The sequence below is a fragment of the Deinococcus sp. HSC-46F16 genome (genome assembly GCF_024171495.1).
In the GTDB taxonomy this organism is placed as follows: domain Bacteria; phylum Deinococcota; class Deinococci; order Deinococcales; family Deinococcaceae; genus Deinococcus.
In genome coordinates, this window is sequence record NZ_JALJZW010000006.1 from 109,315 (window position 1) to 162,676 (window position 53,362).

Annotated in this window: 58 protein-coding genes (1 of these 58 cut by a window edge); 34 read left to right on the plus strand and 24 right to left on the minus strand. The window is 71.1% G+C overall.

From position 1 onward, the window contains the following. Positions 1 to 52 precede the first annotated feature (52 nt). Together L1280_RS12950 and L1280_RS12955 are read right to left on the minus strand one after the other, a co-directional pair. Positions 53 to 838, minus strand: coding sequence for an enoyl-ACP reductase (locus L1280_RS12950; RefSeq protein WP_253582704.1), 786 nt, complete (start codon positions 836 to 838; stop codon positions 53 to 55). A 78-nt stretch (positions 839 to 916) separates the two neighbouring features. Continuing rightward, positions 917 to 1,153, minus strand: a complete 237-nt coding sequence (locus L1280_RS12955) for a hypothetical protein (protein WP_253582705.1) — start codon at positions 1,151 to 1,153, stop codon at positions 917 to 919. A 250-nt stretch (positions 1,154 to 1,403) separates the two neighbouring features. Between L1280_RS12955 and pgeF the strand changes: the two genes are divergently transcribed. Genes pgeF through L1280_RS12975 form a run of 4 tightly spaced genes read left to right on the plus strand, consistent with a single transcriptional unit; the run spans position 1,404 to position 6,664 of the window. Beyond that, entirely contained in the window at positions 1,404 to 2,171 is a 768-nt protein-coding gene (gene pgeF / locus L1280_RS12960) for a peptidoglycan editing factor PgeF (protein WP_253582706.1), read from the plus strand. Next, on the plus strand, positions 2,168 to 2,668 hold the full coding sequence (locus L1280_RS12965) for a YqeG family HAD IIIA-type phosphatase (RefSeq protein WP_253582707.1): 501 nt from the start codon (positions 2,168 to 2,170) through the stop codon (positions 2,666 to 2,668). The genes pgeF and L1280_RS12965 overlap by 4 nt, the downstream gene beginning before the upstream one ends. A 38-nt stretch (positions 2,669 to 2,706) precedes the next feature. Then, positions 2,707 to 5,376, plus strand: coding sequence for an ATPase, T2SS/T4P/T4SS family (locus L1280_RS12970; RefSeq protein WP_253582708.1), 2,670 nt, complete (start codon positions 2,707 to 2,709; stop codon positions 5,374 to 5,376). A gap of 55 nt (positions 5,377 to 5,431) precedes the next feature. Then, on the plus strand, positions 5,432 to 6,664 hold the full coding sequence (locus L1280_RS12975; RefSeq protein WP_253582709.1) for a type IV pilus twitching motility protein PilT: 1,233 nt from the start codon (positions 5,432 to 5,434) through the stop codon (positions 6,662 to 6,664). Positions 6,665 to 6,733: 69 nt separating this feature from the next. Here the strand turns inward: L1280_RS12975 and L1280_RS12980 are convergent, their stop codons facing one another. Next, positions 6,734 to 8,116 carry a DUF4403 family protein gene (locus tag L1280_RS12980; RefSeq protein ID WP_253582710.1) on the minus strand — a complete coding sequence of 461 codons (1,383 nt, stop codon included), beginning with the start codon at positions 8,114 to 8,116 and terminating at the stop codon, positions 6,734 to 6,736. 66 nt (positions 8,117 to 8,182) lie between these two features. Here L1280_RS12980 and L1280_RS12985 point away from each other — a divergent pair, with 66 nt between their 5' ends. Both L1280_RS12985 and L1280_RS12990 read left to right on the plus strand, forming a co-directional pair. Beyond that, positions 8,183 to 8,608: a secondary thiamine-phosphate synthase enzyme YjbQ gene (locus tag L1280_RS12985; RefSeq protein ID WP_253582711.1), complete on the plus strand. Its 426-nt coding sequence runs from the start codon at positions 8,183 to 8,185 to the stop codon at positions 8,606 to 8,608. A 59-nt stretch (positions 8,609 to 8,667) separates the two neighbouring features. After that, a complete protein-coding gene (locus L1280_RS12990; protein ID WP_253582712.1) occupies positions 8,668 to 9,831 on the plus strand; it encodes a nitric oxide synthase oxygenase in 1,164 nt (387 codons plus the stop codon). A 29-nt stretch (positions 9,832 to 9,860) separates the two neighbouring features. Here the strand turns inward: L1280_RS12990 and L1280_RS12995 are convergent, their stop codons facing one another. Together L1280_RS12995 and L1280_RS13000 are read right to left on the minus strand one after the other, a co-directional pair. Next, positions 9,861 to 12,212, minus strand: a complete 2,352-nt coding sequence (locus L1280_RS12995) for a penicillin acylase family protein (RefSeq protein WP_253582713.1) — start codon at positions 12,210 to 12,212, stop codon at positions 9,861 to 9,863. A gap of 22 nt (positions 12,213 to 12,234) precedes the next feature. Next, positions 12,235 to 13,128: a DMT family transporter gene (locus tag L1280_RS13000; RefSeq protein ID WP_253582714.1), complete on the minus strand. Its 894-nt coding sequence runs from the start codon at positions 13,126 to 13,128 to the stop codon at positions 12,235 to 12,237. A gap of 100 nt (positions 13,129 to 13,228) precedes the next feature. On the opposite strand from L1280_RS13000, the gene priA reads away from it, so the two are divergent. The 5 genes from priA (at position 13,229) to L1280_RS13025 (ending at position 19,242) form a co-directional block, all read left to right on the plus strand. Then, positions 13,229 to 15,742 carry a primosomal protein N' gene (gene priA / locus L1280_RS13005; RefSeq protein ID WP_253582780.1) on the plus strand — a complete coding sequence of 838 codons (2,514 nt, stop codon included), beginning with the start codon at positions 13,229 to 13,231 and terminating at the stop codon, positions 15,740 to 15,742. Between the two features lie 175 nt (positions 15,743 to 15,917). Further along, positions 15,918 to 16,979: a flagellar assembly protein T N-terminal domain-containing protein gene (locus L1280_RS13010; protein WP_253582715.1), complete on the plus strand. Its 1,062-nt coding sequence runs from the start codon at positions 15,918 to 15,920 to the stop codon at positions 16,977 to 16,979. Positions 16,980 to 17,001: 22 nt separating this feature from the next. After that, the gene (locus tag L1280_RS13015; protein WP_253582716.1) at positions 17,002 to 17,700 is read left to right on the plus strand and encodes a hypothetical protein; all 699 of its coding nucleotides are present in this window, start codon (positions 17,002 to 17,004) and stop codon (positions 17,698 to 17,700) included. 43 nt (positions 17,701 to 17,743) lie between these two features. Next, positions 17,744 to 18,394, plus strand: a complete 651-nt coding sequence (locus L1280_RS13020) for a CsgG/HfaB family protein (protein WP_253582717.1) — start codon at positions 17,744 to 17,746, stop codon at positions 18,392 to 18,394. 113 nt (positions 18,395 to 18,507) lie between these two features. Continuing rightward, positions 18,508 to 19,242 carry a metallophosphoesterase gene (locus L1280_RS13025; protein ID WP_253582718.1) on the plus strand — a complete coding sequence of 245 codons (735 nt, stop codon included), beginning with the start codon at positions 18,508 to 18,510 and terminating at the stop codon, positions 19,240 to 19,242. A 78-nt stretch (positions 19,243 to 19,320) separates the two neighbouring features. Here L1280_RS13025 and L1280_RS13030 read toward each other — a convergent pair whose 3' ends face one another. After that, on the minus strand, positions 19,321 to 20,115 hold the full coding sequence (locus L1280_RS13030; protein ID WP_371922919.1) for a VC0807 family protein: 795 nt from the start codon (positions 20,113 to 20,115) through the stop codon (positions 19,321 to 19,323). A gap of 94 nt (positions 20,116 to 20,209) precedes the next feature. After that, positions 20,210 to 21,625, minus strand: a complete 1,416-nt coding sequence (locus L1280_RS13035; RefSeq protein ID WP_253582720.1) for a DR2241 family protein — start codon at positions 21,623 to 21,625, stop codon at positions 20,210 to 20,212. A gap of 197 nt (positions 21,626 to 21,822) precedes the next feature. Between L1280_RS13035 and L1280_RS13040 the strand changes: the two genes are divergently transcribed. From L1280_RS13040 to L1280_RS13050, 3 genes are all read left to right on the plus strand, one after another. Further along, positions 21,823 to 22,248: a hypothetical protein gene (locus tag L1280_RS13040; RefSeq protein WP_253582721.1), complete on the plus strand. Its 426-nt coding sequence runs from the start codon at positions 21,823 to 21,825 to the stop codon at positions 22,246 to 22,248. Between the two features lie 119 nt (positions 22,249 to 22,367). Then, on the plus strand, positions 22,368 to 23,456 hold the full coding sequence (locus tag L1280_RS13045) for a M20/M25/M40 family metallo-hydrolase (protein ID WP_253582722.1): 1,089 nt from the start codon (positions 22,368 to 22,370) through the stop codon (positions 23,454 to 23,456). A 92-nt stretch (positions 23,457 to 23,548) separates the two neighbouring features. Further along, positions 23,549 to 24,883, plus strand: coding sequence for a S41 family peptidase (locus L1280_RS13050; RefSeq protein WP_253582723.1), 1,335 nt, complete (start codon positions 23,549 to 23,551; stop codon positions 24,881 to 24,883). A 32-nt stretch (positions 24,884 to 24,915) separates the two neighbouring features. Here the strand turns inward: L1280_RS13050 and L1280_RS13055 are convergent, their stop codons facing one another. Further along, positions 24,916 to 25,308, minus strand: coding sequence for a hypothetical protein (locus tag L1280_RS13055; RefSeq protein ID WP_253582724.1), 393 nt, complete (start codon positions 25,306 to 25,308; stop codon positions 24,916 to 24,918). A gap of 176 nt (positions 25,309 to 25,484) precedes the next feature. Between L1280_RS13055 and L1280_RS13060 the strand changes: the two genes are divergently transcribed. Beyond that, a complete protein-coding gene (locus L1280_RS13060; RefSeq protein ID WP_253582725.1) occupies positions 25,485 to 26,030 on the plus strand; it encodes a DUF4142 domain-containing protein in 546 nt (181 codons plus the stop codon). 58 nt (positions 26,031 to 26,088) lie between these two features. On the opposite strand, the gene L1280_RS13065 is transcribed toward L1280_RS13060, so the two are convergent. Beyond that, the gene (locus L1280_RS13065) at positions 26,089 to 27,297 is read right to left on the minus strand and encodes an MFS transporter (protein WP_253582726.1); all 1,209 of its coding nucleotides are present in this window, start codon (positions 27,295 to 27,297) and stop codon (positions 26,089 to 26,091) included. A gap of 59 nt (positions 27,298 to 27,356) precedes the next feature. Here L1280_RS13065 and L1280_RS13070 point away from each other — a divergent pair, with 59 nt between their 5' ends. Then, on the plus strand, positions 27,357 to 28,253 hold the full coding sequence (locus L1280_RS13070) for an MBL fold metallo-hydrolase (RefSeq protein ID WP_253582727.1): 897 nt from the start codon (positions 27,357 to 27,359) through the stop codon (positions 28,251 to 28,253). 17 nt (positions 28,254 to 28,270) lie between these two features. On the opposite strand, the gene L1280_RS13075 is transcribed toward L1280_RS13070, so the two are convergent. After that, positions 28,271 to 28,735 (minus strand): DUF6328 family protein, encoded by a 465-nt coding sequence (locus L1280_RS13075; protein WP_253582728.1) that lies wholly within the window; start codon positions 28,733 to 28,735, stop codon positions 28,271 to 28,273. Positions 28,736 to 28,832: 97 nt separating this feature from the next. Between L1280_RS13075 and L1280_RS13080 the strand changes: the two genes are divergently transcribed. Next, a complete protein-coding gene (locus L1280_RS13080; RefSeq protein ID WP_253582729.1) occupies positions 28,833 to 29,510 on the plus strand; it encodes a DNA starvation/stationary phase protection protein in 678 nt (225 codons plus the stop codon). A gap of 68 nt (positions 29,511 to 29,578) precedes the next feature. Beyond that, a complete protein-coding gene (locus L1280_RS13085; protein ID WP_253582730.1) occupies positions 29,579 to 30,076 on the plus strand; it encodes a DUF4385 domain-containing protein in 498 nt (165 codons plus the stop codon). A gap of 56 nt (positions 30,077 to 30,132) precedes the next feature. Here L1280_RS13085 and L1280_RS13090 read toward each other — a convergent pair whose 3' ends face one another. Together L1280_RS13090 and L1280_RS13095 are read right to left on the minus strand one after the other, a co-directional pair. Beyond that, entirely contained in the window at positions 30,133 to 30,744 is a 612-nt protein-coding gene (locus L1280_RS13090) for a molybdenum cofactor guanylyltransferase (RefSeq protein ID WP_253582731.1), read from the minus strand. Then, positions 30,741 to 32,162 carry an aldehyde dehydrogenase family protein gene (locus L1280_RS13095; protein ID WP_253582732.1) on the minus strand — a complete coding sequence of 474 codons (1,422 nt, stop codon included), beginning with the start codon at positions 32,160 to 32,162 and terminating at the stop codon, positions 30,741 to 30,743. Before L1280_RS13095 ends, L1280_RS13090 begins: the two co-directional genes overlap by 4 nt. A 211-nt stretch (positions 32,163 to 32,373) precedes the next feature. Between L1280_RS13095 and L1280_RS13100 the strand changes: the two genes are divergently transcribed. The 3 genes from L1280_RS13100 to coaD all read left to right on the plus strand — a co-directional run bounded on the left by L1280_RS13100 (position 32,374) and on the right by coaD (position 33,977). Next, complete coding sequence (locus L1280_RS13100; protein WP_253582733.1) at positions 32,374 to 32,832, plus strand: superoxide dismutase; 459 nt, start codon at positions 32,374 to 32,376, stop codon at positions 32,830 to 32,832. Positions 32,833 to 32,898: 66 nt separating this feature from the next. After that, on the plus strand, positions 32,899 to 33,459 hold the full coding sequence (locus L1280_RS13105) for an RsmD family RNA methyltransferase (RefSeq protein ID WP_253582734.1): 561 nt from the start codon (positions 32,899 to 32,901) through the stop codon (positions 33,457 to 33,459). Next, positions 33,456 to 33,977 carry a pantetheine-phosphate adenylyltransferase gene (gene coaD, locus L1280_RS13110; protein WP_253582735.1) on the plus strand — a complete coding sequence of 174 codons (522 nt, stop codon included), beginning with the start codon at positions 33,456 to 33,458 and terminating at the stop codon, positions 33,975 to 33,977. The genes L1280_RS13105 and coaD overlap by 4 nt, the downstream gene beginning before the upstream one ends. Positions 33,978 to 34,032: 55 nt before the next feature. On the opposite strand, the gene metK is transcribed toward coaD, so the two are convergent. The 3 genes from metK to L1280_RS13125 all read right to left on the minus strand — a co-directional run bounded on the left by metK (position 34,033) and on the right by L1280_RS13125 (position 36,168). Continuing rightward, entirely contained in the window at positions 34,033 to 35,256 is a 1,224-nt protein-coding gene (gene metK / locus L1280_RS13115) for a methionine adenosyltransferase (RefSeq protein ID WP_253582736.1), read from the minus strand. 147 nt (positions 35,257 to 35,403) lie between these two features. After that, a complete protein-coding gene (locus L1280_RS13120; protein WP_253582737.1) occupies positions 35,404 to 35,883 on the minus strand; it encodes a DUF3809 domain-containing protein in 480 nt (159 codons plus the stop codon). A 30-nt stretch (positions 35,884 to 35,913) separates the two neighbouring features. Next, positions 35,914 to 36,168 carry a DUF3248 domain-containing protein gene (locus L1280_RS13125; RefSeq protein WP_253582738.1) on the minus strand — a complete coding sequence of 85 codons (255 nt, stop codon included), beginning with the start codon at positions 36,166 to 36,168 and terminating at the stop codon, positions 35,914 to 35,916. A 34-nt stretch (positions 36,169 to 36,202) separates the two neighbouring features. Here L1280_RS13125 and L1280_RS13130 point away from each other — a divergent pair, with 34 nt between their 5' ends. Further along, positions 36,203 to 36,484, plus strand: coding sequence for a hypothetical protein (locus L1280_RS13130; RefSeq protein WP_253582739.1), 282 nt, complete (start codon positions 36,203 to 36,205; stop codon positions 36,482 to 36,484). Here the strand turns inward: L1280_RS13130 and L1280_RS13135 are convergent. Further along, positions 36,451 to 36,678 (minus strand): hypothetical protein, encoded by a 228-nt coding sequence (locus L1280_RS13135; RefSeq protein ID WP_104991570.1) that lies wholly within the window; start codon positions 36,676 to 36,678, stop codon positions 36,451 to 36,453. The two genes, L1280_RS13130 and L1280_RS13135, sit on opposite strands and share 34 nt — an antisense overlap. A gap of 10 nt (positions 36,679 to 36,688) precedes the next feature. Next, positions 36,689 to 37,585 carry an arginase gene (gene rocF / locus L1280_RS13140; RefSeq protein ID WP_253582740.1) on the minus strand — a complete coding sequence of 299 codons (897 nt, stop codon included), beginning with the start codon at positions 37,583 to 37,585 and terminating at the stop codon, positions 36,689 to 36,691. A 102-nt stretch (positions 37,586 to 37,687) separates the two neighbouring features. Here rocF and L1280_RS13145 point away from each other — a divergent pair, with 102 nt between their 5' ends. Together L1280_RS13145 and L1280_RS13150 are read left to right on the plus strand one after the other, a co-directional pair. Continuing rightward, positions 37,688 to 38,326, plus strand: a complete 639-nt coding sequence (locus L1280_RS13145) for a metallophosphoesterase (RefSeq protein WP_371922920.1) — start codon at positions 37,688 to 37,690, stop codon at positions 38,324 to 38,326. A gap of 271 nt (positions 38,327 to 38,597) precedes the next feature. Then, positions 38,598 to 39,035 (plus strand): hypothetical protein, encoded by a 438-nt coding sequence (locus tag L1280_RS13150; protein ID WP_253582741.1) that lies wholly within the window; start codon positions 38,598 to 38,600, stop codon positions 39,033 to 39,035. 37 nt (positions 39,036 to 39,072) lie between these two features. Here the strand turns inward: L1280_RS13150 and L1280_RS13155 are convergent, their stop codons facing one another. From L1280_RS13155 to L1280_RS13170, 4 genes are read right to left on the minus strand one after another with little or no spacing between them, the layout of a single operon-like run. Beyond that, positions 39,073 to 39,615 (minus strand): single-stranded DNA-binding protein, encoded by a 543-nt coding sequence (locus L1280_RS13155; RefSeq protein WP_253582742.1) that lies wholly within the window; start codon positions 39,613 to 39,615, stop codon positions 39,073 to 39,075. A 53-nt stretch (positions 39,616 to 39,668) separates the two neighbouring features. Beyond that, the gene (locus L1280_RS13160; RefSeq protein ID WP_253582743.1) at positions 39,669 to 40,160 is read right to left on the minus strand and encodes a MarR family winged helix-turn-helix transcriptional regulator; all 492 of its coding nucleotides are present in this window, start codon (positions 40,158 to 40,160) and stop codon (positions 39,669 to 39,671) included. Further along, positions 40,157 to 40,618: a DMT family transporter gene (locus L1280_RS13165; protein ID WP_253582744.1), complete on the minus strand. Its 462-nt coding sequence runs from the start codon at positions 40,616 to 40,618 to the stop codon at positions 40,157 to 40,159. The genes L1280_RS13160 and L1280_RS13165 overlap by 4 nt, the downstream gene beginning before the upstream one ends. Further along, positions 40,615 to 41,097 (minus strand): DMT family transporter, encoded by a 483-nt coding sequence (locus L1280_RS13170; RefSeq protein WP_253582745.1) that lies wholly within the window; start codon positions 41,095 to 41,097, stop codon positions 40,615 to 40,617. Before L1280_RS13170 ends, L1280_RS13165 begins: the two co-directional genes overlap by 4 nt. A gap of 89 nt (positions 41,098 to 41,186) precedes the next feature. Between L1280_RS13170 and L1280_RS13175 the strand changes: the two genes are divergently transcribed. Next, positions 41,187 to 42,332, plus strand: coding sequence for a DUF4357 domain-containing protein (locus L1280_RS13175; RefSeq protein WP_253582746.1), 1,146 nt, complete (start codon positions 41,187 to 41,189; stop codon positions 42,330 to 42,332). Here L1280_RS13175 and paaI read toward each other — a convergent pair. Further along, positions 42,329 to 42,694, minus strand: a complete 366-nt coding sequence (paaI, locus tag L1280_RS13180; protein ID WP_253582747.1) for a hydroxyphenylacetyl-CoA thioesterase PaaI — start codon at positions 42,692 to 42,694, stop codon at positions 42,329 to 42,331. The genes L1280_RS13175 and paaI overlap by 4 nt on opposite strands. Positions 42,695 to 42,753: 59 nt before the next feature. Then, positions 42,754 to 43,587, minus strand: a complete 834-nt coding sequence (locus tag L1280_RS13185) for a MerR family transcriptional regulator (protein WP_253582748.1) — start codon at positions 43,585 to 43,587, stop codon at positions 42,754 to 42,756. A 78-nt stretch (positions 43,588 to 43,665) separates the two neighbouring features. On the opposite strand from L1280_RS13185, the gene L1280_RS13190 reads away from it, so the two are divergent. The 4 genes from L1280_RS13190 (at position 43,666) to L1280_RS13205 (ending at position 48,004) form a co-directional block, all read left to right on the plus strand. Further along, positions 43,666 to 44,697: a M42 family metallopeptidase gene (locus tag L1280_RS13190; RefSeq protein ID WP_253582749.1), complete on the plus strand. Its 1,032-nt coding sequence runs from the start codon at positions 43,666 to 43,668 to the stop codon at positions 44,695 to 44,697. A gap of 420 nt (positions 44,698 to 45,117) precedes the next feature. Continuing rightward, a complete protein-coding gene (ribD, locus tag L1280_RS13195) occupies positions 45,118 to 46,176 on the plus strand; it encodes a bifunctional diaminohydroxyphosphoribosylaminopyrimidine deaminase/5-amino-6-(5-phosphoribosylamino)uracil reductase RibD (RefSeq protein WP_253582782.1) in 1,059 nt (352 codons plus the stop codon). Further along, positions 46,176 to 46,820 (plus strand): riboflavin synthase, encoded by a 645-nt coding sequence (locus L1280_RS13200; RefSeq protein WP_253582750.1) that lies wholly within the window; start codon positions 46,176 to 46,178, stop codon positions 46,818 to 46,820. The genes ribD and L1280_RS13200 overlap by 1 nt, the downstream gene beginning before the upstream one ends. Further along, positions 46,817 to 48,004 carry a bifunctional 3,4-dihydroxy-2-butanone-4-phosphate synthase/GTP cyclohydrolase II gene (locus L1280_RS13205; protein WP_253582751.1) on the plus strand — a complete coding sequence of 396 codons (1,188 nt, stop codon included), beginning with the start codon at positions 46,817 to 46,819 and terminating at the stop codon, positions 48,002 to 48,004. The genes L1280_RS13200 and L1280_RS13205 overlap by 4 nt, the downstream gene beginning before the upstream one ends. A 55-nt stretch (positions 48,005 to 48,059) precedes the next feature. Here L1280_RS13205 and L1280_RS13210 read toward each other — a convergent pair whose 3' ends face one another. Next, positions 48,060 to 49,577: a carboxypeptidase M32 gene (locus tag L1280_RS13210; RefSeq protein WP_253582752.1), complete on the minus strand. Its 1,518-nt coding sequence runs from the start codon at positions 49,575 to 49,577 to the stop codon at positions 48,060 to 48,062. 62 nt (positions 49,578 to 49,639) lie between these two features. On the opposite strand from L1280_RS13210, the gene L1280_RS13215 reads away from it, so the two are divergent. The 5 genes from L1280_RS13215 to L1280_RS13235 all read left to right on the plus strand — a co-directional run. After that, positions 49,640 to 50,164, plus strand: a complete 525-nt coding sequence (locus tag L1280_RS13215) for an RNA 2'-phosphotransferase (RefSeq protein WP_253582753.1) — start codon at positions 49,640 to 49,642, stop codon at positions 50,162 to 50,164. A 9-nt stretch (positions 50,165 to 50,173) separates the two neighbouring features. Further along, positions 50,174 to 50,905 carry an NAD-dependent deacylase gene (locus L1280_RS13220; protein WP_253582754.1) on the plus strand — a complete coding sequence of 244 codons (732 nt, stop codon included), beginning with the start codon at positions 50,174 to 50,176 and terminating at the stop codon, positions 50,903 to 50,905. A 117-nt stretch (positions 50,906 to 51,022) separates the two neighbouring features. Beyond that, on the plus strand, positions 51,023 to 52,477 hold the full coding sequence (locus L1280_RS13225) for a DUF512 domain-containing protein (protein WP_253582783.1): 1,455 nt from the start codon (positions 51,023 to 51,025) through the stop codon (positions 52,475 to 52,477). Positions 52,478 to 52,535: 58 nt separating this feature from the next. Further along, positions 52,536 to 52,919, plus strand: coding sequence for a large conductance mechanosensitive channel protein MscL (gene mscL / locus L1280_RS13230; RefSeq protein ID WP_253582755.1), 384 nt, complete (start codon positions 52,536 to 52,538; stop codon positions 52,917 to 52,919). 28 nt (positions 52,920 to 52,947) lie between these two features. Continuing rightward, positions 52,948 to 53,362, plus strand: the 5' portion of a protein-coding gene (locus L1280_RS13235) for a DinB family protein (RefSeq protein ID WP_253582756.1). It continues 50 nt past the right edge of the window; 415 of the gene's 465 nt are visible here — the first part of the coding sequence; the start codon lies at positions 52,948 to 52,950; its stop codon lies beyond the right edge, outside the window.

Sequence of the window (53,362 nt, forward strand, 5' to 3'; positions counted from 1 at the left end):
GGGGGCCACTGTGGGAAGTAAAGCAGGGTTGAGCCTGGGCGCGGCGGGGGGACTACTCCAGCGGCATGGTCATGATGTTCGCCCCGGCGTCCACATAGACCGTCTGCCCGGTCACGCCGCTGCCCAGGTCCGAGAGCAGGAAGAGGGCCAGCTTGCCCACCTCCTCGGGGGTGGCGTGGCGGCCCAGGGCGGCGCGGCGTCCGGCCTCGTCGTACAGGCCGCTGAAGCCGGGGATGGAGCGGGCCGCGACCGTCCGCATCGCCCCGGCGCTGATGGTGTTGACGCGCACGTCCGCCTTGCCCAGATCGGCGGCGAGGTAGCGGGTGGCCGCCTCCAGCGCCGCCTTCGCCACCCCCATCACGTTGTACTTGGGCACGACCTGCTGCGAGGCGTGGTAGGTCAGGCTGACGATGCTTCCGCCGGGGCGCAGCAGTTCCTCGGCGTGCCGGGCCGCGCTCACCAGCGTGTAGGCGCTGACATTCAGGGCGGTGTTCCAGTCCTCCGGCGTGGTGGCGATAAAGCGGCCTTCCATCGCAGGGCGCGGCGCGTAGGCGATGGAATGCACGAGGTAGTCCAGATGCCCGAATTCCTCGCGGACGCGGGCGAACAGCGCCGTCAGGTCGTCCTCACTGGTCGCGTCGGCCTGCTGGGTCCACACGCCTTCGCGGCCCGCGAGCAGCTTGTCGAGTTCGCCCTTCAGGCGCTCCCCCTGGTAGGAAAAGCCCACGCGGCACCCGGCCTGGAGGAGGGGTTCGGCGATGGCCCAGCCCAGGCTGCGGGCGTTCGCCACGCCCATCACCAGGGCCGTTTTGCCGGAGAGGTCAATCGTCAGACTCATGGGGGGGACTGTAGCAACGCGGCGGGGGTGAGGGTTGGAGTGGGTGCAAAGAGAGGGAAAGTGGGCAGGCTGGGGCGTCTAGCGGGGCCGCCGGAAGTCCCGACGGGCGAGCCGGGCCAGTCCGAAGCAGAAGACCCAGCCCAGCAGCGCGGTCAGCAGGGCGAGGGGCCAGAGAGGCTGGACGTCAGGGTCGACTTTGCCCATGAGTGCCCCAACGGTCACCCAGGTGTACAGCCCCCCAACGATGCCCGCGCCGCTTGCGAGAAGCCCGTAGACCAGCACTCTCAGGCGTAGCACGAGGGGGGAAGCCTTCATCGGCCTCAGCATGGCACGCTGGCCGGGGACAGAAACGCTGAGATCGGCTGACATAGGGAAGAGAGGGCAAGCGCAAAAGCGAGGTTATCCTCTCTCCCCCCGTGGGAGAGGGCCTTGCGGAGCAAGGGGTGAGGGGGCCACCGAGTCACCCCAACCACACCAAGCCTCTCGGCTGGCCGCTGAGAGCTGGCGGCTTCTCCGCCCCCTCCACACCCCCGCCGGGGGTACACCCGTCAGACTTCGGTGAGACATGCGCCCCGATACTGACCCCCTGATGCTCTTGCGTTCCCCCGCCCTCCCGCTGCCCCACGCGTTCACCACGCGGACGGGCGGTGTGTCGCTGGGGGCCTATGCAGGCCTGAACCTCGACGACCGCGAGGATGATCCGCAGGCGGTGGCCGAAAACCGCCGCCGGGTGGCCGAGGCCCTGGGCTTCGCGCCCTCGCGGGTGGCCCGCCTGAACCAGATTCACGGCACCGACGTGCGCGAGGCGCGCCCCGGCGTGCAGGACGGTGACGCGCTGGTCAGCACCGAGCGGGGGCTGCTCCTCGCCATCGGGACCGCCGACTGCTACCCCATCCTCCTCGCGGACGAGGCCGCCGGGGTGGTCGGCGCCGCGCACGCGGGCTGGCGCGGCACGCTGGGCCAGATCGCCGCCCGGACGGTGGAGGCGATGGTGGAGCGGGGGGCTGACCCCGCCCGGATTCGCGCCGCCGTCGGCCCCGGCATCTGCGGCGAGCGGTACGCAGTGGGGAGAGACGTGGCCCGGCAGTTTCAGGACGCCGGGCTGGGTGACTTCGTGCTGGCGCAGCCGGGCGGTCCCCACCTCGACCTCGCCGGGGCGAACCGGGCGGTGCTGCTCGCGGCGGGTCTAAACCCCGAGCACCTCTGGGTCAGCGGGCGTTGCTCGACCGAAGGAGACTTCTATTCTTACCGCCGCGACGCGGGCCGCACCGGGCGGATGTGGGCCGTGATCGGGTTACCGGATTTCTCCGGCTCGGCGGGGGTGGACGCGTGAGCCTGCTGCGCCCCCGCGACGTGCTCGGGCACGTTCATGACATCACTCCCGAGTTTCTGGCGGCGCGGGGCCTGCGCGGCCTGCTGCTCGACCTCGACAACACCTTGATTCCCTACGGCAGCTACGAGGAACGGGCCGACGTAATGGCCTGGGCCGCCGACCTGCGCCGGGCGGGGATTCGGCTCTACCTGCTCAGCAACGCGACGGGGAGGCGTGCCCGCTTCTGGCTGGACAAGCTCGGCTTCGAGGGCGTCGGGATGGCGGGCAAACCCAATCCCCGCGCGTTCCGTCAGGCGCTCGGCAAACTTGGCCTCCCGCCCTATCAGGTCGGCATGGTGGGCGATCAGGTCTTCACCGACGTGCTGGGCGGCAATCTCGCGGGAATGCACACCATCCTCGTTCACCCGCTGGCCGACAACGCCCTGCCGCACACCCGCGTGACCCGCAAGCTCGAACGCGCGGTTCTCAAACGCTACGGACACGACTGGCGGGCCTAGCCCCGCGTTCTCTTTCCCTTCCCCCTACAGGAGACACAGTGGCACTTTCCATCGGCGACCGGAGACTCGGAGCGATCCTGCTCGAACAGGGCTACGTCAGCGACACCGAACTGCAAAAGGCGCTCGTCCGGCACGCCGAGGTCGGCGGGCGGCTGGCCGACATCCTGATCGACTCTGGGCAGGTCGGCGAGAAGCGCATCGCGCGGGCCATCGAGGAAGCGCTGGGCATCCCGCTCGTCAACCTGCTGGTGGTCACGCCGGAGTCGGCGGCAGTGGGAGCAGTGCGGCCGCAGACCGCGCAGGCGATGGCGGCCTTCCCCTTCGCGCGGGAGGGCGACACGCTGCGGGTGGCTTTCGTGGACCCGCTCTCCAGCCTCGCCATCGAGGCGCTGGAGGACGACTCAGGCCTGAACATTGAGCCGTACCAGGCCCTGCGCGATCAGGTGCTGTGGGCGATCGCCACCTATTACCCCGAACTTGGGCTGGACGTGGCCCTCCCCGGCGAGGAGGGCGGCGAGGCGAACGGCGGTCAACTGGGCCGCCTGCTCACCACGCGCGGGCTGGTCACCGACGCGCAGCTTCAGGTGGCCCTCGACGCCCAGCAGCAGACCGGGGAATCGCTGGGGGCGACGCTGGTAGCGCAGGGCGCCCTGACCGAGGACCGCCTCTACGAGGTGCTGGCCGAGCAGGCGGGAGCGCCCTACCTGCCCGACCCGCGCGGCCTTCAGCCCCCGGAAGACGTGCTGGGAGCGCTGCTGCGGGCCGACGCCCTGCGGCTCTCGGCGGTGCCGGTGGAGGAGACGGCCGCCGCCGTGACGGTCCTGACGAGCGACCCCCGCCGCCGCGAGGAACTCGAAGCCCTGATCGGCCGCCCGGTCAGCCTGATCCTGGCCCGCCCGCGCGACGTGGAGGCATTGATCGAGCGCTGCTACCCCCAGCGCACCCGCCTGGGCGAGCAGATGGTGCAGCAGGGGACGCTCTCGCGGTCGCAACTCCGCGAGGCCTTGCAGGTGCAGGCCCGCGGCGGCAAGGTCAAGCCGCTGGGCGAGGTGATCGTGGAACTGGGCTTCGCCACCCCCGGCGACATTGACGGGGCGCTGCAAAAGCAGAACGCGGGGGGCGGGCGGCTGGAAGACACGCTGGTGCAGTCGGGCAAGCTCAGCCCGGAGATGCTGGCCCGCTCCTTGGCCGCGCAGCTCGGCTACGAGTACCTCGACCCCGGCCAGAACCCGCCCGACGCGGCGGTGGCCCTCCTGATCCCCGAGGCGACCGCCCGGCGCTACGGGGTGGTGCCGGTGAGGCTCCAGGGCGAGGCCCTGATCGTGGCGATGAAGGACCCGCGCAACGTGTTTGCGCTCGACGACCTCAAGCTGATCACGGGCCGCGAGATCATCCCGGCGGTGATGGCGGAAAAAGACATCACCCGCCTGATCGAGCGTTACCACGGCAACAAAGACATGGCGGCGCTCAACCAGAAGCTCGCCGCCGAGAGCAAGGCGAGGGAGGCCAAGCGCGAGGAGGTGGACCTCAGCGCCGGGCTCGACGACAACGCCGTCGTGCGGGTGGTCGACCAGATCATCCGCGAGGCCGCCCTGCAAGACGCCTCCGACATCCACATCGAGCCCACCCAGACGGCCCTGCGGATCCGCTACCGCATCGACGGCGTGCTGCGCGAACAGCCCGAACTCCCCAGGGGCAGCGCCCAGAGCGTGCTCGCCCGCATCAAGATCATGGGGAACCTCGACATCTCGGAGCGCCGCCTGCCGCAAGACGGCCGCGTGCGCTTCAAGAAGGGCTCGATCGACATCGACCTCCGGCTCTCGACCCTGCCCACCGTGTACGGGGAAAAGGCCGTGATGCGCCTCCTGCAAAAGGCCGAGAACATCCCCGAGGTCGAGCAGCTCGGCTTTTCCACGCACAACTTCCAGCGTTACCTCGACGTGATCGAGAAGCCCAACGGCATCTTCCTGGTGACGGGGCCGACCGGGTCGGGCAAGTCCTTTACCAGTTTCTCGACCCTCAAGCGCATCGCCCGGCCCGAGAAGAACACCACGACCATCGAGGACCCCATCGAGTACGAGATTCCGGGCATCGTGCAGTCGCAGGTGAACACGACGGCGGGGATGACCTTTGCCCGTGCCCTCCGCGCCTTTCTGCGCCAGGACCCCGACATCATCTTCGTGGGCGAAATCCGCGACACCGAGACGGCCAAGATCGCCACCGAAGCGGCGCTGACCGGCCACCTCGTGCTGGCGACCCTGCACACCAACGACGCGCCGGGGGCGATCACCCGCCTCGACGAGATGGGCGTCGAACCCTTCAACATCTCGGCCTCGGTGATCGGGGTGCTCGCGCAGCGGCTGGTGCGCCGGGTGTGCTCCGAGTGCAAGCAGCCCACCAACGCCGACCCCGACGTGCTGCGCCGCTTGGGGCTGGCCGAGGAGGAGGTGCGCGGGGCCTCGCTCGTGCGCGGGGCGGGCTGCCCCCGCTGCGGCGGCACCGGCTACAAGGGCCGCATGGGGATTCACGAGCTGATGGTGATCGACGACCCCCTGCGCCGCGCGATCGGGGCCGGACAGACCGCCTCCGAGCTGCGCGACGTGGCCCTGGCCGAGAGCGGCATGAAGACGCTGCGCCAGGACGGCATCGAGAAAGCGCTCGCGGCCATGACCACCCTTGAAGAAGTTCTCGCAGTGACGGCAGGCTAGCCGTCGCCCACCGCCCACCCCTCACTTCCCTTTTTCCCACCCGCCGAGGTACCCCATGACCCTAGCCGCTCCCGACATCACCGACATCCTGCGTTTCGCCGCCGAAAAGGGCGCGTCCGACATCATCCTGACGGTGGGGCTGCCGCCGCAGTTCAAGCTCAGCGGGACCTACGAGGTGCAGCAGGGCATGGCTCCGCTCGCCGCGACCGAGACCCGCAAGCTGATGTACTCGATGATGAACGAGCGCCAGCAGCGCACCTTCGAGGAGAAGCGCGAGCTGGACTTCTCGTTCGCCCTGGGGGAAAAGGCCCGCTTCCGCGTGAACGCCTTTATGCAGCGCGGCTTTGTGGGCGGGGTCATGCGCCTGATTCCCACCACCATTCGCAGCGCCGCCGAGATGGGCCTGCCGCAGAACATCACCGACATCGCCAACGCGCCGCGCGGACTGGTCCTCGTGACCGGGCCGACCGGCTCGGGCAAGTCGACCACCCTCGCCGCGATGATCGACCACATCAACGTCACCAAGAAGCTGCACATCGTGACCATCGAGGACCCCATCGAGTTCATGCACTCGCACAAGCAGAGCATCGTGAACCAGCGCGAGATCGGGTCGGACACCATGAGCTTCGCGGACGCGCTGCGGGCCTCGCTGCGGCAGGCCCCCGACGTGATTCTGGTGGGCGAGATGCGCGACTACGAAACGATCCGCGCCGCCGTGACCGCCGCCGAAACCGGGCACCTCGTGATGGGCACCCTGCACACCAACTCGGCCCCCGAGTCCATCGACCGCATCGTGGACGTGTTCCCGGAAGAGCAGCAGGAGCAGATCCGGGTGCAGCTCGCCAACAACCTCGTCGCCGTGATGACCCAGCAGCTCCTGCCCCGCGCTGACGGTCCGGGGCGGGTCCTCGCCTACGAACTGCTGATCGCCAACCCGGCCGTCCGGGCGCTGATCCGCGAGGGCAAGACCTTCCAGATCGTCTCCACCATGCAGACCGGGGCACGCGAGGGCATGGTCACGATGGACGCCTTCCTGGCGAACCTCTACCGCCGCCGGGTGATCTCCTACGAGACGGGCGTGGCGCGGGCCGTGGACCCCAAGGAGTTCGCCCGTCTCGCCAACGACCCCAACGCGGGGGTGGGCGGCGCGACCTACACGCCGCCGACGGCTCCGGCGGCGCCTGCCCCCGCCCAGCCCGCAGGCGCAGCGCTCGGGCGCACGGCGGCGGGGACGAGTACGACCACGACCCAATCGGGCACGGCGCAGACGCAGTTCGGGCGGCGCTGAGAGCGGCCAGCCGCCAGCCTGGGGGGCCGAAGCGTCAGCCCACCGCTGGCGGCTGGAAGCGGGCCGTCCCTACCGCATCTTCCCCGCATCCACCGCCGCCGCGAGTTGCCCTCCGGCGGCGGCCGTCACGACGAGGGCGTCCGGTGTCACGCTCAGCCCGGTCAGCCGCAGCTCGCCCACCTTGCCCGTCAGGGTGACGCCGGGCACGGGCGTGAAGGGGAGCCGCGACTGCACCTGTCCCCGCGCCTGGGTCAGTTGTGGCGTCAGGTCGAAGCGGGCCGCCCCCCGCAGGTACGCCTGGGCGCGGGCGTCCGCCAGCCAGCCCACCACCCGCCCGGTCAGCCCCTCGCGGCGGGTCACGACGGTGGGGTCACGGAGGGTCACGACGCGCCCGGAGGCGTCCAGCGCAGGCACACCCGACACGTCGGCGGTGGCCCGCACATTCAGCCCCAGCGGCCCGGAAACGCGCACGGTGACGGCGGCGTTCAGGTGCGGTCCCCGGCCCGTCACCACGACATTCTCGACCCGCAGGGTGGGGGAGAGGGGCAGCGGCAGGGTCACCGTCCGCGCGGCGGCGGCGCGGGTGGCCGCCCGTGACAGGTCCGGGTAGGGCAGGCGCACGGGGAGGGCAAGGGCCACGCCGGGCGTCGGCGGCTCGGCCACCCGCAGCGGGGGGAGCGGCGCGGGGGCCTGAGCCGGGGCGCGGCCCAGCCCAGCGGAAAGGTCAAAGGTCGCGCCCACCGTGAGCTTCAGCGCGTCCCCCGTGAAGCGGAACGGGCTGACGGTCAGGGTGCGCGGCGTCACGCGGGCGTAGGCGGGTTCCGGCGCGGGGAGCGTCCAGGGCTGCCCCGCCCGCGCCCACAGTGCCCCGGCGCGGTCCCGCAGGTCGGCCCCCTCGCGCACCGCCCGCTCGATGTCGGCAGTCACGCGGTCCAGCGCCGCCCGCACCTGCCCGTCCACCAGCGACTGCACGCTGACCCGCACGCCGGGCGTCAGCTCCACGCTCAGGGGGTCGGTCCACTCCACCGTCCCCGCGACCTTCACCCCGGCCTGCCAGTCGGTCCCGAGGGTGGGCGTCAGGCGCAGGCTCACCGTCGCCTCGCCGCCGAAGTCGCGGCCCAGGGCCGAGCCCAGGCCCTGTCCCTCGGCGCGGAAGGCGGCCCGCAGCGGCACGCGCACCAATAGGGCGTCCCCCTCCGGCGTGGCCCCCACCCGCACATGCCCGGTGCGGGTGACCGTGCCCGTCAGCCGCACGCCCAGCAGCCCGCCCGCGAGGGGCCGCGTCTCGTCCAGCCGGGCGAACTCGGCCGGAACACGGGCATTGGCCGCCGCCTGCACGCCGGAGAGCGGCACCGTGACGGGCAGGACCAGCGAGGAACGGGGCACGCTCTGGGCTTCGGCGGGGGCGGTCATCAGGGCAGTGGACAGCAGAGGGATGAGAAGGCGTCGCATGGGGTGGGGTTCAGGCTAAGGGTGAGGGATGAGCGCCGGGCCATAGGCAACGGCTACGCTGCGGGCATGTGGGCACAACATGACCTCCGCCTCCGCCCCTTCCCGCGCGGCTTTCACCTGGTCACCCGCGAGGTCGTCGCCGGGGTGCCCGGACTTGCGCGGGTGCGGGTGGGCCTGCTGCACGTCTTCCTCCAGCACACCTCGGCCAGCCTCGCCCTGAACGAGAACGCCTCGCCGGACGTGCGGCGGGACTTCGAGCGGTATTTCAACCACCTCGTGCCCGACGGCTGGCCGGAGTTCGAGCACACCCTGGAAGGCCCCGACGATATGGCCGCGCACATCAAGGCCAGCCTGCTGGGACCGTCCCTGACCCTGCCCGTGCGCGGGGGGCGGCTGGCGCTGGGCACGTGGCAGGGGATTTACCTGTGTGAGCACCGAGACGACGGGGGAGCGCGGCGGCTGGTGCTGACCTTGCAGGGCGAGGAGGGGTAGGAGGGGGCCTTTCAGAACAGGGGACATTCGGCGGGGGGCGGGCGCCGCAGCATGGGGCCATGTCCGCCGCCGCTGTCTCCCCGCCGACTGGACTGGCCCCTGACGCGCTGCTGGCCGAGGCCGAACGCTTCCTGCGCCTCTATGCCGACGAGCACGGGCACGGTCCCCGCGAGCGGGAGACGCGGCTGGCCGAGGTCCGTGCGGAGGTGGCCCGCACGGGGGCGTACACCCTCCGCACGGCGGAACTGGCGCACGGGGCGCGGGTGGCGTGGCGGAACAGCGGCCGCTGCGTGGGCCGATTGCCCTGGCGGGCGCTGGAGGTGCGCGACCTGCGGCACGTCACCCACCCCGACGACGTGTTCGCCTATCTCGTGGCGCACCTGCACGACGCGCTGGGGGGCGGGCGCATCCGCCCGGTCATCAGCATCTTCGGCCCCGGCGTGCGCGTCCACAACGACCAGTTGCTGCGCTACGCGGGCTACCGCCAGCCCGGCGGCACGGTGGTCGGCGACCCGCAGAACGTGGCCCTCACCGATCATCTGCGCCGCCTGGGGTGGGCGGGCGGCCCCGGCACCGCCTTCGACGTGCTGCCGCTCGCCATCGAGGGCCGGGGCCGGGTGGGGCTCTACTGCCTGCCGGAGGACGCGACCGGTCAGGTGCCCATCACCCACCCCGACTGCCCCGGCGTGGGCGACCTGGGCCTGCGCTGGTTCGCCCTGCCAGTTCTGAGCAACCTCACGCTGGAGGTCGGGGGCCTGAGCTTCCCGGCCGCCCCCTTCAACGGCTGGTACCTCCAGACCGAGATCGCCGCCCGCAACCTCGCGGATGAGGCACGTTACGACGCGCTCCCCGGAGTGGCGCGGGCACTGGGGCTGGACCTCTCGCCCCGGCGGCTGTGGCGGGACCGGGCGCTGGTGGAGCTGAATGTGGCGGTGCTGCACTCCTTCGACCGGGCGGGGGTCCGCATCACCGACCACCACGCGGTCACCCGGCAGTTCGTCCGCTTCGAGGCCGAGGAGGAGCGGGCCGGGCGGGCGGTGCGGGGCCGCTGGTCGTGGCTGATTCCGCCCCTCTCGCCCGCGACCACCCCGGTGTGGCACCGCCAGTACACCGATGGGGAGGAGCGGCCCGGCTTTTTCGCCCCGTCGCCCGCGTGGGAGGAGGAACGGGTGGAGGCGGTCTGCCCCTTCACTGGGAGGCTGCAAGGGGCAGCGGCGGACTGACGCTTCAGCCCGCCGCCGCTCCGTGAGTGTTATTCGCCCGGCTGCAAGGTCAGGGTCACCGTGCGGCCCCAGTCCTCCTCGTCCGTGCTCATGGGGAGGTACTCGCCCGAGGCCCACTTGCCCTGCTGGTCGCTGACATGCTCGCCCAGCGGGTTGCCCCCCTGGCCCAGGCTGCCGATGTAGAGGCTGCGGTTCATGTCGGCCAGGTCCACGATGTGGCGGTAGCTCGGGCCGTGCGTCTGGCGCAGCGTCTCGGGGTCGGGGCGGGCCACGTTCACCGTGTTCGTGCCGCCGGGGGTGGGCGCGGCGTGGTTGAACAGCCACGCGACGCGGGCGTCCTCGCCCATCACGTGGTCACTGGCGACCGTATGCACCCGGCCATAGGTCCAGCCGTCCATGTCGCCCCCCAGCCGCCCGGCGAGGCCGTCCACAGCCGCCTTCAGGCTGACGCGCAGCAGGTCGGCACAATTCTCCACGCGGGTGGCCTGCGAGCGGCACAGCTCCCCGTCCTCCCGCAGTTGCTCGCGCACAGCGAGCGCGTTCAGGCGGGTGTCGTCGCCCAGTTCGTCCCCCGCCATCGCCTGCAACTCGGCCAGCCACGCCTCGTAGATCGTGCTGGGCACGCTGTCGGTGGTCTGGTTGCCGTCCCAGCCGCGCAACTGCTCCAGCGCCGCCCGGCTGAGGTCCCCGTCCGGCTGGGTGGCGAGCAGCAGGGGCTGGAGGTCGCGCCAGACCAGGCTCACCGTGTCCAGTTGCACGGCCTTCACGTCCTCCAGCGTCAGGCCCTCCGGCTTGGCGGTCAGTAGCTCCGTGATGCGCTCGGCGCGGTACGGCTCGGCCCAGTTGCGGAGGTTCCCGAGGGGATCGGCCCCGCCCGGCAGCACCTTATTGTTGGCCGTCACGACGAGGCCGTCCTGCGGGTTGAGGGTGGCGGGCAGCTCCTCGTAGGGGATGAAGCCCTGCCACTCGCGCGAGCCGTCGCCGGGCACGGGCTGGGAGCCGTCCCAGCCTTCACGCACGGGCACCCGTCCCGGTGCCGCATACCCCACGTTGCCGTCCACGTCGGCATACACGAAGCTCTGGCTGGGGGCCACGTAGGGCCGCAACGCCGCCCGAAAGTCCTCCCAGTTCTGCGCGTAGTTCAGCCCCAGGAAGGCGTCCAGGGTGGTGTCGCCGGGTTGCAGGGCGGTCCACTTCAACGCCACGCGCGGCCCGAGCGCCCCCGCGCCCACGTCCGAGATGATCGGCCCGTGCCCACTCTCGCGCACGACGAGGCGCACGTCCTCGCCGCCCTTGACCTTGATGACCTCGGTGCGCTCGGTCAGGCGGGCCGACGCCGGTTCCACATAGAGGTCCTGCACGTCGGGATTCACGTTCGTCACGCCCCAGGCGATGCGGTCATTGCGGCCGATCACCACGCTGGGCAGGCCCGGAATGCTCGCCCCGATCACCCGCAGGGTCGGCCCGCGCAGGTCGGCGAGGTACCACAGCATCGGGCTGGACAGCGCGAGGTGGGGGTCGTCGGCCAGGATGGGCTTGCCGCTCTGGGTGCGGCTCCCGGAGATCACCCAGTTGTTGCTCCCCTTGCCGGGCACCCGCTCCATCCCCAGCGAGCGGGCCGCCTCCAGATGGGTCCGCAGGGCGGCCAGGGTCGCGTCCGGCAGGGTGAGGGCGCTCGCTCCCGCCGGGGCCGCGTTCTCCTCGCCCACCTCGCCTTCGCTGAGGATGGTGGTCGCGCCCTGGGGGTAGGGAGGGCGGATGTCGTCCAGACGGCCCTCCCCGAGCTTCTCCTGCACCCGCGCCGCGAGCAGTTCCTCGTCCCAGTTGCCGCCGAGGTCGTAGGCCATCAGCTTGCTCCAGGCGATGGCGTCCACCTCGGCCCAGGGCTCTGGCGCATACCCCAGAATCCGGAACTCAGGGGCCACCTGTCCCTGCCGCATCGCCGCGTTCACGCCCGCCGTGTACGCCCGGATCATCCGCCGCGAGCGGTCCGACAGGGCGGGGAGGGCCGACTGCGCCGCCCGGTAAAAGCCCCACGTCCGCAGGAAGCGGTCTTGCGAGAGGGCCGCGTCGCCCAGCACCTCCGCGAGCCGTCCCTGGGTCACCCGGCGCTGAAAGTCCATCTGCCACGCCCGGTCCTGCCAGTGGGTGAAGCCCAGCGCGAAGATCGCGTCCTCGTCCGACGCCTCGGCCCGGATATGCGGCACCCCCCACGCGTCGCGCGTGACCGTCACCGGTCCCGAGAGGCCCGCGAGCCGCACCTCGCCCGACACCTGGGGCCGTGACGTGCCCCGCAGCCACAGCACCGCCGCCAGCGCCAGCAGCAGCACGACCAACACCACCCAGAGCAGGCCCCGGCCCACCCGTCCCATCAAGCGCATCCTGCCTCCTTTGGTTAGGCCGTCAGGATAGGGGAGACGGGGCCGGGGAGGGGGCGGAAGCGGTGACCCGCTCGGGTTTTTGCGCCAGCGCCGCCCCCGCCAGAATCAGCGCCCCGCCCAGCAGCATGGCGGGCCGCAGGGGTTCCCCCAGCACCAGGAAGGCCAGTCCCACCGTGAACAGCGGCTCCAACGTCCCCAGCAGGCTGGCCCGCGCCGCCCCCAGCCGGGCGACGGCCCCGTACAGGGCGGGCACGGCGATCAGGGTGGGCAGCACGGCTATCCCCAGAATCACGCCCCACTGCGCAGCGGTGTCCGGCATCCCCAGTTCGCCCCGCGCCCCGGCCAGCCCCCCGAAGGCGACCGCCCCCACCAGCGCGAGGTGCCCGGTGGCGGCCAGCGGTGTAACCCCCCGCAGCCAGTGCTCGGAGGCGAGCAGATAGGCCGCGTACAGCGCCCCCGCCCCGGCTCCCAGCGTCAGGCCCACCGGGTCCCGGTCGCCCGCCCCCGGCAGCCCCACGACGAGGCCCAGGCCTAGCGCCGCGAGCGCCACCGCCCCCAGCCGCGCCGCGCCCGGCCGCCGCCCCGCCAGCCACCCGAACAGAATCACGAAGGCGGGCGCGAGGTAGAGCAGCAGCCCCGTCGCCCCCGCCGTGATGCGCCCCAGCGCCCCGAAGTAGCAGAAGGTCGCCAGCACGTAGACCACCCCGACCCCCAGCAGCGGCCGCCGCTGGGCCAGGGTCAGCCCCCGGCCCGCGAACGGCAGCAGCGCGGCGGCGACCAGCCCGAAGCGCCACCCGAGCACCTCATAGCTTCCCAGCCCCACCTCCCCCGCGAGCTTGCCCCAGATCCCCAGCGTGGCGAAACTCAGCGCGGCGACGAGGGCGAGGAGCAGGCCGGAGCGGGCGGGGGAGGGCATGGACTTCAGCGTAGGCCCTCGCGGGGTAGGCAGGTCCCGGCTTGTCTGCGACCCGCCCCACCTCCCCCACCTGGTGCCTTGCGGTAGGGTCGGGCATGTGATGTCGCCCGCCCCCACCCTTCCCCCGGTGCCTTGGCGGATGGCGCTTCCGTTGCCTGTCCCGGCGCTGGATTTTGCCGCGCCACACGGGTTCGGAGGTGTGGTGCCCGTGGGCTGCCGGGTGCTGGTGCCCTGGCGCGGCGGGCTGTCGGTGGGGCTGGTGGTGGGCGCGGGCGAGGGCGGCGCTGGAAGCCACCGTCTGCGCGAGGCCGTCCATCTGCTGGACGACGAGGACGGCCCCTGGGTCCCCCCCGCCACCGTGGAGGCGGTGACCGCCTGGGCGCGGGAGGCACGGCTGCCCGCCGGGCTGGTCTGGAGTGACCTCCTCGGCGTGGGGTGGGAGGTTCGGCTGGACCACCGGGTCCGGGCGGTGCCCGACGCGGACCTGGGGGCCTTCGGGTCGCACGTGCCGGGCACCGCCTGGACCGACGCCGCCGACTACTCGCCTCCCTTGCTGGACGCCATCCGCGAGCAGGGCCTGCTGGAAGAAGCCTTCCGCCCCCGCCCCCGGTTGCGCGGGATGGTGCGGGCACGGCCGCTGGGAGAGGTGCCGCCTGCCGCCCGCACGGTGACTGTGCTGCGGGCCTCGGCTGAGCCGCCCCCTACCCTGACCCCGAAAGGTCGGGAGGCGTGGGCGTGGCTGGCCGAGCATGGCCCTCAGCCCACCCTGGCGGCGTGGGCCAGGGGCGCGGGCGTGAGCGGAGGTGTGGTGAACGGCGTGCTGAACGCGGGCGGGGCGTTCTACGCGGCCGAACAGGCCCCCCCACCCCCCGCCTGGACCTGGCTCCACGACCACGGCCCGGTGGACTCGCTGAGTGCGTGGGCCTCCCTCGCCTCGGCGGACGGGGTGGGGCTGACTCCCACGGCGGCGGGCACCCTGGCCCTGCGCGGCTGGGCCGACACGGTGCAGGAGGTCGCGCCGCCTCCCACGCTGGCCCCTCCCGTTCCGGCCCCCAGCCCCGCTGACCCCGACCGCCTCCCCGAGTCCGCCGCGTGGCGGCTGCACGGCGGGCGTCCGGCCTCGCGCTTCCGCACGCTGGCACCCCGCATTGCTCGGTTGCTGGAGCAGGGGCGCGGGGTCCTCGTCCTCGCGCCCGACCACGCCACCCTGCGCCGCGCCTGGGAGGGCCTCTCCGGGCTGGCCCAGGCGGCGGGCACGCGGGCCGTTCAGGTCAGCGGGGCGCTGACCCCGGAGGAACGCGAGCACACCTGGCACCTGATCCGCACGGGGGCGGCCCGGCTGGTGGTCGGGAGTTACCTCGCCCTGGTCACCCCGCTGGACGACCCCGCGCTGATCGTGGTGCTGGAGGAGGGCAGCGACGCCTACAAGCTCCAGTCCGGCTCGCGGGCCTTCGTCCCCGACGTGGCCGCGCGGGTGGCGACCTGTCACGACGTGGCCCTCGCGCTGGTCGGCGTGGCCCCCGCCGCCGAGAGCGTGCCCCTGCCCGGCGCGGTGCTGCCCCCGCCCCGGCTGCGGCTGCATGTGGTGGATTATGCCAACCCGCCCGAACAGCCCGAACTGGGGCCGTTGTCGTCCGTTCACCTAACTCCCGGTGACCTGGGCTACCCCCTCAGTCACGACCTCGTGCGCCTCCTGCGGCAGGTGCAGGAGCGGGGACGGCAGGCGGCGCTGCTGGCGCCCCGGCGGGGCTACTCGGCCCTGCTGCGCTGCCCCTCGTGCGACCACACGCCGGGCTGCCGCAACTGCGACGTGCCGCTGCGCTTCCATCAGGGCACCCGGCAGCTCACCTGCCACCAGTGCGGCTACCACGAGCCCGTCCCCGACCGCTGCGACGAGTGCGGCGAACCCATGTGGAAGGCCCGTGGCCCCGGCACCGAGTGGATCGCCGCCGAGGTCGCCCGGCTGGTGCCCGGCCTGCCCGTCTACCGCTGCGACCGCGACCGTCAGGACGACCTCTCGGCCCTGCACGCGGGGGAGGGCGGCGTGGTCGTGGGCACCCAGCTCCTGCTGTCGGGCGAGGCGCCACCGAATCTCGCCCTGATCGGGGTGACGCTGGCCGACACCTGGCTGAACGTCTCGGACTTCCGCGCCTCCGAGCGCTACCACCGCCTGCTGCGCCAGCTTGGGGAATGGCACGTCACGCGCCCGCCCATGCTGGTGGTTCAGACCTTCCAGGCCCAGCATCCGGCCCTGCGCGTCCTGGTGGACGGCAAGGACGCCCTGGCCTACCCTGCTGCCGAGGAGCGTGCCCGCCAGGCCCTGGGCTACCCGCCCCACGCCCGCCTCGCGCAGGTGGAGGTCGCCGCCCGCGAGGCCCGCCGCGCGAGGGAGGTCGCCGTCGAGGTCTTCGATGCCCTGCACGGCGCGGGGGCCACTGAGGGTGAGGTCCTGGGTCCTGCCCCCAGCCCGGTCGCCCGCCTGCGCGGGGTCTACCCCTACCACCTGCTGCTGCGGGCGCGGAACGACACCCGGCTCTCCGAACTGCTCGCCACACTGGACCGCCCCTGGCGGGCGCGGGTGCGGGTGGACGTGAATCCGCGCGGGGGGCTGTAACTGACGAGGCGGTCATACCCCCAACGGGGGTGCCCTCATGTGCGCCCCCTGGCTGAGAGAAGCCTGAGACACTGCCAGCGTGAGATCAAGAAGCCCACAGCGAGGCTCGTGGCGTCCACTCCTCCTGACGTTCGCACTGGCGCTGCCCGTGGTGTCGCCCCTTCCAGGTGCATCAGTGGCGCTGGCGGCGACCCAGGCCGAGCAGTCGGTGCAGGTGCAGGGACAGGCCCCCTTTACAGGCAACGTGGCGGCGGCGCGGCAGGCGGCCATCACTGACGCGGTACGGGTTGCCATCGAGCAGGTGCTCGGTGCCTATATCAGCACATCGAGCACCCTGCGCAGCACCGACGAATTCGAGCAGTTCCAGCAGCGCCTGATGAAGCGCTCGGATGGGTTCGGCCGGGTCACGCAGGTGCTGGCCGAGGGGCAGCAGGGGAGCCTCTACACCGTGACCGTCCGGGTGGTCGTGGCCCGCCCCAGCCTGGAGCAGGAACTCAAGGCCTTTCTCGCGCAAAAGGGCGACCCGCGCATCATCGTGGCGATTCCGGAGGTCATCTTGCGCCGCACCGTCCCCGACCCCGCCGCCGAGACCGAAGTGCAGCGGGCACTCATCGCGGCGGGTTACCGGGTGGTGGACCTCAAGCAGACCGAGCACAACGCCCTGCGCGACGTGCTGCGCGGCGGCAGCCTGAGCGCTCAGGCGTTGGGTGACCTCGCCACCCGCTTCAAGGCCGACCTGCTGATCACCGGGGAAGCCTTCGCGGAGGAGTACGGCACCGTGCTCTCGCAGCGGGCCTACACGTCCCGACTCGAACTCAAGATCGTGGACCTCGCCACCGGGCAAATCATCTTCAGCGACGCCTTCACGGGAACGGGCACAGCGCCCACCGACGCGGTGGCGGGCAAGGCGGCCCTCCAGAACGTTGCCAAGACGGCGGTGCCCGCACTGCCCGGTGCGCTGCTGGGCTGGCTCAGCGGCAGCGGCAAGGCCGCCGGGCGCACCTTCAGCGTGCGGCTGGTGGGGGTGCCGAGTTTCCGTGCCCTGAACGACACCCTGGCCTCGCTGCGGGCCACGGCCGGGGTGGCGGCGGCCCTGAACCGCCACTTCGACGCGGCGGGTGCCCAGGTGGAAGTCGAGTACAGCGGCTCCCCCGAGGATCTCGCCACCCTGCTCGAGGACCTCGGCCTGACCGTGACCGGCCTCAGCGCGGGCGAGATCACCGTTTCTTACCGCTGAACCCCCAATCCAAGGAGGACCCATGCAGAAATTCCTGATAATCGCCGCCCTGTGCGCGGGGGCAGCGCTGGCCCAGGCGGCCGATACGCCCGTCACCCCCCAGCAGTTCGTGAACACCGAGGGGGTGCAGGCCGCCTACACCGTGCGGGGCGACCAGCTCAGCCCGGTGGACGCCCTAGCGCTGATGCGGCAGTGCACCCTGTCGGGGGCTTCCCCCGTGGATACCAACCGCGACGGGCGCAACGACACCCTGCGCGTGTACGGCTTCGGCATCGTGCCTGCGCAGGTGTATCAGGCGCGGGGGGTCACGGCCCTCGCTCCCGCCATGCAGAAAGCCGAATTGCGGGCCAACGGCGCCGCCGCCGAGTTTTTCGGGGGCCTGCGCACGGCGGTCGCGCGGAGTCTGGACACCCAGGACACCACCGCCAGCGTCGTGGACGGCGGCGACCTGAAGCTCTCCAATCTCGCGCTGGAAACGGTGCGCGCGAGCGTCCGCACGGGTGCCCAGGCCGTGCTGCGGGGCGGCCGGGTGACCGGACACCGTCTCGTCAGCCTGGGCACCCAGGGGCTGTGTGTGGTGGCCCGCTATGAGTTGCCGCTCGATCAGCGTTCCGCGGGGACCGCTTCCCCTGCCCCGCGCGGCGCGGCCCTGCCGGGTGGCCCGGTTCCGGCCAGCTCGGGCTTCCCCCTGCCCCCGCCCGGCACCAGCGGCGATTTCTGAGCCTTTGTTCCTCCTGCCCCTTTCCCACTTCAAGGAGCCTTCCATGACCCACCTGCGCCTGCTCGCCCTGACCCTCGCCCTCGCCGCGCCCGCCGCCGCCCAGACCACGGCCATCCCGGCAGCCCCGGCCACGCCCGCCCCGGTGACCGCCGCCCCCGCCCTGCCGCAGGGCCAGGTCAACATCGCCGTGGGAACTTTCCGCTGCAAGGCGTCCAAGTGCTCCTCCGACCTCGGGGACGGCATCTCCGACGCCCTGACGACCGCGCTGTTGAATACCGGCAAGTTCGCCGTCTACGAGCGCGAGAACACCGGGCAGCTCACCGAGGAAGCGTTCCTGAGCGGGGGCGCCGCCTTCGAGGGCGCGGACCTGCTGATCTTCGGTTCGATCACCCAGTACGAGCCGGAAGCGTCGGGGGGCGGCATCAATGTGCTGGGCTTCTCGCTGGGTCAGAAGAAAAGCACAATCGCCATGGACCTGCGGATTGTCGACGTGAAGACCCGCCGCATCATCGGCGGCACCCAGGTCAAGGGCGAGGCGCAGGGCAACAGCTTCAGCATGAGCGGTCTGCTGCCGCTGAATCTGGGAGTTGGGGTCAAGTCCAGCCCGCAGATCGAGGCGGCTATCAGCACGATGCTGAATGACGCCGTGCAGCAACTGCTCCTCAAGGTGCCTGCGAGCTACTACCGCAACTGAGCGAAAAGGGGCATCGGGCCGGGAAGAGGTAGGGGATACTTCCCTCTCCCCCGGCCTGACCCTTTTCTTGACCTTTTCCTGGCCCCCTGTCCCGCTGGGCTAGACTGCCCCGCATGATTCGCCTCGCCGTGCTCTCGGACCTGCACGCCAATCTGGAGGCGACGCTGGCCGTACACGCCGACGTGAAAAGGCGCGGGCTGACCGAGATCTGGGTTCTGGGAGACCTCGTCGGCAAAGGGCCGCGTCCCCGCGAGGTCGTGGAATGGACCCAGGCCCACGCCACCCGCGTCATCCAGGGCAACTGGGACGCCCGCGTCGCCGGGGCCACCAACCGGCCGCAGGACCTGTGGCCGCGTTCCAAGCTCACCCCCGAGCAGCTCGCCTACCTCGCCGGGCTGCCCTACGGCATCGAGGAACAGTTCGGGGGTGCGTGGTGGCGCTTCGTCCACGCCTCCAGCAAGGGCCTCTTTCACCGCCTGTACCCCCATTCCAGCCTCGCCGAGCAGCTCGACGCCTACCTGCCCAACCCCCAGTTCGGTTTGAAGGCGCATGCCGACGCCCTCGTCTACGCCGATGTCCACGAGACGCTGATGCTGGACGTGGAGGGGCGACCCCTGATCAACACGGGCTCGGTGGGCAATCCCCTCGACAGCACGCTGCCCAGCTACCTGATTCTGGAGTTCGACCCGAACAGCCCCGCCCACAGCGCCACCTTCGTGCGCCTGACCTACAACCGCGACGCGGAGATCGCGGCGGCGGAGGCCAGTGGAATGCCCTTTACCCGCGAGTACATCGCAGAGTTGCTGACGGGGGCGTACCAGAAACGGCGGGCACGGACGGGGGAATAGGCCCTCTGTCCCCCAAAAAAGACCCCCGCGCGTGGCGGGGTTTCTCTTGACGGAGCGGTCTGTGGCCGCGCTGCGGGGTCAGACCGGCAGCTCGCCTTTCTCCCGCATCGCCTCGCGCAGCTTGGTGGGCTCCAGCAGGCTCGCGCCCGCCCCGTAGCGGCGCTTCACGGCGCTCTGCACCAGCCACAAGGCCAATGCCACGCCCGCGAGGCTGATGATCAAGCCGGGCACCCGCATGATCGCGTTGACCTCGGCGACCTGCGCGTTGAAGGCGTCCGAGCCGAACTTGGCCGTCACGCGGGCGTAGTTCACGGCGCTGTTGACCACCCCGCCGATCAGGTCCACCACCGCAAAGGCCACCGTTGCCCCGACCAGCCCCCGGTGGACCACGGGGTCACGCATCGCCTGCTGGGTGGCGGCGCGTTCCTCCGGCTTCTCGCCCAGGCTGGCGGCGTCCAGAAACACCCGGAAGAGGGGCACCCGCGTCCCCGCGCTGATCAGGAAAAAGAGGCCGACGAGGTACGACCGCGCACTGTCTTTGATCGCGTACCAGAACCCGTCCACGTACCAGAAAGCCAGGGCTCCCGAGAAGATCGCTCCCGCCCCGCCGATCAGGGCCACCGGGCTGACATTGCGGTTCACGATCAGGTCGACGAGCACGTACACGACCGGAATCAGCGCCGCGATGACGTAGGCCTTGATGTTCCCCGCCATGTCCCCCCCCAGCAGGTCCGCCACACTGATGCCGCTGCCCAGGATATTCGGGCTGAGAATCAGGATCGGGATCAGCAGTGTGAAGACGAGGTCCCAGACGGTCTTGGGAACCCCGGTGCGCGGGCGGGCGGCGGGCGAGGGCGCGGTCATGGGGGCCATTGTCTCATCTGGGGGTGAGTGGGGAGTCGTGAGGGGGAAGTGGAGCCTTCGGCAGAAGCTTCCGCCTGACCTCCACTTCCCACCCACAACTGACCTAGTGGTCGTGCCCGTGCCCGCCCTGGCCGCGCTTGCCGCTGACCTCCTCACGCACCTCCGCGATAAAGAGGGTGCAGGCCTCCGGGCAGGGAATCGCGCCGGGCACACCGCTGAACACCGTCGAGCCCAGGCGCTCGCCCGCCCACAGCCGGGTCTTGAGACATTTGCTGCACACGTCCTGCGCCACCTCCTCCACCTGCTCGGGGGTCGCGCGGGTGACCTTGGTGTAGATGCCAGTCTGACGGCGGGCGGTCGTGGGCCACGGGGTCGCCCGCAGGTTGTGGGTGTGGTGGGCGTAACTCTCCTCCACGACGGCGGGGTAGAGGTTGTGGACCGCGCGGGGCAACTCGGCTTCCGTCAGGATCGCCCGCCAGCCGCGCGGGAGATTCCGCAGGGTGTGCACCGGGCGGTGGTGCCCGCCCTCGTCGCGGCGGGTGCGGTCGCGCAGGCCCTCCACCGTCACCAGCGTCTGGAGGTCGGCGGCGGGGCGGCCCTCGTCCAGCGCGTGGCGCAGTTCATACATGCCCGCCTGCGGGGTGATCATCGCCTCGCCTATCCGGGTGCCCCGGCGGGCCAGCGCGAGGAAAGCGTTCCAGGCTTCCGCGTGGCCCTGGTCCTCGTCGCCGCCCGCGCCCGACGCCCCCCGCGCCTCCTGCGCGAGTTGCAGGACCACCTCGGCCACGTCGGGGTGGGTGCCCACGGGCGCGGCGTAGTAGACGGTCTGCGGGGCGTTCGGCGTCTCCGCGAACTCGGTGACCTGTCCGGTCAGGCCCATGTCCTCGGGAATCGTCTCCAGCGTGTGCCACCCCTCGGACGCGAAGAAGGGCACGACCACCACGCGCGGCGAGCGCACCAGCTCCGGCCAGGTGCCCACCTTGGGGTCCTCGTCCAGAAAGAGGGCGTGGACCTCCGCGAAGTGCCCGGACTCGCGCAGGCGGTCGGCATTCCCGTAGATCACCCGGTTGGAGTTCTGGTTGCGGGTGGTGCCGTGCCCCAGCACGATCAGGGCGGTGTCGGCGGGGTTCAGGTCGGGCAGCACCTCGCGGGCGCGGGCCAGGATCACGTCGCTCATGGCGGGGTGGACCCCGTAGGGCAACGTGTAGCGCACCGTCTTGCCGCCCAGCACGCGGGCCACGCCCTCCGGCGGCACCGGCCCCTGGTGGCCCAGCCCCAGCTCGCGCGGAATCACCGTCTCGGTGAAGTAGCCTTCCGAGATGAACATGGGAATCACCGTCACGTCGGTGCTGCGCACGGTCCTGAGCACCTGCCGCAGCGAGGGTTCTTCCTTCCAGTACCCTTCCACGACCTCGTCGTACAGGCCACGCTCCCGCAGCAACTCCGCGTAGCGGTAGACGGCTCCGGCGGACTCGCCGTTGAGGTGCGACCCGTGGCCGATCAGGACGAGCGAACGCATACGGCGGGCACTCTAGCAGCGCCCCCGCCACGCGATTGTCCCCCTGACTCAAGTTGACCCGGCTCAGGTTCGGCCGACTCCGGGAGGTGACCCCGGCATGAATCTTCCGCCAGCCTCCCCTCACGCACGTCCGGTCGCGGCTGCTTAGGGTGGGGAGGCAGCTCGGTCCCTTCCCCCCATTCCCCAGGAGGTATCCCATGTTCTTCCAGCAACGCGACCGCCACGAGCAGATGGCCCGCCTCGATCCCCGCGACACCAACATGGACGGGGTGGTCAGCCCGCAGGAGGCGGCGGCCTACATCCAGGACTACATGCAGCACGCCTCCCCCGAGGAGCGCCAGCAGATCATGCGCGAGTACTTCTCGCAGATGAGCCCGCAGGAGCGCCAGCAGATGGGCGACGCGATGGTGCAGAGCCCCTACAGCCCGGTGCAGAATGTGCGCTACGACGACCCCGACGATATGGCCGACGCCTACACCCGCACTGCGCAGGCGCCCATGCAAGACGGCCGCAGCCCGCTCGAAGCCGCCTTCGGGCAGGGCGGGGCGCTCAGCAACCCGATGGTCAAGGCGGGGCTGGTCGGCCTCGCGGCGATGATCGGCTCCAAGATGCTGCGCCGCTGAACCCCGGACCCCTCCCCACGCCCCCGGCCCTCCCGCCGGGGGCGGTTTGATGTGGAGCGGTTCATGAAGGCTCCTGGGAAGTCAGCGGGCCGCTTCCGCCCGCTACAATCGCCCGCGACATGCCCCTTTCGTACCTCACGCGCATCGCGCAGACCCCCGCACCCACCTTCGACGAGGGGGAGCGGGCGGCGCTGATGGCCGGGCTGTGGGAGGATCTGGGCTACCGCACCGAGCGCGACGAGGTCGGCAACGTCCTGACCCGCCTGACCCCGCCCGGCAGCGAAGGGCGGCCCGCGCTGCTGCTCGCCGCGCACCTCGACACCGTCTTCCCCCGCGCCACCGACGTGACCGTGCGTGAGGAGGGGGGCAAGCTGATCGGCCCCGGCGTGGGCGACAACAGCGCCAGCCTCGCGGTGCTGACGGCCCTGCTGCGCGACCTGCGCGGGGGCGCGGGGGAAGGGCTGCGCCGCCCACTGTGGGTCGCCGCCAACGTCGCGGAGGAAGGCCTGGGGGACCTGCGCGGGGCCAAACACCTGATCGCCACGCACCGCGAGCGGCTGGGGGCCTTCATCGCGGTGGATGGCTATCTGGGGGTCGCCGTGACCCGCGCGGTGGGAGTGCGGCGTTACCGGGCCACTTTCCTGGGACCGGGGGGGCATTCCTGGGGCGATCAGGCGCCGAGTGCCCTGCACGCGCTGGGGATGGCGATTCACGACCTTTACGCCCTGCACCGCCCTGCCTCGCCGCGCACCACCCTGAACGTGGGGCTGGCCTCGGGCGGCACCAGCGTGAACTCCATCGCGGGGAGCGCCGAGTTGCTGCTCGACCTGCGCTCGCTGGACCCGGAGTTGCTGGGCGACCTCGACCGCCGCGCCCAGGGCGTGCTGCACGCGGCGGCCCGCGCGGTGGGCGTGAGCCTGCGGCTGGAGCGGGTGGGCGACCGCCCCGGCGGGGAACTGGGGTCCGCCCCCCTCCTCGACCTTGCCCGCGAGGCCGCCCGCGAGGGGCGCACCGAGTTGCGGCTGGCGTCGAGCAGCACCGACGCCAACGCCGCCGCCCCCCACGGCCTCCCGGCCATTGCCCTGGGGGTCTACCGGGGCGGCAACGCCCACCGCGAGGACGAGTGGGTGCAGGCCAGCAGCCTGGGGCCGGGGCTGCGCTTCCTGTCGCGGGTGGTGGCGCTCTACCAGCGGCGGCCGGTGGCCTGAAGCGCCCCAAGTCCAAGCGGGGTTTTTTGTGACCTGCACGGCATTCCTGCCCCACCAACTTCCCATCTGTTCCAGGCAGAATGGGGGGACCCATGAACGCCACCCTGCGCCGCGCTCCGGCTTCCGGCCTCTCGGCCCTCCGTGCCCTCACCGTGCTGGTGGCGGCCTCCCTCGCCGCGCCTGCGCTGCCGGGCACGGCGGCCCTCGCCCAGGCGGCCCCGCCTTCCCCCGCGCAACAGGCCTTCGACGAGGTCAACCGCCTGCTGCGGGAGGAATACGGCGGCCTCTCCACCGTGGACCGGGCGGCGCTCGGCCGCGAGTACCAGGCCCGGCTCGACGCGGTGTGTGCGCCGACGCCCCTCAACTGCGCGGTGGAAAAGGCCTACCCGGTGATCGAGGCGGAACTCACGGCGCTGGGGGACGAGCACAGCTTCTTCCAGACGCCCGAGGACTTCCAGGACTTTCTGGCGAGCGCAACGGGCGGCAACCGCCTGCAGTTCGGTGTCAAACTCGCCCGGCTCGACGGTGAAAACCGCGTGGTGCTGGAGGTCGTCCCCCAGAGCGCGGCGGAGGAAGCGGGCCTCCGGCGCGGCGACCTGCTGCGGACGCTGGAGGGCCGCCCCTACACCTACGCGGCCCTCCAGCAGGCCCGGCGCGAGGGCCGCGAGATCCGGCTGGGGGTCGAGCGCAGTGGGCAGCCCCTGACCCTGACCCTGCAGTCGCGCGAGAGCAGCACCCGCGACCTGCCCCGGCTGAGCTTCACGGGGGCGGCGAACAACGTGGCGGTTCTACGGATTCCCACCTTCCTGTCGGGGGGCGGCATCGCGCAGCGCGTGCATGACCTCGTGCGAGAGGCCCGCGCGGGCGGGGCGACCGGCATGATCGTGGACCTGCGCGGCAATCCGGGCGGCAGCCTCGCGGAGTGCGACAGCGCCGTGAGCGCCTTTGTCCCGACCTTTGCGCGGGTGGCGCGGGGCGCCCAGGGCGAGAGCCGCACGGTGGTCAGCCGGGGCACCCGCCTGGAAAATGGCCGCAACGCGGGGGGGGTGCGCAGTCCGCAACTGTGGACCGGGCCGCTCGCGGTGCTGGTCGACCGCGGCAGCGCCTCGTGCAGTGAGTTCTTCGCCTTCGAGATTCAGCACGCCGGGCGCGGCCCGGTGATCGGCGAAACCACGGCGGGCGTGGGCAACACCGCCACCCGCGTCTTCCCGGTGGGTGAGGACGCCGCCCTGCAACTCACCATCCTGAACTACGCCAAGCCCGGCGGTGACGCCTACCCCGACCGCGTGAAGCCCGACCAGCCGCGCGAGCAGACCGAGGAGGACGTGCGCCTGCTCACGCGTGGGCAGGACACCCTGCTCGCCGCCGGAGTGCAAGCTCTGGTGACGGCCCCGCCCCTGACCCTGGACCCCCAGACGGCCCGCTGAATCTCAGCCCCGCCCCGGCCCTCCCACCCGGTTCACAGCCGACGGGAGGGCCTTCCCGTGGCCCAGCCCAGGATCAGGCCGAGCAGCGCCGGAAAGGTAAACAGAAGCAGAAATCCCAGCACGTCGCTGTCCCCGATCAGGTTGCCCAGCGGCCTTCCCAGCGCCACGTTGACCGGGCTGCCCAGCCACGCGAGGGCGGTCCACACCCCGCCCTCCAGCCCGCGTGCCTCCACCGCGTTTTCCAGCCAGCGCACGCCCAGCAGGCCCAGGGTTTGCACGGCCAGGGCGGGGAGCAGTGCCAGCACCGCGCCCGGTCCCCGCACCGCCCGGCCCGCCAGGAAACCCAGCGCCAGCGGCCCCAGCACCGGAATCCAGCCCACCAGCACGGCGAGGAGCAGCAGCATCAGCACGTGGACCCACAGCATGCCCGGAGTGTAGGCCAGGAAGCAGTCTCAAGAGGTGTTCAGGGTCCTCTGTGCCCCACCTGAGAGGGGCATGGTGAGCCCTTCGCCAGACCGCCATGAGCCGGGTGAGCCGGGCGGGCAGACTGAAACCCAGTGCGGGCGCCGCCCGTCCTCTCTCTTCCGCCGGAGGAAACGACATGCTCAGACGCTCCGCCCTGCTTCTGCTTCCCCTCACCCTCGGCTCCTGCACCATGATGGCCCCGCCCAACGCCGATTCGGTGGACGGCCTCTTTCTCCAGTCGGTGACCGGCAGCAACCTCTTCGAGATCCAGTCGTCGCAGGTGGCCCTGAACAAGTCCAGCAACGCCCAGGTCCGCGCTTTCGCCCAGCAGATGATCACGGAGCACACGGCGGCCCAGAACCAGGTCAACACCCTGGCGGCGGCCCGCAGCGTGGCGCTGCCCAAGATGCTGCCGCCCGACTTGCAGCTCAAGGTCAACACGCTGAACACCCTCAGCGGCTCGGCCTTTGATCAGGCCTACCTGCGTGAGCTGGTGCTCGGGCACCAGCTCACCGTCAGCATCTTCCAGAACGAACTGACGGCGGGCCGCGACGCCGGGGTCGTGGCCTTTGCCAACCAGAACCTGCCGCTGATCCAGCGCCACCTCGCGGAAGCCCAGGCCCTTCAGACGGCGGTGGGCGGTCAGGCGACCCCGGCCCCCGCCGCGCCGAGCACGCCCTGACCCGCGAGTGATCCCTGGCCCCCTTCCCCTTCCCGGTGGAGGGGGCTTGGCTTGGCGCTCAGCCTATGGCCTGCTCGCGCGTCGGCACCTCGCGCAGCGCCCAGCGCAGGCCCAGCGCGGTCACCAGCCCCACTCCCATCAGCGTGAGCCAGGGCAGCAGCGGCAGGCCGATCCGGGCGCCGAGGTCGATCAGCGCCCCGCCCACCACGTTGCCCACCGCGCCCCCCAGCCCCAGGCTGATCGCGGAAAAGCCGAAGTAGCTGCCCGTCAGCCCGGCGGGGGCCAGCCGCGCGGTCAGGGTCTGCTGGGTGGGGTAGACCAGCATGGTGCCCAGGCTGTAGAGGGCGACGCAGGCGAGCAGTTGCGGAAACGTCGCCGCGAAGCCCATCAGCCCCAGGCTGGTCGCCACCGCGAGCACCGCCGCCACCAGCGCCACCTGCGTCCGCACCCGCCGCTCGACCAAGCGCAGCAGGGGATATTGCAACACCACCGCCAGCCCCGCCGAGAGGCCGTACAGCGGCCCGGTCGCTCCCGGCCCGGCCAGCGCCACCGCCTTGAGCGTGACCGCCACGTTGAGCTGCGTGCTGAGCAGGAAATAGCCCACCAGCACCAGCGTGAAGCGCCGAAAGCGGCGGTCCCGCGCCGCCGCCCTCAGCCCCGCCAGGCCACCGGCCACGGCCCCCTCCGGCTTCATGTGGGGCAGCGTAGCGGCCAGCACGGCGGCGGCGACGAGGTACACACTTCCCGCCGCGAGTGCCGCCGTGCGGAAGCCCAGTCCCAGCAGCGCCGCGCCGATCAGCGGCCCGGTCACCATGCCGAGGTTCCCGGAGATGCTGGTCAGGCTGAACATGCGGGTGCGGTGCTCGGGCCGGGTGACGGCGGTGATCGCCGCATTCTTGGGCGCGTCGAACAGCCCGCCCCCCAGCCCCGCCAGCACCGACGCGGCCAGCAGCACGGGCAGCGTGTCCGCGAACCCCATCCACGCGAAGCCCAGCGTGCGAATCAGGCACCCCGCCAGGATCAGCGGCTTTGGCCCGACCCGGTCCGCCCACGCCCCCCCGAACACCGTCAGCCCCTGCTGGGTGAGCTGCCGCAGTCCCAGCACCAGCCCCACGCTCGCCGCCGCCCACCCCAGCCCCTCCACGAAATGCACCGTCACCAGCGGAATCACCGCGAAAAACCCGCCCCACATCAGGAAATTGGCGGCGATCAGCCCGAGCTGCGCCCCGGAAGGCCGGAAGGGGAGGGCAGGGGCGGGCAGAGTCACGCGGGCGAGTGTACGCCCCTGCGGGTAGGCGGCGCCCCGCTGCCCCTTACGCTGTCTCCATGCCTCCGCAGCTTCAGTTCCTCGGCCCCGGCGTATTCTTCCTTCCCGGCGCGGTGAACAGCGTGGTCGTAGAGGGGCCGGGGGGCCGCGCCCTGCTCGTGGACACCGGCCTGGACGACACCCACGCGCGGAAGCTGCTGCGGGCGGTGGAGGGGGCGGGGCTGACGCCGGGCGCGATCCTCAACACCCACAGCCACGCCGACCACCACGGGGGCAACACCTTCCTCCTGGGCCGTTTTCCGGACCTGCCCGTCTACGCGCCGCCGCTGGAGGCGGCGATCATTCGCCACCCGGTGCTGGAGCCGCTCTCGCTGTGGGGGGCCGCGCCGCCCGCCGAGCTGCGGACCAAATTCCTGCTGGCCCCCGCCAGCCCCGCGCAGGGGGTCGGTCCCGGCGTGCAGGCTCTGGGCAGCATCGAGGTCGAACTCCTTCCCGTCCCCGGCCACGCCGCCGAGATGTACGCGGTGCGGGTGGACGAGGTGCTGTACGCCGCCGACGCCCTTTTCGGGCCGGAGGCGCTGGGCAAGCATCCGCTGACCTTCGGCGCGGATTCGGCGCAGCAGAAGGCGTCCGCAGCGGCGCTGGGCGAAGTGGAGGGCGTGCGTGTCGTGCTGCCCGGCCACGGCGACCCCACCCCCAATCTCGCCGGGCTGGTGTCCGCCAACCTCGCCGCCTATGCCCGGACGACGGACGCGGTGACGGCGGCGCTGGCGCAAGGTCCGGCGACGGTTGACGAGCTGCTGGTGCGGGTGGGCGCCGCGTTGGGTATGACGGCCACGAACCCTGGCGCCTGGGTCCTCAACCGGGCGGTGATCAGCGCCCACCTGACCGAATTGCTCGCGGTGGGGGCGGCCACCCTGACGCTGGAGGGCGGGGTGCTGCGGGCCAGGGCCTGAGCCGGAGACAAGGCCCGCTACTCTCTTTTCGGGCCGCCGTACTCGCGCCGCTCGTGGCTCAGCGGCAGCGCCCACCACACCCAGCCCAGCAGCAGGGTCAGCCCGCCCGGCAGCACCCAGGTCAGGGCGGCGGGAAGGCCGACCGCCCCCGCCACCATCCGGGTTGCCAGCACCAGCGCCAGCGACATGAACACGGCCCCCACCCGCACCAGCCGGGTGGCCGTGTGCTTGAACTGTTCGGGGTGGCGCATGGGACGGCGCAGGTAGTGGTGCAGCGCCGGGGCGCTGAGCAGCACCAGACTCACCACCGAGCATCCGAAGGTCGCCGTGTAGACCCAGCGTTCGGTGGCCGCCACCCCCCCGAAATCGACATTGAAGGGCAGAATGATCAGGAAACTGGTCAGCACCTGTGCCCCCTGAAGCAGGATGCGCAGTTCGGCCAGCAGGTCGGAGAGCTGGTCGGCTTCCGGAGGGTCGGTCATGAGAGGTCCAGCATAGGCCGGAGCCGTCCCCGCTGGGCACCAAGCGTGAAGAAAGCCCGTATGGGCGGTCCCCCGGCCGGGGGCGTAGCGTGACCGCATGACCAGAAAGAGTGCTGCAACCAAGGCCGCAGCGGGCACCAAGAGCGGCAGCCGCCGCAAGACGGCCGACGACGCGGGTCAGATGCCGGTGGAGACCCAGGACATGGCCCAGGGCCGCGACACCGCCGGGGCCGTGCCCCAGGGCGAGGCCAAGGCCGACGCTGCCCACCTCGACACCCCTCACAACCAGCTCGTGGACCACGGCTACCTCTCCGAAGAGGAGTTCGGCACCGTCAGCGAGACCTTGCAGCGCAACCTCGCCACCACCATCAGCCTGTACCTCAAGTTCAAGAAGTACCACTGGGACATCCGGGGCCGCTTCTTCCGCGACCTGCACCTCGCCTATGACGAGTTCATCGAGGAAATCTTCGGGGGCATCGACGAGCAGGCCGAGCGCCTCGTCGCGCTGGGGGGCAGCCCCATCGCCGCGCCTGAGGACATCGCCCGCTTCAGCCTCGTGCAGGTGCCCCAGGAGACGGTGCGCGACGCCCGCACCCAGGTCGCCGACCTCGTGAACGACCTGACCCGCGTGGCGCGGGGCTACCGCGACGACTCGCAGACGGTGGACGAGGCCAACGACCCCGTCACTGCCGACCTCTACACCGGCTACGCCGCCACCATCGACAAGATTCGCTGGATGCTCCAGGCGATGATGGACGACGACCGGATGAACTGACGGCCGATCGTTGGGGCTGCCGGGCACGTCCCAGCGGCCCCTTGCCTTGCCCGCCCCCAGGAGCCCCGATGCCCCGTCCCAAATTCGATTACTCGCTGAACTACGCCGACCTCGACCTGCGGGCACACCCCGAGCTGTACCGGGTCGGGATCGGCGAGCAGGGCGTGCTGCTGGTGCAGCCGTACAAGGCCGAGATTCTTCCGCACTGGCGCTTCGCCACGCCGGAGGTCGCCCGAGAGAGCAGCGAGGCGATCTACGCCATGTTTCTGGACTACCTGCGGGCCGGGGACTTCGTGGGGGCGGACATGGCCCGCAAGTTCCTCCAGATGGGCTTTACCCGCTCGCGCCGCTACGCCAACCACAAGGGCGGCAAGAAGTACGACGGCCCCGTGCCCGAGGGCAAGAAGGGCCAGTCCGGGTCACACGGCCGCGCCGAACTCCCCCGCCAGCCCGAGGACCCGGTCAAGGCCGAATCCGCCCGCATCTTCAAGGCGAAGTGGGACGAGGCCGAGGCCAATGAGGACTACGCCCGGATGAAGCGCGAGCACCGGGAGCGGTACGGTTGACGAATACCGCATACCGCGCTATCTTGGTTCTATCACCGCCCGAAGAGGCGGATTTTTTATTGCCGCGTCTCCGCCTCTAGCGCCGCGAGGTCGGTGGGCGTGTTCACGTTGTGGAGGGCCTGCGGGCTGACCCGCGCGACGGCCTCGTAAGGCACTGTCACCGCGTCCTGCGCGGCGAGGCGCAAGCGGCGTTCGCCCGCGTCCAGCAGGACGGACACCTGGGGCCGCAGCTCCGTGTGATACAGCGCCCCCAGCGGTTGCGCTCGCCCCGCCGGGTCCAGGGTGAGGATCGACCGCGCTCCCGGTGTCCGCGCCCCGGCCATCAGCGCCCAGTACGCCGGGGTCAGGCGGGGCAGGTCCACGCCCGCGAAGGCGACCCAGCCCGGCCCCGCGTGCCGTTCGGCGGCGAGGAGGGCGGCTTCCAGCGCCCCCAGCGGTCCCTCACCGGGCCGCGTGTCGGGCACCGGGAGCCAGCCGGGGAGGGCGTAGCGTTCGGGCGGGGCGACGAGCAGGCGCAGCGGGCAGCCCTCCAGACTGGCGGCCACGTGCTCCAGCAGGGTTCGCCCCTCCAACCGGGCGAGCGCCTTGTCCGTCCCGAACCGGCTGGAGCGGCCCCCGGCGGTGAGCGCCCCGACGAGGTCCAGCCTCCGGGTCGTCCCTGGGGTCATCCCTCTAGCTTCCGCATCGCCCAGGCCACGAAGCGGGGCAGCGGGCGGCCGTAAGGTGGGTACAGGAAGCGCACGCCGCTGCCCCGGCCCTCGTGCAGCACGGCCCGCTCGTGGCTGAAGGTCCGGAAGCCGTACTCGCCGTGGTAGCGCCCCATCCCGCTGGGGCCGACGCCCCCGAAGGGCAGGTGCGGGTTGCTGAGGTGGACCACCGTGCCGTTGACGACCAGGCCGCCGCTCGTCGTTTCCCGGCGGACCTGTTCCACCGCCCCCTCGTCCTCGGCGAAGGTGTACAGCGCGAGCGGGGGGTCGAGCCGCCGCACCAGCGCGAGCGCCTCCCCGAAGTCGCGGTAGGTCAGGACGGGCAGCACCGGGCCGAACAGTTCCTCTTCCATCAGCGGCATCTCCGGGGTTACGCCCGTCACCACCGTGGGCGAGATGAAGCGCGAGGCGGGGTCGAACTCGCCGCCGAGTTCGACCCGTGCCCCCATCGCCACACTGTCCCGCGTCAGGCGCGAGAGCCGCTCGACGCTGCGGCCGTCCACCATCCGCCCGTAGTCGGTGCCCTTTCTCAGCCGCTCGGCTTCCCCGAAACGGTGGGGGATGATCTGCGAGAGCCGCGCCAGCAGGCTGCCTTGCAGCACCTCCGGCACCAGCACGTAGTCGGGCGCCACGCAGGTCTGCCCGGCGTTCAGGAACTTGCCCCAGGCCAGCCGCTCGGCGGTGAGGTCGAGGTCGGCACTCTCGTGGACGATGGCGGGACTCTTGCCGCCCAGTTCCAGCGTCACGCCCGTCAGGTTGGGCGCGGCGGCGGCGAGCACCTTTTTCCCGATGGCCCCGCTCCCGGTAAAGAAGATGTGGTCGAAGGGCAACTCGGTCAAAGCCTTAGCTCTCCCCGCGTCCCCCTCCACGACCGCGACCAGCCGGGGCTCGAAGACCTCCTCCAGCAGCCGACGCAGGGCGCGGGCGGTGGCGGGGGCCTTTTCGCTGGGCTTGAGGACGACCGTGTTCCCTGCCGCGAGGCTGGCGATCAGCGGGACGAGCGCGAGGTTGACCGGATAGTTCCACGCGCTCAGGACCAGGGTGACCCCACGCGGCTGGAACTCGACCTCGCTGCGGGTGCCCAGCAGGTTGGCGGGGGTGCGGACCCGGCGGGGGGCCATCCAGCGCGGAAGGTGGCGCACCGCGTGCCGCAGCTCCTCCACCGTGGGGTGCAGCTCGGTGATCTCCGCCTCGGCGCGGCTCTTGCCGAGGTCGAGCGCGAGCGCCTCGGCCAGCGCGACCCGGTGGCGCTGAATGGCCCCCCCCAGCCGCCGCAGCAGGGCCTGCCGTTCGGGGGCGGTGGTCTGCCCGGCTCGCCAGCGGTGCCTGCGCTGCGCCTCGAACAGGGCCTGAAGGTCAGCGGACATGGGCTGTGTCATGAAAAACCCCTCCCGGAGTGCGAGAAGTCAGGCGCGAGCACTGAAGTTGGACTTGGTTCAGGCTAGTGCATCCGGCAGGCCGGGTGTCACCGGGTCGGCTCACTCTTGGCCGGCGCTGCAGAGTGGGGCGTATCTGACACTCCAGCGGGCGGGGGCGGCCCCACAGTAGAGCCTGCTTACCCCAATTCGCCCTGCGCTCCAGAGGTTTGTCATGAAGACGCGTCTCCTGTTGGCCCTGTCCCTGCCGTTCGCCCTTGCCTCCTGCATGGCCACGATGTTGCCGGGCAGTCCCTACGCGCTGGGCAAACAGCCCGCTGCCGATGCCAAGGGGCTCATTCCCAGCGGGACGGTCCGGGCCAGCGTCTCGGGCGACATGGTGATGACCGAGGCGCGGGTGATGGGCCTCGCGCCCAACCAGTACTACGTGGCGCACTACCACCTTCAGGGCACGGCGAGCACCACTCCCTGTGCCAGCAACGGGGCACCCATCATAAGCACCGCGATGGTCGGCCGGACCGACGCGAGCGGCATGCTGACGCTCTCCAAGAGCGTGGCCCGCGCCGACGTGATGAACGCGACCTACTACAACGTCCACACCGCAGCCGACGCCGCGGGCACCCCGGCCGACGCGGGCGTGGCCTGCACCGCCGTCCGCATGGCGGGGAGGTAAAGCCCACATTCCTTCCTCTGCCCGGCCCGCCGCGTCCGGGGGGCGCGTGCGTTACCCTGCCGGGCGATGAGTGTCCGCATTCTGGGCGGCAGCGCCAAAGGCCGTGCCCTCAAGGTGCCCGCGAGTGCCCGGCCCAGTGGGGCGCGGGTTCGCAAGAGCCTCTTTGACCTGCTCGCCACCCGCGCTCCCTCGGGGCGCTTTCTCGACCTGCACGGCGGCAGCGGCGCGGTGGGGCTGGAGGCCGCCAGCCGGGGCTACGCGGCCACCCTGATCGAGCGGGACGCGGCGGCGGTGCGGGCCATCGAGGGCAACGCCCGGCTGCTGGACCTCCCCGTGCGGGTGGTGCGCGGCGACGCCTCGGCGCTGCTGGGACGCCTGGGCGAGTTCGACGTGGTCTTCAGCGACCCGCCCTATGCGCAGGACATCCCGGCGCTGACCCGCCGCCTGCTGGCCTCGGGGGTGGTGGCGCCCGGCGGCCTGCTCGTCTGTCAGCATCCCGTGCAGGTGCGCTTGGAGGACGCCCCTGGCTGGGAGCGCGAGGAAAGGGTCTACGGGAGCAACATCCTGACCCTCTACCTGCGGGAGGGGGGCGACGGGGCCGGGGCGGGTAACATCGGAACCACATGAACGCGGTTTTCCCCGGCTCCTTCGACCCCATCACCAGCGGCCACATGGACGTGCTGACGCGGGCCTCGCGCATCTTCGACCACGTGACCGTCACCGTGATGCACAACGCCCGCAAGCAGGGCAAGCACCTCTTTACCCTGGAGGAGCGGCTGGCGATCCTGCACGAGGCGACCGCGCACCTGCCCAACGTCAGTGTGGACACCTTCGGCGGCCTGCTGGTGGACTACATGGCCCAGCAGCAGCAGGGGCTGATCCTGCGCGGGCTGCGGGCGGTCTCCGACTACGAGTACGAACTCCAGATCGCGCACCTCAACCGCCAGATCGGGGAGGTCGAGACGGTGTTCATCATGGCGGCGACCCGCTGGAGCTTTGTCAGCTCCACGATGGTCCGCGAGATCGCCTCCTACGGCGGCGACATTTCCGAGATGGTGCCCCGCGCCAGTGCCGCCGCCCTGCGCCGCAAGTTCGCGGAGGTGTACGCCGCGCGGGAAGCCGGGCGGGCGGCCGGAGCCGAATAGCAAAAGCCCCCGCGCACCCGCCGGGGCCGTGGGGGAGAGGGGGGCGCAGGTCCGCTCAGGCGGTCGTCACGCCCTGAGCCGCTTCCCGCAGCGCCTCCGCCTTCCGCGTCTGCTCCCAGGGGAACTCGGGGCGGCCGAAGTGCCCGTAAGCGGCGGTCTGCGCGTAGATGGGCCGCAGCAGGTCCAGCTCCGCGATGATCGCCTGCGGGCGGGCGTCAAAGTGTTCGCGGACGAGTTCAGCCAGCCGCTCGTCGCTCACGGTGCCCGTGCCGTAGGTGTCCACCCGCAGCGAGACGGGGTTGGCCCGGCCAATCGCGTAGGCGACCTCCACCAGCGCCCGCCGCGCCAGCCCCGCCGCGACGAGGTTCTTGGCGATAAAGCGGGCGTAGTACGCCGCCGAGCGGTCCACCTTGGTGGGGTCCTTGCCGGAAAAGGCCCCGCCCCCGTGCGGCACCGCGCCCCCGTAGGTGTCCACGATGATCTTGCGCCCGGTCAGGCCGGTGTCGCCGTGCGGCCCGCCGATCACGAAGCGCCCGCTGGGGTTGATGAAGTACTTGGTGTCGGCGGTCAGCAACTCCGCCGGGATGACGGCCCGGACGACATGCTCCAGCAGGTCCTCCCGAATCTGTTCCTGGGTCACCGACTCGCTGTGCTGGGCACTGATGACCACCGTGTCCACGAAGGTCTGGGTGGCCTCGTGCGGCTCGCCGTCGCGGACCACCGTGACCTGGGCCTTGGCGTCGGGACGCAGGTAGGGCAGCGTCCCGTTCTTGCGCAGCTCGGCCAGCTTGCGCGTCAGCCGGTGCGCGAGCGAAATGGGCAGCGGCATCAGCTCGGGCGTCTCGTCGGTCGCGTAGCCGAACATCAGGCCCTGGTCGCCTGCGCCGATGCGGGAGTATTCGTTTTCAGGGCGGGCGCGTTCATCTTCCGACATCTCGCGCCACTCCTCGGAGAAGTTGACCCCCCCGGCGATCTCGGGCGACTGCTCGTGCAGGGCCACCAGCACCGCGCTGTACTCGGCGTCGAAGCCGTAGTTGGCGCGGGTGTAGCCCACCTTCATCACGGCGTCGCGCACCGTCTTCTGTACGTCCACCCGGGCGTTTTGCGCGGTGACCTCGCCCGCCACGACCGCCATGCCGGTGGTCAGCAGCGTCTCCACCGCAACCCGGCTGGCGGGTTCCTGGCGCAGAAACTCGTCCAGAATGCTGTCCGAGATGAAGTCCGCGAGCTTGTCCGGGTGGCCTTCCGATACCGATTCCGACGTGTAGTACTTCCGCATGAATGCTCCTTCGTGCGGGGGGGCGTCTCACAGAACCACCTGGAGAGGGATGTCGCTGCGGTCCCCGCACGGTGGCCGCCTTCCCGGCGCGGGGGCGGCACCGGGGCAGCCTACTCCAGCGGTGCCGGGGGGGAAAAGGGCATCCGGCTACCGGGCAGCGTCCAGCAGCGCCGCCCCGATCCCCTGCGGCAATTCCCCCGCCAGCCGCGTCAGCGTGCGCTCTGCCGCCGAGCGCACCATCTTCTCAAAGGCGGCACCGCCCCAGCCCTCGGCCTCCGGGAGCCGCAGGTGGGCGCGGAACTGGAAGTCGAAGGCCATCTCACCCGCCGCGCTTACCCGCGCCTGCCCCGCGACCTCCACCCAGGCCCGCTCGCTCGTGACAGGCTGGGGCTGCAACTTGGCGCCGTCTGGGGTGGGATGCAAACTGCTCACGAAGGGCAGATCCACTTCTCCCAGCAGCGGCACGGGCACCACGAGTTCGCCGCGCACGCCTGCCGCGTCCGCCCACAGGTCCCGCAGAAAGCGCACCCGAGACAAGGACACGCCCGCGTCGCGCACGAAGGCGAGCGCGGCGTCTTGCCCACCGGGGTGGGTCAGCGTGAAGGCCTGCCGGGCTTCAAGCTGCATGGTTCCTCGGGTTAGGGGCGGGTGGCGAACTCAATCCACCCACTCGATCACCACCCGGTTCTCGCTCAGCGCGGCCTGAAGCTCGGCGTCGTTCGCGCTGCGGAGCCGGGGCAGGTGCGCGAAGCGGGGCGTGGCCGAGGCGTAGCCCAGCCGCACCACCACCTCGTCGCTGACCTCGTCCTTGCCGACGCGCCACACGAGCTGCCCGCCGAGCGCGTCGAGCTGCCGGATCAATTCCGGGGGCAGCGGCGCCGGGGAGGGGTCAGGGGGAGAACCGCCGGTCATGCGGGCATTGTACGCGGCGCGGTACAACGGGGGTATGTCCTCTCCTGCCCTCTCCTGGCGTGCCCTGGAAACCCGCGTCGGCCTCGACGCCCTGCCCGACTTTCACCGCGCCTTCCTGACCTGGCGCGGGGTGGAGGCCGCCGCCGAGATGCCCCTGCGCCGCGTCGGGCAGCGGGTCGAGGCCGAACTCAACCGGCTGGTGCAAGGGGGGGAAGCCACCCGCGATGGGGACGACTGGCGACTCTCGCCGGGGGCGCTGGCGGGCTTTGACGCGGCGCAGCCCTACCTGTCGCCCGACCCGCTGGAAGGGGCCTGACCCGGCGCGACCTCCACCACCTCGGCCCGCCAGCCTTCGGTGATCCACTCCTGCGCGGCGGCCCCGGCTTCGTCGGCGCTGGGAAAGACCCGGCGCTCGCCCGCGTCGCTCTCCAGCCAGTGGGGTTCGTCCAGCAGGGCATCGTCCCCGTGGGCGTCCTTGTGGACATATTGCAGGCGAACGGCGTAGGGCATCGGGGTCAGGCTACAGAATCCGCTGCCCCAGCAGGCTGGCAGCCATCCCCACCATCACCTCGGCGGTCTGGTTGCGGGTGTCGAGGACCGGGTTGACCTCCACGATGTCGAGGCTGGTGACCCGGCCCGACTCCGAGAGCAGTTCCATCAGCAGGTGCCCCTCGCGGTAGGTCAGGCCCCCGGGGACCGGGGTGCCCACGCCGGGGGCGACCGAGGGGTCGAGGGCGTCGGCGTCGAAGGAGACGTGCAGGCGCTCGGTGTCAGAGAGGCGCTCCAGCGTCTCCTCGGTGATGCGGGTGATCCCGAGCTGGTCCACGTCTTTCATGGTGTAGGCCTTGATTCCAGCCTCCCGCAGCAATTCGCGCTCGTTCGCGTCCACGCTGCGGATGCCGATCATCACGATGTCCTCGGGCTGGAGGTGCCAGCCCCCGCCCAGGCCGGAGAGGTGCGGGTCGCCCAGCCCGGTCAGGTGCGCGACGGGCATTCCGTGGATGTTGCCGCTGGGACTGCTCTGGGGCGTGTTGTAGTCGGTGTGGGCGTCCACCCAGATCAGCCCGGTGCGCCGGGGGGTGCCGCCGCGCAGGGCGTTGCCCGTCACGGTGCCCATGCTGACCGAGTGGTCGCCGCCCAGGGTGACCGGGAAGGTGCCCTCTGGCAGCGCGGCCACCCGCTCGGCGGCGCTGCGGCAGGCGGCGATGATGGGGTCGAGGAAGATCAGGCCGCTCTCCGCGTGCTTGTCCAGCGTCTCGGGCAGGGGCACCTCCACGTCCCCGAGGTCCGTCACCGTGTGCCCCAGCCCCCGCAGCGTGCCCGCGAGGTGGGCGTTTCGCAGCGCCGACGGCCCCATGTCCACCCCCCGGCGTCCCGCGCCGAGGTCCATCGGAATGCCCAGAATGCTCAGGTCCATTCCTTCAGGCTAAGGGCCGGAATGGGGTATGCCTCAGGGCTGCAAGATTATGCCCCCGGCCACAGCGTCCCGCGCCGGGGACGCTACACTCGGCCGGTTCCCGTGCCCGCCTCCTCCGCTTCCGCCCCCACCCCGCCGCGCCGCGTCCTGGTGCTGGCTGACATGGTGCATCCCTTCGTGTACCGCGAGGGCTTCGCCCGCTCGGCCCCGGAGGTGGACCTCGTGCTCGCGGCGGGCGACCTGCCGGGTTACTACCTCGAATTCCTGGCGAGCGTCCTCACCGTGCCCATCCTGTATGTCCACGGCAACCACGGCGACGAGTCGGTGGACGAGGGCGACGGCCCGATTCCCCCGCGCGGGGTCATCGCCGTGCATGGCCGGGTGGTGACGGCGGCGGGGCTGCGCGTGGCGGGCTGGGGCGGGGTGCCGCGTTACCGTCCCGGCGGCGAGGGCCAGTATTCGCCGTCGCAGGCCCGGCGTGGTCTGGGGTGGCTGGGCTGGCAGGCCCGCCGGGGGGTGGACGTGCTGCTCACGCACGCGCCGCCGCTGGGGCCGCACACCGGCAGCGACTACGCCCACCGGGGCTGCCCCGAGATCACCCGTTTCATGGCTCGCCGCCGCCCCCGCCTCGTCGTCCACGGCCACGTCCACGAGTACGAGGGCCGCAAAGCGGACTACGTGGACGAGGCCAGCGGTGCCTGTGTGGTGAACGCCTACGGCTACCGGGTACTGGACATGTGACGCCAGACTGTGAGAACGCCCGCGATTTTCCGCGCTGGCACGCCATTTGTCTTAAGGCCAGGTGACCATTCGGCACATGTGGGGGTGGGGGAGGCTGCGGCATACTTCCCCCTGGCTCCGAGAGGGGCCGGAGGGAGACGCCCACCTCCCATCAAACGGGCGCGCGAGCGGGCCGGAGGCCGGTCCCCGATTGGTTCGAGTCCAGTCACCCGCACCACCACAGGGAGAGTCCACACGGGCTTTCCCTTTCTCTTTGGCCTAGCATCGTCGGGTGTCTGATTCGCCCATCACCAACGCTGAGCGCGTTACCCAGCTTCACCGCGCGTTTGGTTTCACCGTGCCAGAGCAGCCCACGGTCCCCAGTCCCGACCTCCTGAAGCTCCGGCGGACATTTATCCGGGAGGAGGCCAGCGAATTGGAGGCTGAGTTCACGGCCCTACTCACCCAGCTCCAGGCAGGCGAGCCGGTGTCCCCCGGCGACCTCACGCCCCTGGCCCATGAACTCACGGACCTGCTCTACGTCACTTACGGGGCACTGACCACACTGGGAATTGACGCCGACGCCGTCTTCACCGAGGTCCACCACGCCAACATGGCGAAACTCGGCGGCCCAAGACGCGAAGACGGCAAGCTGCTCAAGCCCGAGGGCTGGCAGCCTGCCGACGTGCGGGGGGTAATCGAGGGGCAGGGAATGGGCAGTGGTCAGTAGGCAGTGGCAAAAGCCAAGCCACTCCCCACTCACCGCCTCAGAACGGCGTTTCCTCGTCAGCCACCGCTGCCGGGGCGGGGCGGGCCTGCGGCTGGGCGCGACCTGCTGGTGCCGGAGCGGGGCGGGGACTGGCGGCGGCGGGGCGGCTGCCGGGGATTGCGTAGCGCTCCTGCCGCTTGCCACCCCGGAAAATCGCCAGGGTGACGTATTCGAACTCGCCGTCGGCCTTTTCACGGACGTGGTCGGGGTCTGTGTTCTTGGCGCCCCGGCTGTATTTCACGGCAGCGGGCAGCTTCATCTTGCGGCTGTCCACGGCCTCCAGCTCACGGCGGCGGTAGGCGTGGCCCCGGTGGATGATCAGTTCCTCGCCGTCGGGGCTGGTCCACTTGCGGGCGCCGATCAAGTTCCAGTCGAAGTCGGGTTCGTTGTCGAAGGGGAACTGGTAGCCCCCGGACGGGATGTCGCCGGTCGTCCATCCCAGGCGGCCATACTGCCGCTGAACGTCGAGCAGCTTGTCGGCGCTCTCCACGTCCACCGTGACCCTTGCGCCCAGATCGGTGATGAATTCGATGTGCAGCATGCTGCCTCCTTACGTAAATAACATAACATAGGCGGGACGGTTTTGCAGCAATCTCACTCGTCCTGGGGCGCGATTCGCAGCAAGAGCTCCCGCAGGGTGGCCCGCTCCTCCGGTGTCAGGGCCCGCAGCAGGGCTTCCTCGTGGGCGACGTGGGCTTCTATCAATTCATCCACGGCGGCGCGGCCCTCCGGCGTCAGGGCGGCGCGGACGGTGCGGCGGTCGCGTGGGTCGGGCAGACGGGCCACCCAGCCCCGGCGCTCCAGCCCGTCCACCCGCTTGGTGACGGCGGGCGGGGTCACGGCCATCAGCGTGCCGAGTTCGCCCAGGGTCAGGCCCCCCGGCGGGGCCGAGCGGCGCAGGGTCGCCAGCACGTCGAAGGCGGAGGGGGTCAGGTCGTGCCGGGCGAAAAAGGCGTCCAGGGCCGCCTGGAGCGTCTGACTTGTCCGCTGCACGGCAATCACCGTGAGCATGGGGTCGGGGTTGAGATCGGGCCTCTCCCGGCGCCAGTCCTCCCCGATACGGGCCAGCAGGTCGGCGGTCTTCATCCGCGCCCCCCGGCCGCCCGCTGGCGGTCCCCGGCGAGCAGGGCGACGGCGGCCAGCAGCAGCAGGGCGCTGAGGCCCTCGGCGGCGGAGGGGAGCCGCTGCGCCTGCCCCAGCCAGCCCAGCGCGGGCAGCGCGAGCGCCACCAGCAGTTGCCCCAGCGTCGCGGCCACCGTGCCCACGCCCACCCCCAGCCGGGCCGCCCCGATCAGGTTGAGGGTGACGTAGGTGGCCCCCAGCAGCCCGCCCGTCAGCATCCAGAGGGGCGGCAGGTGCGCCGGACCCTCCCGCCCGACGCCGACCAGCCAGAGGGCCGCCAGCAGCACGCCCCCCACCACGAAGTTCACCAGAGTCGCCGCCAACGGGGTGCCCAGCGCCCGCGCCAGCCGCACGTTGAAGGCCAACCCCGCCGCGAGCCCGATGCCCGCCCCCAGTGTCCCCAGCAGCAATCCGACGTTCATGCCACCCCCCACAGCCGCAGCCCCAGCGCGGCGAGGACCAGCACCAGCGCCCCCGCCCGCGCCGGATTCACCCGCCGCCGCTCCAGCCCCAGCACCCCCAGATGGTCGAGCAGAATCGCGGTGACGACCTGCGCGGCGATCACCAGCGTGGTCGCCACGGCGGTGCCCAGCGCCTGCGTGAGCACCACGCTGCCGACCACATACGCACTGCCGACGACCCCGCCCAGCCAACTCCAGCGCGGGGCTTGCCGGGCGGCGTCCCAATCGGGGCGCTGGCGGCTCAGCGCGAGCAGCGCGAGGAGTCCCAGGGTGCCCGCTGCATAGGAGAGCGTGCCCGTCAGTGTCACCGACCCGAGGTGATCGGCCAGCGCCCCATTCACCGCGAACTGGAGCGGCAGCAGGCCACCGGCCAGCACCGTCAGGGCGAGGGCAGGCCAGAACGCCCGGAATGTCTTTCCCTCCCCACGTGTCTCCTCCATACCGAGATATTTTACCGGAAAAAGATTTTGTTTGAGGCTCGTTCGGTTACGATTCGTCCTCCAGTCGGGCGCTGCTAGACTCGCCGCAGATGCCCAGCCCGATTGCCCGTCTCCGTGACGCTGTCAACGACATTCAGGGGTGGCTCGTGGGTTCCCCCAATTCCGGCGAGGCGGTCGTGCGGCAGGCCATCGTGCTGCGGCTGTTGCAGGCGGCAGGCTTCGACATCTGGAACCCGGCAGAAGTGGTCCCGGAGGAGACGAACGCGACCGGGAACCGCGCCGACTTCCTGATCCGGGCGGGGACGGGCAAGTTCGCGCTGGAGATCAAGGGCATGGGTGTGACGCTGGGCGCGGTGCACTTTCAGCAGGCCGCCACCTACGCCGTCAACGAGGGCACCCGCTGGGCCGTCGTCACCAATGGCCGCGTCTGGACGGTCATTGACGAACATCTGCCGGGCTGGTGGGAAGAACGGGTCGCCCTGCGGGTCGAACTCGGCCAGGAGGGCGATACCTTCGCCGCCGACCTTGCCACGCTGCTGGACGCGGAGACGTGGCGGGCCGACGCCTTTGCCGGAGCTGTGGAGACGGTCCGGCAGCGCCAGCACCAACGCCGCGACGAGGCCCGGATTCAGCGGGAGAAACGTCCCATCGTGGAGGCGATTCAGGCCAGGTATCAGATTCCCACCTTTGAGCTCGCCGCCGAGAACGCGGTGGAAGCGGGCAAGATTACCGAGGCTGAGCGGGACGTGTTGCTGGGGAATGCACCAACCGAGGTTATGGAGTCATGGACCCCTGACGGTGACGAGGACCTGTGGAGGGAGAATTACGCCGTCGGCTATCGCATCAACTTCACTCAGCGCCTGGCCCACTTGCCCACATCACTCGGATTCACCTACAGCATCAAGGGCGCACAGGCGCGGGTGTGCTGGGAAACCACGCGAGACGTATGGGTTGTCAAGAAGGGAAGCACAGCTTTAGACCGAGTCCTTGCCAGCAGTCCGGATGCGGCTTTTATTCAGGGGATGCGTGACAGACTATTAAGGGAGGGCGCCCTCCGCCGAATTGATGGGAGCCTCTTGGAGTACGTCAAGGACGTGGAGTATTCCAGCGCGAGCATGTCAGCCTCGCAGATAGCGGGTGGAACTCGGAATGGCTGGCGCTGCTGGAAAGACCCTAATGGACGACCGGCGAGTTACTGGAATGACATTCCTAAGACGGAGACTGAGCAGGATTAACTTTCCCGCTCCCGCCGCGACACCGTCCCCAGAAACAGCGCCAGCACCGGCCCCTGCTCGCCCCGCCGGACCTCCACCCGGTAGGTCGCCAGGGTGCGGCCCACCCGCTCGGGTGTGGCGACGGCGACCAGCTCATCGCCCGGACGTGCTGCACGGAAAAAGCTCAGGTGCGTCTCGACCGCGACTGCCTGCGCTTCCAGATTGCTGATGACGGCGAAGGCCTCGTCCGCGAGGCTGAACAGCAGGCCGCCGTGCGCGGTGCCGTGCATGTTCAGCCCGCCTTCTGTGACGGTCAGCGTCACGCGGGTCAGGCCCGGCGTGGCCTCCAGCAGCCGCATTCCCAGCGTGTCGGCGTAGCTCATGGAAGCCAGCGTACCGCCCCCGGTGCCACTCGCCGGGGGCAGTGAGGAAAGGAGAGGGGTCAGCCGCGCGGCTGGTACGGGCAGGCGACCTCGCCCGCCGGGTCGTCCGGTCCCGCCGCCTCCCAGTCGTAGGGGTAGACCTCGCGGCAGGAAAGGCCATTGCGGGTGCCATGACTGCGGGCGTGGCGGTCCACCGCGTCGTAGGCGGCCATCAGCTCGTGGTACTCGAAGTCGGCCTTGCGGACGGTCACGAAGGCCTCCATGTGGGCGGGTTCCTCGCGGGTGGTGAAGTCGCCACTGGGCTGCACCGGCCCCCGGTAGGGCACGCAGACCTCCACCGGGCCGTCCGAGTCAGCATTGACCTCGCCGTGGTAGATCACGACGGGCGGGCCAGCGACCTCTGCCCCCTGCGCCTGCACCTCGGCGTGCAGGCGGTCCATGGAGGCACCGATAAAGGCGCTGAGGTCCGGCAGGAACACGCGGCGCTGGGTGGTCAGGACCAATTGGGCGGGCACGTCGCGGGTCTGGACTTCGTAACTCGTGGGCATGGGGTCTCCTCTCAGGGTGTGGATCAGGTGCCGCGCGACGGCGGCCCGCTGAAGGTGAAGGGCCTGCGCCGCCCGCCAGTGCGCCTCCACCCGCCCGGCCCGCTCGTGTGTGGGGGCGTCCAGCAGGGCGCGGATGTCGGCCAGCGGCATCTCGACCGTTCGGAGCAGGCCGATCAAGCGGGCCGTCTCGATCTGACCGGGCGCGTAGAAGCGGTACCCCGTGGCCGGGTCCACCCGGTCGGGGGGCAGCAGCCCCAGGTCGTCGTACAGCCGCAGCGCCTTGAGACTGAGGCGCGAGGCGCGGGCAAAGGCGCCGATGGGAAGCGTGTCCTGGGTGTCGGTCATACGGCCCTCCGGAGGTGAGGGCAGCATGCGGCCTGCCCCTGGGGGAGGGTCAAGCGCCCCGCCGCTATGCTGCCTCCCATGAGTTTCGACCTCCCCACCACCGTGGACCTGCTGCTGCGCCTGCTGAACACCCCCAGCCCGACCGGATTCACCGAGGGGGCGATCCGCTTGCTGGAGGCCGAACTGGACACCCTGGGCGTTCCGCACGCCCGCACGAAGAAGGGGGCGCTGACCTGGGAGATCGCCGGGACGGGCGCGGGCCACACCACCTTCAGCGGCCACGTGGACACGCTGGGGGCGATGGTCAAGGAGATCAAGGAGGGCGGCCGCCTGCGCCTTGCCATGCTGGGAGGCTACGACTGGGCGACGGTCGAGGGCGCATACGTGCAGGTGCATCCCCAGGGGGGCGCGGTCGTCACGGGCACCGTCGTGAACACCCTCCAGAGCACCCATGTCCACGGCCCCGCCCTGCGCGAGCTGAGGCGCGAGCAGAGCGTGATGGAGGTCCGGCTGGATGCCCGCACCGCCTCCCCGGAGGAGACGCGGGCGCTGGGCATCGAGGTGGGCGATTTCGTGAGCTTCGAGCCCCGCGCCCTGCTGACGGACGCCGGGTACGTCAAGGGTCGCCACCTCGACGACAAGGCCGCTGTCGCCGTCTTCGTGGGCGTGACCCGCGCCTTGCAGGAGACGCCGCCCGCCCGCACGGTCGCCTTCCACATCACCACCTACGAGGAGGTCGGGCATGGGGCCGCGACCGGCATTCCGCCCCACACCGACGAGCTGATTGCGGTGGACATGGCCGCTGTGGGCGAGGGCCAGACGAGCAGCGAGCACCACGTCACCCTCTGCGTGGCCGACAGTGGTGGACCCTATGACCACGCCCTCGGCAACCGCCTGCGCGAGTCGGCGCGGCGGGCGGGGCTGGAGCTGCGGGTGGACCTCTACCCCTACTACGCCTCGGACGGCACGGCGGCGTGGCGGGCGGGCGGCGACTATCCGGTCGCGCTGATCGGCCCCGGCGTAGACGCCAGCCACGCCTACGAGCGCACCCACACCGACGCGCTGGAAGCCACCGCCCGGCTGATGCTGGCGCACGTGCAGGCTGGATAACCCCACACAGTGCGCTCCCCGCCCCCGCGCTAGCATCGGCCCTGGCTCCCGTCCTCTGCGGGACCGGGGCCGACCTCTTTCGGGGCGGGGTGAGACTCCCCACCGGCGGTGATCCAGCTTCTGGCTGGTCAGCCCGCGAAGCCCGCGCAAACTGCACCACGCGCGAGGCCCGACCCGGTGAAACTCCGGGGCCGACGGTGTCATGGCGAACAGAGACGCGAAGGATGCGGCAAGAAAGCTGAGGGGCCGTCCCCGAAGCTCAGGCCCCCAGAACGCCGTTGCCATTCAGTCCGGATGGAAGAAGGAGGCCGCCTTGCCCACCACCCCGGTGGGCGGCGACACCGTATGTCTGGAATGAACAGTCCTGGGACTGGCGCCTCGCCCGTTGGAGAGGTGTCACGCCCAGAAGACGCAGAGCACATGGCCCTCGCGCTGGCCGAAGCCGCGCGGAGCCTGGGCCGCACCGCCCCCAACCCAGCGGTGGGCTGCGTACTCGTGCAGGGGGGCGAGGTGGTGGGCCGGGGCTTTCACCCCCGCGCCGGGGACCCCCACGCCGAGGTCTTCGCCCTGCGGGAGGCGGGCGAGCGGACCAGGGGCGCGACCGCCTACGTCACCCTGGAGCCGTGCAGCCACTTTGGTCGCACCCCCCCCTGCGCCGACGCCCTGCTCGCGGCGGGCGTGGGGCGGGTGGTCGTCGCCGCCCTGGACCCCAACCCCCAGGTTGCTGGACGCGGTGTGGCAAGGCTGCGCGAGGCCGGGATTCCCGTCACCGTCGGTGTGGGCGAGGCCGAGGCTCTGCGCCAGCAATCAGGTTTCCGCTCGCTGGTCACGCGCAGTCGGCCCTGGGTGACCTACAAGTACGCGGTGACGCTGGACGGCAAGGTCGCGGCGGCGGGAGAGGCGAATGGGGCCGTCACCTCCCAAGAGGCGCGGGCACGGGTGATGCGCTGGCGTAACGAGGCGGACGCCATCGCGGTGGGCATCGGCACCGTCCTGGCTGACGATCCCCGCCTCACCACACGCGGGTTGGAGGGCGGACGCGACCCCCGCCCGGTGATCTTCGACCCCCGCGCCCGCACGCCATTGACTGCCCAGGCGCTGCGGCCGGGTACCATCCTCGTGACCGCGCCAGAAGCCGACACCCGCGCCCTGGAAGACCGGGGCGCCTACATACTGCGGGTCACCGGCCTGCCCGACGCGCTGCACCAGTTGGGCCGCTTGAACCTCGCCAGCCTGCTGCTGGAGGGCGGCCCCACCCTGGCCAGCGCCCTGTTCGCGGCCGGACTCATCGACGAGGTGCGGGCGCTCGTGGCTCCCAAGCTGCTGGGCGCGGGTCTCTCCCCACTGAGCGGCCCCGCGCGGGGGATGGGCCACGCCGCCGCCCTGCGTGACACTTACGTCGAATCCCTCGGCCCGGATGTGCTGATCTCGGGCCTGCTGCACGACATTCCCCGCCTGAGCGTGGGAGGAGCAAACTGATGTTCACCGGAATCGTGGAACAGGTCGGCCGCGTCACGCACGCCGCCGAACAGAACGGCACCCTCACCCTGACCGTCACGCCGGGGCGGATGTGGTCCGACCTCGCGCTGGGGGAGTCCATCGCCTGCTCGGGCACCTGCCTCACCGTGACGGGGTGGGACGAGACGGGCTTTACCGTGGATCTCAGCCGTGAGACGCTCGCCAAGACAGCGCCGCACTGGGGAGTCGGTGCCCGGCTCAACCTCGAACGGGCGATGACCGCCTCGGGCCGCTTCGGCGGGCATGTGGTGAGCGGGCATGTGGACGGCACGGGCGAGATTCTGGAGATGCGGGAGGAGCCTGGCGCGTACACCCTGCGCGTCCGCGCCGCGCCGCATCTGGCCCGCTACTTCGTGCCCAAGGGGAGCGTCACGGTGGACGGCGTGTCCCTGACCGTCGTGGATACAGGTGGTCCTGGCGGCAGCCGCACAGACCTCGCTCCCGACGAGTTCACCCTCTGGCTGGTGCCGCACACGCTGGAGGTCACCACCCTGGGGGACTGGCGCCCCGGCACGGTGGTCAATCTGGAGGCCGACCAGATGGCGAAGTATGTCGAGCGGCTGCTCCTGATGCGCGACTTCGGGCAGCCGGAGGTGGCGCGATGACCCTGGCCTCCATCCCCGATCTGCTGGCCGAGTTGCGGGCCGGGCGTCCGGTCATCCTGGTGGACGACGAGGGCCGCGAGAACGAGGGCGACCTGCTGATGCCCGCCGAGACCGCCACGCCGGAGTGGGTCAACTTCATGGCGCGGGAGGGCCGGGGCCTGATCTGCGTGACCCTGCCTCCCGAGCGGGCCGCCGAGCTGGACCTCGCGCCGATGGTGCGCTCCAGTACCGATCCCAACGGCACCGCCTTCACGGTCAGCGTGGACCATGTCAGCAACTCCACCGGGATCAGCGCCTACGACCGCGCGGCGACGATTGCGGCGCTGGCCGACCCCGCCGCGACCCCCGCCGACTTCCGCCGTCCGGGGCATATCTTCCCGCTCGTCGCGCGGCCCGGCGGTGTCCTGCGCCGCGCCGGGCACACCGAGGCGGGATGCGACCTCTCTCGGCTCGCGGGCTTCGCGCCCGTGGGCGTGATCTGCGAGATCATGGGCGACAGCGGCGAGATGCTGCGCCTGCCCGACCTCCTCGCTTTCGGGGGGAGGCATGGCCTAAAGGTCGGCTCTATCGAGGCGCTGATCGCCTACCGGATGGAACACGACCCCTTCCTGCGGGTGGCGGCCGAGGCGAAGTTACCGACCGAGTACGGTGAGTTCCGGCTGGTCGGGTTTGAGGACAGCCTCTCCGGGGCCGAGCACGTCGCCCTCGTGATGGGCGAGGTGGATGAAAAGCCATTGTTGGTGCGGGTCCACTCCGAGTGCCTGACCGGGGACGCCTTCCACTCGCTGCGCTGCGACTGCGGGCCGCAGCGGGACGCGGCGCTGCGGGCGATTGCGGAAGAAGGCCGGGGCGTCCTCGTCTACCTGCGGCAGGAGGGCCGGGGCATCGGCCTGCTGAACAAGATTCGCGCCTACGCCCTGCAAGACGGCGGGGCCGACACGGTGGACGCCAACCTGCAACTCGGCTTTCCCGCCGACGCCCGCGACTTCGGGATCGGCGCCCAGATGCTGCACCTGCTGGGGGCCCGGCGCCTGCGCGTCCTGACCAACAACCCCCGCAAGCTGCACTCGCTGGGGGGCTTCGGACTGGAGGTTGTGGAGCGGGTGCCGCTGCACGTCGGCCAGAACGCGCACAACGCGGGGTATCTGGCGACGAAGGGAGCGAAGTTGGGACATCTGCGGTAGGCCGGCAGGGGAGAGGGCGGCGGAGCTTCGTGTCCGCCGCCCTCCCTGCCCTGCCTTACAGCGTCACGCCGTACAGCGCCCCGTACTTCCCCCGCAGGTATTTCAGGTACGGCTCCACCGTCATGCCCTGCCCGGTCGCCCGCTCCACCAGCTCGTTCGGGGCGTAGCGGCGGCCGGGTGCATACACGTTCTCGCGCAGCCAACCGTGCAGCCGCCCGAAGTCGGCGCGGGCGATGTCGCCTTCCAGGCCGGGGTTGGCCCGTTCGGCGGCGGCGTAGAACTGGGCGCTGAGCACGTTGCCCAGCGTGTAGCCCTGAAAGGCCCCGCCGATGCTCCCGAAGTACCAGTGCACGTCCTGCAGGACACCGTTCACGTCGCTCTCGGCCCGCAGGCCCAGGTTCTGTTCATAGGCGGCGTGCCACGCGTCGGCGAGGTCACGCACCGCCAGCCGCCCGGACAGCAGCTCGCGCTCCAGCTCGAAGCGGGTGATGACATGCAGGTTGTAAGTCAGCTCATCGGCGTCGGTGCGGATCAAGGAGCGGGCGACCACGTTGGAGGCGCGGTGCATCTCCTCCTCGGTCACGTCTCCCAGTTGCTCCGGGAAGGCGTCGCGGAACTTGCCGAAGTACGCGGCCCAGAAGGCCCGGCTGCGCCCCACGAGGTTCTCCCACAGCCGCGACTGGCTCTCGTGGACGCCCGCGCTGACGCCGCCGCCCAGCGGGGTGCCCAGCAGGTCCTCCGCCACGCCCTGCTCGTACATCGCGTGGCCGGACTCGTGCAGGGTGGAGTACAGCGCTTCCGTCGGGTCGTTGTCCTTCACCCGTGTCGTGATGCGCACGTCCTGCGCGCCCAGCCGGGTCATGAAGGGGTGGTGGGTGAGGTCCTGCCGCCCGCGCGTGAAGTCGTACCCGTAGTCCCGGATCACGCTCTCCCCGAAGGCGAGCTGATCGGCGCCGGGGTAGTGCCGCGCCAGGAAGTCGGTGCGGGGCGCCTCGGCCCCGGTCACGGCGTCCACCATCGGGACCAGCGCCTCCCTGAGCGCCGCGAAGACCTCGCCCACCTGCGCGGCGGTCATGCCCTCGTCGGACTGGTCAATGAAATAGTCCATCGGGTCTGCGAATTCGGGAAAGTAGCTCGCCGCTTGGAGGCTCAGGTCCAGCGACTTCTCGAGGTAAGGCACCATCCGCGCGAAGTCGTTCTCCGGCCGCGCCCCGGTCCACGCCGAGTAGCTCTCGCCGCCGTGCTGGCTCCACTCGGCCACGAAGGCGGCGGGAAAGCGGGTCGCTTCCTCGAAGTCCTTGCGGGCCACCGCCACCATGCGCGATTGAACGGGGGAGAGGTCGCTGCGCCCGCCAAGTTCTTCCAGCAGCCGTCCGTAGGCCGGGTCGGTCGCCCGCTCATGCCGCAGCCGCGAGAGCAGCGCCCGTTGCCGCGAGCGCCCGGCGGCGGCCCCGGCGGGCAGGTAGGTGCTCTGGTCCCAGCCCAGCAGGGAGCCGATGCCGCCCAGGTCGGCAAGTTCCTGAAACCGGGTCTGGAGTTCGGCCCAGGCCGTGTCGGTATGGGTTGTGGTCACGCCCGTCAGCCTACCGCGTCCCGCCTCGGCGGGCCTCGGCCTTCTGGCCTGGACAATAGGGCATGACCGACGAGCAACTCTCCCGCCGCCTCTCCTACCTGCTGCGGCATGCGCCCGACAAGATGAATGTGACGTTGGAGCCGGGCGGCTGGGCACCCGTGGACGCCGTGCTGCGGACCTTGCGGATGCCCCGGTCCCGGCTGGAGCGGGTGGTCGCCGCCGACCGCAAGGGGCGCTACACGCTTCAGGGTGAGCGTATCCGCGCCAACCAGGGCCACAGCGTGGAGGTGGACTTGCGGCTGCCGCTCACCGTGCCGCCGCCCCTGCTGTACCACGGCACCCACGCGGGCGTGCTGAACGCCATTCGCGCGGAGGGCCTCAGGCCGATGGGCCGCCACCACGTCCACCTCTCGCGCGACGAGGGGGCGGCGCGGCAGGTGGGGGCACGGCGGGGAAGGTCGGTCGTGCTGAGGGTGCAGGCGGGGCGGATGTACGGGGCCGGGCACCCCTTCTACCGCAGCGAGAACGGCGTGTGGCTGGCAGAGGCCGTGCCGCCCGAGTTTCTGGAGTTTCCGGCGGGGGAGTAGGCTGGCCCCATGACCCTGGAACAGGCCCGCGCCGCCCTGAGAACCGCCCGCCGCGTGGCCGTCCTGACCGGCGCGGGCGTCAGTGCCGAGAGTGGCATCCCCACCTTCCGCGACGCGCAGACGGGGCACTGGGCACGCTTCCGCCCCGAGGACCTCGCCAGCCCGCAGGCCTACCGCCGCGACCCGGAGACCGTCTGGGCATGGTACGCGGGCCGCTACCGGGACGTGAGCCGGGCGCAACCGAACGAGGCCCACCGCCTCCTCGCCCGGCTGGAGCGGGAAAAGGGTGACGGCTTTTTCCTCGCCACCCAGAACGTGGACGGCCTGCACGCGCGGGCGGGCAGCGAGCGCCTCGTGGAGCTGCACGGCAACCTCAGCACCGCCCGTTGCGAGGTCTGCGGAACCGTCGCGCCTCTGCCCGACCCGGAAACGTTCACGCCGCCGCCGACTTGCCCGGTGTGCAGTTCCCGAATGCGCCCCAACATCGTCTGGTTCGGGGAGTTTCTGCCCGAGCTGGCGCTGGAGGCCGCCACCCGCGCCTTTGAGGGGGCGGAAGTCGCCCTGATCGTGGGCACGAGCGGTCAGGTCTACCCGGCGGCGGGCCTCGCGCTGGAAACCCGGCGGGCGGGCGGCGTGGTGATCGAGGTCAACCCCGACGAGACGGAACTCACGCCCGACATGAGTTGCAGCGTGCGGGACGTGGCGTCACGGGGGCTGGCGGCGCTGCTGGGGGAGGGCTGACCGCCCAACCGGGACGCCTGTCACACCCGGTCCGGCGCCCCGCCTGTTAAACTTCCCCGTTTGAACGGGGCCGACGACGTGTCCCGCAAGGGGTGAGACGTGACCGCAGCCGAAGCCATGCCGCAACCGACCGAGGTGTTTCCCGCACCCATCAAGACCGTGGAACCGGGCAGCCCCGCCGAACGCGCGGGCGTCCGGCCCGGCGACCTGCTGATCCGGGTGAACGGTGAATCCGTGACCGACGTGCTGGCCTACCGCCACCGCCTCTCGCAGGGGCGGGCGACGCTGGAGATCAGCCGCCCGGTGGAGCGCCCCTCGGTCCTTTCCGGTGTCCTCGGCGTGGCGCAGGACCACCACCGCCTGGACTACGACCCGGCGGCCCCCACCTTCACCTTCGACGTGGAATGGGAAGACCCCGGCCTCGACTTCGAGGAAGTGCTGTTCGACGGCATCAAGAAGTGCGCCAACAAGTGCGACTTCTGCTATGTCCACCAGATGCCGCGCGGCTTTCGCAAGAGCCTCTACATCATGGACGACGACTACCGCCTGTCCTTCCTGTACGGCTCCTTTGTCACGCTCACCAACCTGACGGAAGGCGACATCAACCGGATTCTCGACGAGAACCTCTCCCCGCTGTACGTGTCGGTCCACACGGCCAACCAGGACCTGCGCCAGGACCTGATGAAGTGGTGGAAGCTCAAGGTCAAGGACCCCCAAGCCGTGCAGATTCGTTCCATGATCGAGCGGCTGGAACCCATCGACCTCTACACCCAGATCGTCCTCGTGCCGGGCCGCAACGATCGCGAGCACCTCGACGACACGGTGGAGTACCTCAGCAGCCGTCCCAACGTGATCTCGGCGGCGGTGGTGCCCATCGGCCTGACCGGGCACCGCAAGAACCTGCCTGATGTGCGGACCTTCACGCGCGAGGAGGCGCAGGATACGCTCGCCCGCCTCAACCGCTGGCGCAAGCAGTTCTTGGCCGAGCGCGGCACCCGTTTCGTCTTCCCCTCCGACGAGCTGTACCTGCTCGCCGGAGAGCCGCTCCCCACCGAGGAGGAATACGAGGGCTTCCCCATGCTGGAAAACGGCGTGGGCATGATCCGCGACTTTCTGACCGAGGGGCTGCCGGAGCTGCCCGCCGCCCTGCCTGCGCCCCGCAAAGTGATCCTGGGGACGGGGCTGCTGTTCGCCGAGTCGCTCGACCGGGCGGTGGAACCGCTGCGGCAGATTGAGGGCCTGGAGATCGAGGTCCGGGCGGTGGAGAACAAGACCTTCGGGCGCGTGACCACCGTGGCGGGTCTGCTGACGGGCCGCTGCTTCCGGCATGCGGTCAAGGCTGGCGAGGCCGACTTGCTGATCGTGCCGCCGACCACCCTGCGTTACGGCACCGAGCTGATGCTGGACGACACCAGCCTCTCCGAGCTGCGGACCGAGTTCCGAATGGACGTGCGTCCCGGTGGGGCGACCCTGGGCGAACTCGCCCGCGTCATCCTCGACGGCGTGCAGAGCAGCGGCCACCAGTGGGGCATGAGCGCCCACGCGGTCAAGGAGAGCCGGGGGCAGGCCTAGCCCGTCACTCCCCAAGACCCATTCTTGTGCTTGCGGTAACACACAGGCAAACTGTCCCATGCTCAGAGGGTTCCGGGATTTCGTGCTGCGCGGCAACGTCGTGGACCTTGCGGTCGGTGTGGTGATCGGGGCCGCCTTCACCGGCATCGTGACGGCCTTTTCGAACAGCTTCATCAATCCGCTGATCAAGGCGGTCACTGGGGGTGGGGCGCAGGTGGGCGGCACCTTCACGCTGAACGGAGCGGTGTTCGACTACGGCGCCTTTATCACGGCGCTGCTGAACTTCCTGATCGTGGCGGCCATCCTGTATTTCCTGGTAGTCACCCCGGTCAACCGCATCAACGAGCGCTTCAAGCGCGAGGACAAGCCCGCCGTGGCCGAACCCAGCAACGAGGAAAAGCTCCTCGCCGAGATTCGGGACGAACTGCGCCGACGGCCCTGAGGCGCGTCGGCTGCCCTATCCTTTCCCCATGACCCTGAACTCCGCCGAGCTGCACGCCCGCACCTTCCGCTCCCACCGCGGAGCCCTGATGGACCTCTACGCGGAGCTGCCCGAGGAGCATGGCCACTTCGCTGCGTGGGAGGGCGGCATGAGCTTGATCGGGCAGGCCGACCACCTCGCCGACAGCAGCGTGATGATGCTGGGCATGATCGCGGGACAGGCTCCCCAGCGCCCCGCTCCCGGTGCCGGAAGTGCCAGCGTCGCCGAGGTGCGTGAGCGCCTGCGCCAGACCACCGAGCAGGTGGCCTCGGCCGTCGCCGCCCTGAGCGAGGAGGACCTCGCCCGCAGCGTGCCCGCCTTCGGGGGCCGCCCCCTCCCCGTCGCCGCGCTGCTCGACATGCTGATCGGCCACGAGGCCCACCACAAGGGCCAGGTCTGGGTGA

Bases quoted from the DNA above. Each gene is read 5' to 3' on its own strand.
- L1280_RS13075 (WP_253582728.1), bottom strand. From the start codon at position 28,735: ATGACCGACCCTCCGGAAGCCGACCAGCTCTCCGACCTGCTGGCCGAA.
- L1280_RS12985 (WP_253582711.1), top strand. From the start codon at position 8,183: ATGTGGGCACAACATGACCTCCGCCTCCGCCCCTTCCCGCGCGGCTTT.
- L1280_RS13090 (WP_253582731.1), bottom strand. From the start codon at position 30,744: ATGACCCCAGGGACGACCCGGAGGCTGGACCTCGTCGGGGCGCTCACC.
- L1280_RS12955 (WP_253582705.1), bottom strand. From the start codon at position 1,153: ATGAAGGCTTCCCCCCTCGTGCTACGCCTGAGAGTGCTGGTCTACGGG.
- L1280_RS13100 (WP_253582733.1), top strand. From the start codon at position 32,374: ATGAAGACGCGTCTCCTGTTGGCCCTGTCCCTGCCGTTCGCCCTTGCC.
- L1280_RS12980 (WP_253582710.1), bottom strand. From the start codon at position 8,116: ATGCGACGCCTTCTCATCCCTCTGCTGTCCACTGCCCTGATGACCGCC.
- L1280_RS13000 (WP_253582714.1), bottom strand. From the start codon at position 13,128: ATGCCCTCCCCCGCCCGCTCCGGCCTGCTCCTCGCCCTCGTCGCCGCG.
- metK (WP_253582736.1), bottom strand. From the start codon at position 35,256: ATGCGGAAGTACTACACGTCGGAATCGGTATCGGAAGGCCACCCGGAC.
- L1280_RS13155 (WP_253582742.1), bottom strand. From the start codon at position 39,615: ATGCTGCACATCGAATTCATCACCGATCTGGGCGCAAGGGTCACGGTG.
- L1280_RS13120 (WP_253582737.1), bottom strand. From the start codon at position 35,883: ATGCAGCTTGAAGCCCGGCAGGCCTTCACGCTGACCCACCCCGGTGGG.
- L1280_RS13045 (WP_253582722.1), top strand. From the start codon at position 22,368: ATGCCCCTTTCGTACCTCACGCGCATCGCGCAGACCCCCGCACCCACC.
- L1280_RS13095 (WP_253582732.1), bottom strand. From the start codon at position 32,162: ATGACACAGCCCATGTCCGCTGACCTTCAGGCCCTGTTCGAGGCGCAG.
- L1280_RS13125 (WP_253582738.1), bottom strand. From the start codon at position 36,168: ATGACCGGCGGTTCTCCCCCTGACCCCTCCCCGGCGCCGCTGCCCCCG.
- L1280_RS12995 (WP_253582713.1), bottom strand. From the start codon at position 12,212: ATGCGCTTGATGGGACGGGTGGGCCGGGGCCTGCTCTGGGTGGTGTTG.
- priA (WP_253582780.1), top strand. From the start codon at position 13,229: ATGTCGCCCGCCCCCACCCTTCCCCCGGTGCCTTGGCGGATGGCGCTT.
- coaD (WP_253582735.1), top strand. From the start codon at position 33,456: ATGAACGCGGTTTTCCCCGGCTCCTTCGACCCCATCACCAGCGGCCAC.
- L1280_RS12990 (WP_253582712.1), top strand. From the start codon at position 8,668: ATGTCCGCCGCCGCTGTCTCCCCGCCGACTGGACTGGCCCCTGACGCG.
- L1280_RS13135 (WP_104991570.1), bottom strand. From the start codon at position 36,678: ATGCCCTACGCCGTTCGCCTGCAATATGTCCACAAGGACGCCCACGGG.
- pgeF (WP_253582706.1), top strand. From the start codon at position 1,404: ATGCGCCCCGATACTGACCCCCTGATGCTCTTGCGTTCCCCCGCCCTC.
- L1280_RS13185 (WP_253582748.1), bottom strand. From the start codon at position 43,587: ATGACCGACACCCAGGACACGCTTCCCATCGGCGCCTTTGCCCGCGCC.
- L1280_RS12950 (WP_253582704.1), bottom strand. From the start codon at position 838: ATGAGTCTGACGATTGACCTCTCCGGCAAAACGGCCCTGGTGATGGGC.
- L1280_RS13060 (WP_253582725.1), top strand. From the start codon at position 25,485: ATGCTCAGACGCTCCGCCCTGCTTCTGCTTCCCCTCACCCTCGGCTCC.
- L1280_RS12975 (WP_253582709.1), top strand. From the start codon at position 5,432: ATGACCCTAGCCGCTCCCGACATCACCGACATCCTGCGTTTCGCCGCC.
- L1280_RS13160 (WP_253582743.1), bottom strand. From the start codon at position 40,160: ATGAAGACCGCCGACCTGCTGGCCCGTATCGGGGAGGACTGGCGCCGG.
- ribD (WP_253582782.1), top strand. From the start codon at position 45,118: ATGGCCCTCGCGCTGGCCGAAGCCGCGCGGAGCCTGGGCCGCACCGCC.
- L1280_RS13085 (WP_253582730.1), top strand. From the start codon at position 29,579: ATGCCCCGTCCCAAATTCGATTACTCGCTGAACTACGCCGACCTCGAC.
- L1280_RS13040 (WP_253582721.1), top strand. From the start codon at position 21,823: ATGTTCTTCCAGCAACGCGACCGCCACGAGCAGATGGCCCGCCTCGAT.
- L1280_RS13205 (WP_253582751.1), top strand. From the start codon at position 46,817: ATGACCCTGGCCTCCATCCCCGATCTGCTGGCCGAGTTGCGGGCCGGG.
- L1280_RS13170 (WP_253582745.1), bottom strand. From the start codon at position 41,097: ATGGAGGAGACACGTGGGGAGGGAAAGACATTCCGGGCGTTCTGGCCT.
- L1280_RS13105 (WP_253582734.1), top strand. From the start codon at position 32,899: ATGAGTGTCCGCATTCTGGGCGGCAGCGCCAAAGGCCGTGCCCTCAAG.
- L1280_RS13215 (WP_253582753.1), top strand. From the start codon at position 49,640: ATGACCGACGAGCAACTCTCCCGCCGCCTCTCCTACCTGCTGCGGCAT.
- L1280_RS13050 (WP_253582723.1), top strand. From the start codon at position 23,549: ATGAACGCCACCCTGCGCCGCGCTCCGGCTTCCGGCCTCTCGGCCCTC.
- L1280_RS13015 (WP_253582716.1), top strand. From the start codon at position 17,002: ATGCAGAAATTCCTGATAATCGCCGCCCTGTGCGCGGGGGCAGCGCTG.
- L1280_RS13225 (WP_253582783.1), top strand. From the start codon at position 51,023: ATGCCGCAACCGACCGAGGTGTTTCCCGCACCCATCAAGACCGTGGAA.
- L1280_RS13165 (WP_253582744.1), bottom strand. From the start codon at position 40,618: ATGAACGTCGGATTGCTGCTGGGGACACTGGGGGCGGGCATCGGGCTC.
- L1280_RS13035 (WP_253582720.1), bottom strand. From the start codon at position 21,625: ATGCGTTCGCTCGTCCTGATCGGCCACGGGTCGCACCTCAACGGCGAG.
- mscL (WP_253582755.1), top strand. From the start codon at position 52,536: ATGCTCAGAGGGTTCCGGGATTTCGTGCTGCGCGGCAACGTCGTGGAC.
- L1280_RS13070 (WP_253582727.1), top strand. From the start codon at position 27,357: ATGCCTCCGCAGCTTCAGTTCCTCGGCCCCGGCGTATTCTTCCTTCCC.
- L1280_RS13175 (WP_253582746.1), top strand. From the start codon at position 41,187: ATGCCCAGCCCGATTGCCCGTCTCCGTGACGCTGTCAACGACATTCAG.
- L1280_RS13220 (WP_253582754.1), top strand. From the start codon at position 50,174: ATGACCCTGGAACAGGCCCGCGCCGCCCTGAGAACCGCCCGCCGCGTG.
- L1280_RS13200 (WP_253582750.1), top strand. From the start codon at position 46,176: ATGTTCACCGGAATCGTGGAACAGGTCGGCCGCGTCACGCACGCCGCC.
- L1280_RS13020 (WP_253582717.1), top strand. From the start codon at position 17,744: ATGACCCACCTGCGCCTGCTCGCCCTGACCCTCGCCCTCGCCGCGCCC.
- L1280_RS13190 (WP_253582749.1), top strand. From the start codon at position 43,666: ATGAGTTTCGACCTCCCCACCACCGTGGACCTGCTGCTGCGCCTGCTG.
- L1280_RS13080 (WP_253582729.1), top strand. From the start codon at position 28,833: ATGACCAGAAAGAGTGCTGCAACCAAGGCCGCAGCGGGCACCAAGAGC.
- paaI (WP_253582747.1), bottom strand. From the start codon at position 42,694: ATGAGCTACGCCGACACGCTGGGAATGCGGCTGCTGGAGGCCACGCCG.
- rocF (WP_253582740.1), bottom strand. From the start codon at position 37,585: ATGGACCTGAGCATTCTGGGCATTCCGATGGACCTCGGCGCGGGACGC.
- L1280_RS13025 (WP_253582718.1), top strand. From the start codon at position 18,508: ATGATTCGCCTCGCCGTGCTCTCGGACCTGCACGCCAATCTGGAGGCG.
- L1280_RS13030 (WP_371922919.1), bottom strand. From the start codon at position 20,115: ATGGCCCCCATGACCGCGCCCTCGCCCGCCGCCCGCCCGCGCACCGGG.
- L1280_RS13130 (WP_253582739.1), top strand. From the start codon at position 36,203: ATGTCCTCTCCTGCCCTCTCCTGGCGTGCCCTGGAAACCCGCGTCGGC.
- L1280_RS13055 (WP_253582724.1), bottom strand. From the start codon at position 25,308: ATGCTGTGGGTCCACGTGCTGATGCTGCTGCTCCTCGCCGTGCTGGTG.